The 57,671-nt window shown below is 45.5% G+C and carries 34 protein-coding genes and 2 pseudogenes (1 of these 36 only partly in view); 11 read left to right on the top strand and 25 right to left on the bottom strand.

Going from position 1 to position 57,671, the window contains the following annotated elements:
* Window positions 1–22 precede the first annotated feature (22 nt).
* The 5 genes from AM629_RS04180 to yihX all read right to left on the bottom strand — a co-directional run bounded on the left by AM629_RS04180 (window position 23) and on the right by yihX (window position 2,766).
* On the bottom strand, window positions 23–295 hold the full coding sequence (locus tag AM629_RS04180; protein ID WP_054476413.1) for a type II toxin-antitoxin system RelE/ParE family toxin: 273 nt from the start codon (window positions 293–295) through the stop codon (window positions 23–25).
* A 3-nt stretch (window positions 296–298) separates the two neighbouring features.
* Window positions 299–535: a type II toxin-antitoxin system RelB/DinJ family antitoxin gene (locus AM629_RS04175; RefSeq protein ID WP_036768272.1), complete on the bottom strand. Its 237-nt coding sequence runs from the start codon at window positions 533–535 to the stop codon at window positions 299–301.
* Between the two features lie 144 nt (window positions 536–679).
* On the bottom strand, window positions 680–1,597 hold the full coding sequence (gene fabY / locus AM629_RS04170; RefSeq protein WP_054476411.1) for a fatty acid biosynthesis protein FabY: 918 nt from the start codon (window positions 1,595–1,597) through the stop codon (window positions 680–682).
* A 71-nt stretch (window positions 1,598–1,668) separates the two neighbouring features.
* Window positions 1,669–2,106, bottom strand: a complete 438-nt coding sequence (gene dtd / locus AM629_RS04165; RefSeq protein ID WP_054476410.1) for a D-aminoacyl-tRNA deacylase — start codon at window positions 2,104–2,106, stop codon at window positions 1,669–1,671.
* Between the two features lie 54 nt (window positions 2,107–2,160).
* On the bottom strand, window positions 2,161–2,766 hold the full coding sequence (yihX, locus tag AM629_RS04160) for a glucose-1-phosphatase (RefSeq protein ID WP_054476408.1): 606 nt from the start codon (window positions 2,764–2,766) through the stop codon (window positions 2,161–2,163).
* Window positions 2,767–2,921: 155 nt separating this feature from the next.
* On the opposite strand from yihX, the gene AM629_RS04155 reads away from it, so the two are divergent.
* The 3 genes from AM629_RS04155 to AM629_RS04150 all read left to right on the top strand — a co-directional run bounded on the left by AM629_RS04155 (window position 2,922) and on the right by AM629_RS04150 (window position 5,996).
* Entirely contained in the window at window positions 2,922–4,376 is a 1,455-nt protein-coding gene (locus AM629_RS04155; protein ID WP_054476404.1) for a carbon starvation CstA family protein, read from the top strand.
* An 877-nt stretch (window positions 4,377–5,253) separates the two neighbouring features.
* On the top strand, window positions 5,254–5,412 hold the full coding sequence (locus tag AM629_RS24500; RefSeq protein ID WP_219847624.1) for a DUF5993 family protein: 159 nt from the start codon (window positions 5,254–5,256) through the stop codon (window positions 5,410–5,412).
* A gap of 14 nt (window positions 5,413–5,426) precedes the next feature.
* Entirely contained in the window at window positions 5,427–5,996 is a 570-nt protein-coding gene (locus AM629_RS04150) for a disulfide bond formation protein B (protein WP_054476403.1), read from the top strand.
* A gap of 67 nt (window positions 5,997–6,063) precedes the next feature.
* Here AM629_RS04150 and typA read toward each other — a convergent pair whose 3' ends face one another.
* Window positions 6,064–7,905 carry a ribosome-dependent GTPase TypA gene (gene typA, locus AM629_RS04145; protein WP_054476402.1) on the bottom strand — a complete coding sequence of 614 codons (1,842 nt, stop codon included), beginning with the start codon at window positions 7,903–7,905 and terminating at the stop codon, window positions 6,064–6,066.
* Window positions 7,906–8,431: 526 nt separating this feature from the next.
* Here typA and glnA point away from each other — a divergent pair.
* From glnA to AM629_RS21865, 5 genes and pseudogenes are all read left to right on the top strand, one after another.
* Entirely contained in the window at window positions 8,432–9,841 is a 1,410-nt protein-coding gene (glnA, locus tag AM629_RS04140; RefSeq protein ID WP_054476401.1) for a glutamate--ammonia ligase, read from the top strand.
* Window positions 9,842–9,997: 156 nt separating this feature from the next.
* Window positions 9,998–11,047, top strand: coding sequence for a nitrogen regulation protein NR(II) (gene glnL, locus AM629_RS04135; RefSeq protein WP_054476400.1), 1,050 nt, complete (start codon window positions 9,998–10,000; stop codon window positions 11,045–11,047).
* 9 nt (window positions 11,048–11,056) lie between these two features.
* Window positions 11,057–12,511 carry a nitrogen regulation protein NR(I) gene (gene glnG, locus AM629_RS04130; protein WP_054476398.1) on the top strand — a complete coding sequence of 485 codons (1,455 nt, stop codon included), beginning with the start codon at window positions 11,057–11,059 and terminating at the stop codon, window positions 12,509–12,511.
* Window positions 12,512–12,697: 186 nt separating this feature from the next.
* The gene (locus AM629_RS04125) at window positions 12,698–14,377 is read left to right on the top strand and encodes a ShlB/FhaC/HecB family hemolysin secretion/activation protein (protein WP_054476396.1); all 1,680 of its coding nucleotides are present in this window, start codon (window positions 12,698–12,700) and stop codon (window positions 14,375–14,377) included.
* Between the two features lie 26 nt (window positions 14,378–14,403).
* Window positions 14,404–15,381, top strand: a pseudogene (locus AM629_RS21865) (filamentous hemagglutinin N-terminal domain-containing protein); the annotation flags it as partial.
* Between the two features lie 2,264 nt (window positions 15,382–17,645).
* On the opposite strand, the gene hemN reads toward AM629_RS21865, so the two are convergent.
* Together hemN and yihI are read right to left on the bottom strand one after the other, a co-directional pair.
* Window positions 17,646–19,019 carry an oxygen-independent coproporphyrinogen III oxidase gene (gene hemN, locus AM629_RS04115; RefSeq protein ID WP_054476390.1) on the bottom strand — a complete coding sequence of 458 codons (1,374 nt, stop codon included), beginning with the start codon at window positions 19,017–19,019 and terminating at the stop codon, window positions 17,646–17,648.
* 193 nt (window positions 19,020–19,212) lie between these two features.
* Complete coding sequence (yihI, locus tag AM629_RS04105) at window positions 19,213–19,725, bottom strand: Der GTPase-activating protein YihI (protein ID WP_054476388.1); 513 nt, start codon at window positions 19,723–19,725, stop codon at window positions 19,213–19,215.
* Window positions 19,726–19,907: 182 nt separating this feature from the next.
* Between yihI and AM629_RS04100 the strand changes: the two genes are divergently transcribed.
* Window positions 19,908–21,389, top strand: a complete 1,482-nt coding sequence (locus tag AM629_RS04100) for an ArnT family glycosyltransferase (protein ID WP_054476387.1) — start codon at window positions 19,908–19,910, stop codon at window positions 21,387–21,389.
* Between the two features lie 122 nt (window positions 21,390–21,511).
* On the opposite strand, the gene pttC is transcribed toward AM629_RS04100, so the two are convergent.
* From pttC to AM629_RS04015, 17 genes and pseudogenes are all read right to left on the bottom strand, one after another.
* On the bottom strand, window positions 21,512–28,666 hold the full coding sequence (gene pttC / locus AM629_RS04095) for a phototemtide A non-ribosomal peptide synthetase PttC (RefSeq protein ID WP_152911967.1): 7,155 nt from the start codon (window positions 28,664–28,666) through the stop codon (window positions 21,512–21,514).
* Complete coding sequence (gene pttB / locus AM629_RS04090) at window positions 28,648–39,525, bottom strand: phototemtide A non-ribosomal peptide synthetase PttB (RefSeq protein WP_054476385.1); 10,878 nt, start codon at window positions 39,523–39,525, stop codon at window positions 28,648–28,650. The genes pttC and pttB overlap by 19 nt, the downstream gene beginning before the upstream one ends.
* 218 nt (window positions 39,526–39,743) lie before the next feature.
* Window positions 39,744–40,525 (bottom strand): annotated as a pseudogene (locus AM629_RS21855) (IS30 family transposase).
* 99 nt (window positions 40,526–40,624) lie between these two features.
* Entirely contained in the window at window positions 40,625–40,828 is a 204-nt protein-coding gene (gene pttA, locus AM629_RS04080) for a phototemtide A NRPS accessory protein PttA (RefSeq protein WP_235525392.1), read from the bottom strand.
* Between the two features lie 794 nt (window positions 40,829–41,622).
* Window positions 41,623–42,366 (bottom strand): amino acid ABC transporter permease, encoded by a 744-nt coding sequence (locus AM629_RS04075; RefSeq protein WP_054476382.1) that lies wholly within the window; start codon window positions 42,364–42,366, stop codon window positions 41,623–41,625.
* Between the two features lies 1 nt (window position 42,367).
* Complete coding sequence (locus tag AM629_RS04070; protein WP_054476381.1) at window positions 42,368–43,105, bottom strand: amino acid ABC transporter permease; 738 nt, start codon at window positions 43,103–43,105, stop codon at window positions 42,368–42,370.
* Between the two features lie 70 nt (window positions 43,106–43,175).
* Window positions 43,176–44,012, bottom strand: coding sequence for an ABC transporter substrate-binding protein (locus AM629_RS04065; protein WP_054476379.1), 837 nt, complete (start codon window positions 44,010–44,012; stop codon window positions 43,176–43,178).
* A 294-nt stretch (window positions 44,013–44,306) separates the two neighbouring features.
* Window positions 44,307–45,026 carry a phosphate signaling complex protein PhoU gene (gene phoU / locus AM629_RS04060; RefSeq protein ID WP_054476375.1) on the bottom strand — a complete coding sequence of 240 codons (720 nt, stop codon included), beginning with the start codon at window positions 45,024–45,026 and terminating at the stop codon, window positions 44,307–44,309.
* A gap of 14 nt (window positions 45,027–45,040) precedes the next feature.
* Entirely contained in the window at window positions 45,041–45,811 is a 771-nt protein-coding gene (gene pstB, locus AM629_RS04055) for a phosphate ABC transporter ATP-binding protein PstB (protein WP_188093361.1), read from the bottom strand.
* A 33-nt stretch (window positions 45,812–45,844) separates the two neighbouring features.
* A complete protein-coding gene (gene pstA / locus AM629_RS04050; protein ID WP_054476373.1) occupies window positions 45,845–46,729 on the bottom strand; it encodes a phosphate ABC transporter permease PstA in 885 nt (294 codons plus the stop codon).
* A gap of 1 nt (window position 46,730) precedes the next feature.
* Window positions 46,731–47,687, bottom strand: a complete 957-nt coding sequence (gene pstC / locus AM629_RS04045; protein WP_054476372.1) for a phosphate ABC transporter permease PstC — start codon at window positions 47,685–47,687, stop codon at window positions 46,731–46,733.
* Window positions 47,688–47,789: 102 nt separating this feature from the next.
* The gene (gene pstS / locus AM629_RS04040; protein ID WP_054476370.1) at window positions 47,790–48,830 is read right to left on the bottom strand and encodes a phosphate ABC transporter substrate-binding protein PstS; all 1,041 of its coding nucleotides are present in this window, start codon (window positions 48,828–48,830) and stop codon (window positions 47,790–47,792) included.
* 179 nt (window positions 48,831–49,009) lie between these two features.
* Window positions 49,010–50,341, bottom strand: coding sequence for a two-component system sensor histidine kinase EnvZ (envZ, locus tag AM629_RS04035; RefSeq protein WP_054476368.1), 1,332 nt, complete (start codon window positions 50,339–50,341; stop codon window positions 49,010–49,012).
* Entirely contained in the window at window positions 50,338–51,057 is a 720-nt protein-coding gene (gene ompR, locus AM629_RS04030) for an osmolarity response regulator transcription factor OmpR (protein ID WP_054476366.1), read from the bottom strand. The genes envZ and ompR overlap by 4 nt, the downstream gene beginning before the upstream one ends.
* 1,199 nt (window positions 51,058–52,256) lie before the next feature.
* A complete protein-coding gene (locus AM629_RS04025; RefSeq protein ID WP_054476365.1) occupies window positions 52,257–53,450 on the bottom strand; it encodes an MFS transporter in 1,194 nt (397 codons plus the stop codon).
* A gap of 22 nt (window positions 53,451–53,472) precedes the next feature.
* A complete protein-coding gene (locus tag AM629_RS04020) occupies window positions 53,473–54,654 on the bottom strand; it encodes a cysteine desulfurase family protein (protein ID WP_054476363.1) in 1,182 nt (393 codons plus the stop codon).
* A gap of 46 nt (window positions 54,655–54,700) precedes the next feature.
* Window positions 54,701–55,417 carry a hypothetical protein gene (locus AM629_RS04015; RefSeq protein ID WP_054476426.1) on the bottom strand — a complete coding sequence of 239 codons (717 nt, stop codon included), beginning with the start codon at window positions 55,415–55,417 and terminating at the stop codon, window positions 54,701–54,703.
* A gap of 456 nt (window positions 55,418–55,873) precedes the next feature.
* On the opposite strand from AM629_RS04015, the gene greB reads away from it, so the two are divergent.
* On the top strand, window positions 55,874–56,347 hold the full coding sequence (gene greB, locus AM629_RS04010; RefSeq protein WP_054476362.1) for a transcription elongation factor GreB: 474 nt from the start codon (window positions 55,874–55,876) through the stop codon (window positions 56,345–56,347).
* A 223-nt stretch (window positions 56,348–56,570) separates the two neighbouring features.
* Window positions 56,571–57,671: the 5' portion of a Tex family protein gene (locus AM629_RS04005; protein ID WP_054476361.1), read on the top strand. 1,224 nt of this gene lie beyond the right edge of the window; the window shows 1,101 of its 2,325 coding nt (coding positions 1–1,101); its start codon is at window positions 56,571–56,573; its stop codon lies beyond the right edge, outside the window.

Here is a 57,671-nt window from a genome sequence, read left to right as displayed (position 1 = left end):
AATTGGGCTATTTGGGATGAGATCACTGCTTAAATAGTTTTGCATGACTTCCAACCCGATATAAGAAAACCTCTTGCTCAGTTCTCTTATAAATCAATAGGAGATCCAGCTTTCCATGACATTCCAGATACCCAATATAATTTCCCTTCAATGAGTGCTCTTTATATTCACGGGGAAGTGGTTTTTCCGTGACAAGCAGTTTTAATACGGTATTAATAACAGAAATAGCTGATTTATCATGCTGAAAGGGTTTTAAATCCTTTTTAAATGCAGATGAATATCGAATTTTGAGCATATTTTATTTAAAAATTTCATCCCAAAATTCATCTACGGTATCTACACTTGTACCACCACCACTTTCTAGCTCACGGATCGCCGCCTGCGTTGTGGCATTAGGAATGTGGCGTTCCTTTGTCGCTCTGGTTAATACCAGGCGGACAAAACTAGACATATCCAAACTGTTATCCTGAGCAGCTCTCACTACCGCATTTTTTAATTCTTCAGGAACACGAACTTTTAATATGGCCGTATTCATAGTATCCCCCTCTTCTGACTGTTTGCTCCCTTATCGTAGGACTATTGTGGACACAAATCAAGGTTGTCAGATTAATAAACACACAAAGTCTGTATTCTATAGCGCCAAATACCACCAGTGGCATATTTAATGCCACTGTAAAACCTAAGCTATCGCCGTGTAAGCATTTGGCAGCACTATATAAGTGCCGGTAAACACGGCACCCAGCCCATGATCACCACTCACCGTCACTTCCAACTTCACTCTCGCTTTGCTGCCCTGTGCCAAACGAGCCAAATCGCCGCTCATATTTTTAAGATCCGCAACAGATTTTGGCCTGCCAATAACCGGCTTTTTGTAACGAATATCAGCATCAGCCAGAATAATATCGCCCCCCAATTGGCGTTCCTGTAACAACAGCCAGATCAACCCCCAACCGGTCAGCGTTGCCAATGAGAACAAACTACCCGCAAAGAGAGTTTGGTGAGGATTTTGATTCCCTGCCTCCGGCATCGTGGTAATAAAACTCTGGCCGGTATATTGAGAAATCCGCACCCCCATTTTCTCACTGAGGGGAATATGTTTGTACCAGGCTTTTTGCAGTTCGTTGCACCAATCTGGCCGGTGAAGAATATCATCAAGAGTTGCAACCGGTTTTATCATCAGAAAATGGCGAACCGGTGTCGTTTGCGGGCTGGTAATTGGCCCGCGGTTTTCAAACCCTAATTTACTAAAAAACTCCACCGCATATTCACGAGCACTGCACACTACCCGTTTAACACCTTCCTGACGGGCAACGGATTCCAGGGCCATTGCGATTAATTTTCCTAACCCTCTACCTTGCACATGAGGATGTACTGCCAGAAAGCGGATTGCGCCTTCACTATCCGCATTGATGTATAAACGCCCTACCGCCACTGGGTTACCTTTCTCATCCACGACCATCTGATGATGAGCCATAGTGTCATAACCATCTTTCTCAGAGCCTACAGGCTGATTCAGCGGCTTACGCAACATTTCCCAACGAAATCGGTAATATGCTTCCAGTTCTTGTTCTGTTTCAGGTACTCGCAGATAATACATAGAAACGGCCCTTTTCTCTTGATCATGATGTGTCATCGGGGATGGTTGCGCTTTACTGGCTGTTTTCCGTTCTAGACCTGCAACCAGAAAGTGACTGGCCCATTATTTGTCAGGCTGACTTTCATATCGGCAGCAAACCGCCCGGTTTCTGTTTTTACACCACTTTGGCAACATCGTTCAACAAAATAACGATATAATTCATCGGCCTTATCCGGGTTTGCTCCGCCAGAAAAACTTGGGCGCATGCCCTTTTGGGTATCGGCAACCAGCGTAAACTGGGAAACAACCAGCAAACTGCCTCCGACCTGTTGGACATTCAAGTTCATTTTGTCCTGCTCATCACTGAATATCCGATACCCTATCACCTTCTCACATAACCGTTTTGCCTTCTGTTGATCATCCTCTTTTTCAACACCCAGCAATACCAGCAAGCCGTGACCAATTTCTCCAACAATTTCGTTCTCAACAACCACATTTGCCTGTGTGACTCGCTGGATTAACGCAATCATATTTTTTCCTTGTTCAGAGATTAGCATCAGTATATTTCCGCATAATCCCTCATTTTATTCAGAAAAATCGATCGCTTTGAAATAATCGGGGACTGTCTGTCTATCAACAACATGAACCCCCTTGATCCCTAGTGCACTGGCTGCTTCCACATTTTCCAGCACATCGTCGAAAAACACAGTTTGATCCGGTGAAAAACCTTCTGTATCAATAACATATTTGAAAATATCAGGTTCTGGTTTACGCATTGCCAAATCCTGGGACAGATAAAGGTAATCAGCCGATGCTGCAATTTCAGGGTAATTATGTGGCCAGTAATCCAGGTGCAGACGGTTTGTATTGGATAACACCACGACCCGATGCCCTGCTTCACGTAATTTATTCATTATCTGAATGATTTCAGGTCGAATATCAATGAAAACAGCATGCCATCCAGCCGCAAACTGCTCAAAACTGAGTGAAATACTCATTTCCTGGCATAAAATATCCGCGAATTCCAGATCAGTTATTTGACCACGCTCATGTTTTTCAAACATTTCGCCCATAGAGAAACTTTTAGTCAACGTCGCAAGAGGTGTACCGCTCAGATTACTCCATACAGCTAAAACTCGTTTAAAATCAATATCAAGAATCACATTACCCATATCGAAGATATATAGCATAACCACCTCCTGGCTAATTAATGACTTTTTACTTTAATCGTATTTCTAATTAGAAAACAGAGTGGAAAAGTAAAAAGCGAATTACTTCACGGTATTTTTCTTATGAAACGATAAAGTAGCAGCCAGATCAAAAAAGTAGAGTAAGGTATTATTTTATGTTGTGGTTCCTGTTCTGTATCGGTCTTCTTCTGGCTGGATATTTCATATACGGCAAATTTGTCGAAAAAATATTCACCATTCGACCAGAAAGAAAAACTCCCGCTATTTCTATGGCTGACGGTGTCGATTATGTCGCCATGTCCACCCCAAAAGTTTGGTTGATTCAGTTACTGAATATTGCCGGTGTTGGCCCCATTTTCGGCCCGATTCTTGGTGCCCTCTATGGTCCACTCGCCATGTTGTGGATTGTATTCGGCTGCATTTTTGCCGGCGCAGTACACGATTACTTCTCTGGTATGCTCAGTGTTCGTGCTCGCGGAGCATCAGTGCCCGTCATCGTCGGTAATGAACTGGGCAAGACTATGAAGCATTTCATGAATATCTTTGCTGTCATTCTGCTAATGCTGGTTGGTGTGGTATTTGTTCTGAGTCCGGCTGGTTTACTAAACAACTTACTCAAAGACTCTATGGGCTGGGATAACATTGCCATCTGGGTTGGCGTTATTTTTGCTTACTATATTCTCGCAACCTTGGTTCCTATCGATAAAATCATTGGCCGTCTCTACCCACTGTTCGGTGCATTGCTGCTATTTATGTCTGTCGCGCTGATGGTCGGTTTAGCTATGAGTGATAAACCTTTCTATTCACAAGGACTGGATTTCGCCACTAACTTTAATCCGAAAGATCTACCTATTTGGCCGCTACTGTTTGTCACTATTGCCTGTGGCGCAATTTCTGGTTTCCACGCCACCCAATCGCCGCTAATGGCGCGTTGCATGCAGAATGAGAAGAATGGCCGCTTTGTTTTCTACGGTGCAATGATTGGTGAAGGTATTATCGCGCTGATCTGGTGTACGCTGGGTCTGAGCTTCTATGAAGATACTAACGCTCTACAGGCAGTGATCGATAAAGGTACGGCATCTTTGGTCGTTCACGAAGTTTCTACTTCTCTGCTGGGCACGGTCGGCGGCATTTTGGCAATCCTCGGCGTGGTGATTTTGCCAATCACTTCCGGCGACACAGCATTCCGCTCTGCTCGTCTTATTATTGCTGAATTCCTGAATATTCCTCAGCAAAAAATGATTAAACGCCTGTTATTAAGTGTACCAATGTTTATTGTCGGTTATCTGATTACCAAAACTGATTTCAATATCATCTGGCGTTACTTCGGCTGGGCGAACCAAACCACAGCAATGGTCATGTTATGGGCGGCTTCAGCATGGCTACTACGCCGTGATAAATTCCACTGGATCACTACCCTGCCAGCCATGTTTATGACAGCGGTATGTTTCACTTATCTGGCATTTGCTCCAGAAGGTTTTGCTTTGAACTGGAATACTTCCGTCATTATCGGTCTGGTAGCAACGGCGGTTATCACTCTTATTTTCTTTGCGAAAGTCCGCTCTAAATCAGTTTCTAACAATAGAGAAACCGAAGCATTTAATGAGTAAAAACTAAAAAAGATAGTTAAATATAGCCCCTCACGATAAGCAGTTGAGGGGTTTTTAATTCCCGATTTCTTTTATACCTGTTATCTTTCAAGTTGCCTCTTTTTTATTGGCTACACTCACTCACCCCAGTCACATCGCTATCTATGCCCCTGGGGATGCGTTCTCTTGCCGCCGCACTGCAACTTGAAATCTATTGGGTATATAAGATAAAAACATAATTTTCCCCATAGAAAATGTCTGGGATAATTTCTTTAATAAGTAATGAGTATCCAACCGATGACTTCTTATCTGAAAGAGCATCCCAACATCAACCAGAACATGAGGTTTTCTATCGTTTAAATATAACTTCTCAACTATTTAAATATAACTTCTTAATCGTGTGGAAGGGTGAATTGTAGAAAATTATATAGACCAAACCATTTATAAGTAAACCTACCAATAATAGTTAAATTGGAGAGTCTTCAAGCAAAGATACTCTTCACCACTTTTAATCGTTTCCTACTTAACTATTAAAGAAAAAACAACTCATACAAACTCTCACCAAATTATAATCACGCTCATCCTTCTGAATGGTGGCAAACATAAATAGTATTGACTACAATTGTTATTAGCAGCACACTACGAATAGTGGGTTAAATCACACACTATTCAAATACCAAAACTTCACTTTAATAATGCAGGTTTGTACGTTTTCAAATGTGATACCAAAAAGAGTTGTTTTCATTAATACCATCAACGCATTTCTTTTAATGGATAACTGCTCGCTTGTATCGAAGTAAACGATCCTAAACTTAGTACGATGAATTCCCTACCCTGAAGAACGCAATCTACTACAGGGAAAGGTCTTAAATGTTCTTAAAAAACAGGAGAACCAACCATGTATATGTTTTTACCTTTTTTACTCGCATTATTTGCGGTTATCACCACCCTATATGGCAAGTATAAAACAAGTTATACCCTATGGGGTCTTCTTTTGGTGACGACTGTAGCTTGGTTTATCCATCATGCAACTGATTCGTTAAATCTATCTTTTTAACTGGAGACAATCGGATGAATCAGGTATTAGCAACAAAACAGAAAATCAGCTACGGCACGATATTCAACATCATTGGATTATTTGGTATTAGTGCCGCACTTACCGTTGCCTTCTATTATCAGTTAGTCCTTTCAGAACTGCCTTGCCCATTATGTTTGTTACAACGGACAGGCATGATAATGATAGGATTTGGTTTCTTATTTAATCTACGCTTTGGTATTAAAAGCGCGCATTACGGTATCGCACTTATTGGCTGTATCGTGACTGGGATTATTGCGATCCGACAAGTGTTTTTACATATAATGCCCGGTGATACCGGTTATGGTTCCGCCCTTTTTGGTCTACATTTTTATACTTGGGCACTCCTTTCCTCCATTATTGCTATAATTGCCATATCAGTCATGCTGATATTAAAAAGTCTGGAAAAAACAACCGAAGAAAAGGAAAACGCACCGGTTTTCGGTCAGATTCTTATTGGTTTATTTGTCCTATTAATTGCAGCAAATTTAATCTCTACCGTTCTGGAGTGTGGTGGCGGGCAATGTGATGACAACCCAACGTTCTACCAATTGCTGGGTAAATAATCTTATTGTTTAAAATTAAAAAACTCAGGGCGCCGTCGGCGCCCTAAGCATTAGTATCACAGTAAGATTACGATGCCTCTTTACTGCGGTACGCACGACGACGTTCGTTTTCTGTCAGATGGCGTTTACGCAGGCGAATAGACACAGGGGTCACTTCTACCAGCTCGTCATCATCAATAAACTCCAGAGCCTGCTCCAAGGTTTTCTTAATATGTGGAGACAGGGTTGTCGCTTCGTCAGTGCCTGACGCACGGACGTTCGTCAGTTTTTTACCCGTCAGACAGTTAACTGTCAGATCATTTGAACGGGAATGAATACCGATCACCTGGCCTTCATACACTTCTGCACCATGGCCCAAGAACAACTTACCGCGATCCTGTAAGCTGTAAAGCGCATAAGCAACCGCTTTACCCTGACCATTAGAAATCATCACACCGTTCTGACGGCGACCAATTTCACCTGGACGAATATCATCATAGTGGCTGAATGTTGCATACAGCAAACCCGTACCGGAAGTCATCGTCATGAACTCAGTACGGAAACCAATCAAACCACGGCTTGGAATAACATAATCAAGGCGCACACGGCCTTTACCGTCTGGCAACATATCACGCAGATCAGCTTTACGCTCACCCAACGCCTGCATTACATCACCCTGATGCTGCTCTTCAATATCCAGCGTCACCTGTTCAAATGGCTCTTGTTTACGGCCATCGATCTCACGGAAGATAACTTTCGGACGGGATACCGCCAGTTCAAAACCTTCACGGCGCATGTTCTCAATCAGAACAGATAAGTGTAATTCACCACGGCCAGAAACACGGAACGCATCCGGATCTTCTGTTTCTTCGACACGCAGTGCCACGTTATGAACCAGCTCTTTCTTCAGGCGCTCAAGGATCTGACGAGAAGTCACATATTTGCCTTCACGACCACAGAAAGGAGAAGTGTTAACACAGAAGTACATACTTACCGTCGGCTCATCAACAGCCAGCGGTGGCAGCGCTTCAACAGCACTAATATCACACAAAGTATCAGAAATATTCAGCTCGCCCAAACCAGTAATCGCAATGATGTCACCGGCTTCAGCTTGCTCGCTCTCAATACGCTCCAGACCCAAGTGGCCCAGCACCTTACCAATTTTGCCGTTCCGGGTTTTCCCTTCGCTATCAATAATAGTGACGTTCTGGTTTGGTTTAACCGTACCGCGCTTGATACGGCCAATCCCGATAACGCCAACATAGTTGTTGTAATCCAGCTGAGAGATCTGCATCTGGAACGAGCCATTAAGGTCAACTTTCGGTGGCTCTACATGCTCAACAATCGCCTGATATAACGGCGTCATATCTTCCGCCATATCTTCATGATCAGTACCAGCAATCCCCATCAATGCAGATGCATAGATAATTGGGAAGTCCAGTTGTTCGTCAGTCGCACCCAAATTGACAAACAGGTCAAATACCTGATCGACAACCCAATCAGGGCGAGCACCTGGACGGTCAACTTTGTTAATGACCACAATCGGTTTCAAACCATGAGCGAACGCTTTCTGTGTCACAAAACGGGTCTGAGGCATTGGCCCATCCATGGCATCGACCAGCAACAGTACGCTGTCAACCATAGACATAACACGTTCTACTTCACCGCCGAAATCGGCATGTCCCGGAGTGTCTACGATATTAATACGGTAGTCATTCCATTTAATGGCGGTATTTTTTGCGAGGATAGTAATTCCACGCTCTTTCTCCAGATCATTGGAGTCCATCACACGCTCTGTCGCTGTCGCACGGTCACCGAAAGTACCGGATTGTTGCAGCAGCTTGTCAACCAGGGTGGTTTTACCGTGGTCAACATGCGCGATGATGGCGATATTACGCAATTTTTCGATCACAAACTTTGCCTCAGGCATTTAGAAATGGCGCGCTATTGTACACACATTGGTCGAAGGACTAAACAGGATCACAATAATCTATTCTTCACAACTTGGTACCTATGGAATTGTGATCCTTTTCACGCCCATAAACAGACGCATTTTCAGCACAAACGCACTAACATGATGCGCGATAGTAACATGATTGCACCAAAATAGTGCAATTCCACTAAACATCAGGATATCCTATCATAGGCATACCCATAACACAGTATATTGCAAGGTGTTAGAAAGTTGGCACGCTTTTCGCAAATCGTTCACAAACACATAATAGTTTGCAAACGAGTAAATAGCCTTGTTAAGGTAAAATGATATATACCCAATGGATTTCAAAATGTATCGCGACGGCAAGAGAACGCATCCCCGGGAGCATAGATAACTCTGTGACCTAAGTGAGTGCAGCCAATAAAGAGGCAACTTGAAAGATAACGGGTATAACTGTGTTTTCTTTAAGTCTTATCACAACCATTTTATCAAGACCGACACAAACCAGGAGAAACCGAGTATGTCCGCTGAACATGTTTTAACCATGATTGAAGAACATCAGGTGAAGTTTATTGATTTGCGTTTCACTGATACCAAAGGCAAAGAACAGCATATGACCATTCCTGCTCATCAGGTTAATGCAGACTTCTTTGAAGATGGCAAAATGTTCGACGGCTCCTCAATTGGCGGGTGGAAAGGCATTAACGAATCTGACATGGTGCTGATGCCAGATCCAAGCACAGCCATGCTTGATCCCTTCTTTGATGATGCCACGCTGATCCTACGTTGCGATATCCTGGAACCAGGCACCATGCAAGGTTATGACCGCGACCCTCGTTCCATATCCAAACGCGCTGAAGATTTCCTACGTTCAAGCGGAATTGCAGATACCGTCCTGTGTGGACCGGAACCTGAATTCTTCCTGTTTGATGACGTGCGTTTTGGCAGTTCCATGTCAGGTTCTTACTATCATCTTGATGATATCGAAGCCGCATGGAACTCTGGGACTCAATACGAAGGTGGCAACAAAGGCCATCGACCAGCAGTAAAAGGCGGTTACGCCCCAGTGCCTCCCGTTGATTCTTCTCAAGATTTGCGTTCAGCCATGTGTCTAACCATGGAAGAAATGGGGCTGGTGGTAGAAGCTCACCATCATGAAGTTGGAACCGCTGGTCAAAATGAAATCGCGACCCGTTTCAACACCATGACCAAAAAAGCTGACGAAACTCAGATTTACAAATACGTCGTGCATAATGTGGCGCACAACTTTGGCAAGACCGCAACCTTTATGCCAAAACCGCTGGTTGGCGATAATGGTTCCGGTATGCATTGCCACATGTCCCTGTCCAAAAACGGCACTAACCTGTTTGCCGGTGACAAATACGGTGGCCTGTCCGAACTAGCGCTATTCTACATCGGCGGTATTATCAAACATGCCCGTGCACTGAATGCGTTTACCAACCCGACAACCAACTCCTATAAACGTCTGGTTCCAGGCTATGAAGCACCCGTTATGCTGGCCTACTCTGCCCGTAACCGTTCTGCATCTATCCGTATTCCTGTTGTGGCAAGCACCAAGGCCCGCCGTATTGAAATACGTTTCCCTGATCCGGCAGCTAACCCTTATCTGGCTTTTGCTGCTCAATTGATGGCAGGTCTTGATGGTATTATCAACAAAATCCATCCGGGTGATGCAATGGATAAAAACTTATATGACCTGCCACCAGAAGAAGCCAAAGAGATCCCAACTGTCGCTTCTTCTCTGGATGAAGCCTTGGCAGCACTGGATACTGACCGCGAATTCTTGACTCGCGGTGGTGTATTCACCGACGACGCCATTGATGCTTATATTGAATTGAAAAACAGCGAAATGGAACGTGTCCGCCTGACACCACATCCACTAGAGTTTGAGCTGTATTACAGCGTGTAACTAACAGCCCTATTCCTGCTGATCATTTTTTGTTGCCGTGAAACCTTTAGCCCATCTTCGGATGGGCCTTTTTCCCACTTTCCGAGTTCAGGCTTTTGCTGGGTTTTACGCTCGAACATGATACAGTGCACCAAAAAGGTGCAGGAGTGTAACCAGATGAAAACGGAAAATCTGCCCGATACTGGGCAAATACTAAACTCACTGATTAACAGCGTGCTGGTACTGGATACTGACCTTGTGATCCGTTACGCCAACCATTCAGCACTGCAATTATTAGCTCAGAGTGCTCGTAAACTATTTGGTACACCTCTTCCAGTATTGTTTAGTTATTTTTCACTGGATACAGAATTGATGCACTCCAGTCTGGTCAGTGGTCAGAGTTTCACTGATAACGAAGTGACGTTAGTGGTTGATAACCGCTCTCACATCATGTCGCTCAGTGCCCAACCGATTTCCGAGCAGTTCATCTTGCTGGAACTGGCACCTATGGATAGTCAACGCCGGTTAAGCCAAGAGCAGGTACAACAAGCCCAACAGATAGCTGCACGGGAATTGGTTCGGGGGCTGGCACATGAAATCAAAAATCCCCTCGGCGGGCTGAGGGGAGCCGCGCAATTACTTTCAAGAGCGCTGCCTGACCCTGCTTTACAGGAATATACCCAAGTGATTATTGAACAAGCCGACCGGTTACGTCATCTGGTAGACAGACTACTTGGGCCACAACATCCGGGCGAACAAATTAAGCAAAGCATTCATTATGTTGCTGAGCGGGTCTACCAGTTAGTCTCACTGGAAATGCCGGATAACGTGACACTAATAAAAGATTACGATCCCAGCCTGCCAGAACTGGCCCACTACCCTGATCAGATTGAACAAGTTTTACTGAACATCACCCGTAATGCCTTGCAAGCACTGGGAAAACAGGGAGGTTCTATTACCCTGCGTACCCGTACCGCCTTTCAGATCACCCTACATGGTGAACGCTATCGTCTGGCGGCCAGAATTGACGTGGAAGATAACGGGCCGGGTATCCCGCCACAGATTCAGGACACCTTATTTTACCCGATGGTCAGTGCTCATGAAGGTGGAACAGGTCTTGGTCTATCGATTGCTCGCAGCTTGATAGATCAACACTCCGGCAAAATAGAATTTACCAGTTGGCCGGGGCACACAGAATTTTCTATCTACTTACCGATCAAGAAATAGAGGATAACTATGCAACCGGGAAAAATCTGGATCGTTGATGATGATAACTCAATCCGCTGGGTACTTGAGCGGGCGTTAAGCAGTGCGGGAATGGAATGTACCAGCTTTGCAGATGCTGATAGCGTATTGACCGCACTGGCGCAAACCACGCCTGATGTCTTGATTTCGGATATCCGTATGCCGGGAATGAATGGACTAAACCTGCTGAATAACATCAAGCAGAATAATCCATTACTGCCCGTCATCATTATGACTGCCCACTCAGATCTGGATGCCGCAGTCAGTGCCTATCAGCAAGGGGCTTTTGATTACTTACCAAAACCCTTTGATATTGATGAAACAGTCGCACTGCTGGAACGGGCGCTTAGCCACTCCCGCGAACAGAATCAACCAACCAGAAACCCGCAGGCCGTCACACCAGTTTCCGACATGATAGGTGAAGCGCCTGCCATGCAGGACGTTTACCGTATCATTGGCCGCCTCTCCCGTTCTTCTATCAGTGTCCTGATTAATGGCGAATCCGGTACAGGAAAAGAATTGGTGGCCCACGCCCTGCATCGCCACAGTCCACGGGCTAATAAACCATTTATTGCGCTCAATATGGCAGCGATTCCCAAGGATTTGATTGAATCAGAGCTATTTGGTCATGAAAAAGGCGCTTTTACTGGCGCCAATCAGGTACGTCACGGACGATTTGAACAGGCCAATAACGGTTCGCTGTTTCTTGATGAAATTGGTGATATGCCACTGGACATTCAGACTCGCCTGTTACGAGTATTAGCAGAAGGCCAGTTTTACCGGATTGGCGGTTACGCACCGGTAAAAGTAGATGTACGAATTATCGCTGCAACCCATCAAGATCTAGAATGTTTGGTAGCAAAAGGCAAATTCCGTGAAGATTTGTATCACCGTCTGAATGTTATTCGTATGCAACTACCTCCTCTACGCGATAGAGTGGAAGATATCCCCCGCCTGACCCGCTACTTCCTGCAACAGACCGCTAAAGAGCTAAGCGTAGAAACAAAGGTTCTACATCCTGACGCAGAAATTGCCTTAATGCGTTTACCCTGGCCAGGTAATGTCCGCCAGTTAGAAAACATCTGCCGCTGGCTAACAGTCATGGCGGCAAGCCAGGAGGTGCTGGTACAAGATTTGCCGCCTGAATTATTTGAACCCCATCATGCCGAAACCGGCACGGCAATACCCGCAAATACAGCACCTATAAATACAATACCTATAAATACAATGCCGGAAGACTGGCCGCAGCTACTTGCTCATTGGGCCACAAGTGCGTTGGAAAATGGTCAGCAGGATCTACTATCTGAAGCATTACCGTTATTAGAGCGTACTTTACTCAACTGTACGCTTAAACATACCAAAGGACATAAACAAGAGGCTGCCCGATTACTAGGTTGGGGACGCAATACTATTGCACGAAAATTAAAAGAACTTAGGCTGGAGTAAGGAGATAACATCTCCAGCTTTGTCACTATCTTATGGAATTTAATATGATAGATTTCCGATTATCAGTATAAAAAAGTCAAATTCACCTCAGGTTTAATACTGATAATTCCAAACAAAAGTAGACAGATAAATAATTAAATTACAATATTATAACTTAATTTTAATATTAAATTTTTAATTATAAAAATGGTAATAGTTTCTGTTTATCACTGGAATCTGACAGGGTTTATTCTACTGGCAATCTCCGCGCTGGCACAGGCTTCAGCTCCTATCAGCCCTGCGGATCAAGAAACGATCACTCAACAACAAAAAGCATTGTTGCAACAAGCCCAGCAGCAACGGGAAGCGCTGCACAACAACATTATTTTATCTCCATCCCCTGATGTAGCACCGAGTACAGCAGAGCCTATTTGCCACACCATTAACCAGATTGAATTTGACGGTGCGGAAAGTCTGCCTCAATCAGTTAAAAAGAACTTAATGCACCCTTATTTATCCCACTGTTTATCTTTGCAGGATATTCACGCATTGGTACGAAAAACCACCAATGCCTATATCGAACGGGGTTATGTCACTTCCCAGGCCGGACTCAAAGTACAGGATTTATCCTCGGGTACCCTCATTATTACTGTCAATGAAGGCAAAGTTGAGTCAATCAGTCTGGACGGTGAAATCCCCCTCTCGCTGAAAATGGCTTTCCCAAAAATAGTGGGTAAAACGCTTAATCTACGAGAGATTGAACAAGGTATGGAACGTTTGAATCGCCTGCCTTCCCAACAAGTGACCATTGATATCCAGCCGAGCAAACAGCCCGGTTATTCCGCAGTTATCTTAAAACGAACATCGACGCACTTACCGGTCAGTGCCAGTTTAGGCTCAGATAACAGTGGTCAGAAAAGTACCGGTACCGGGCAAATCAATGCCAATGTGAACCTGGATAATCCATTACACCTTACTGACCAATGGTCATTATCCGCCAGCCGTAACAGTGATTTCCACAATAGTCACCAAAGCCACAGCCTCTCTGCCAGCGTAGCCGTGCCTTATAGCTACTGGCTATTCAGCTACCAATATACGTGGAACGATTCCTTTCAGAATATCCCTGTCGACTTACAGGACTATCACTATAAAGGTGACAACCAAACTCACCGGGTGGCAATAAATCGGACGTTATATCGTGATGGTGAACAGAAGCTGGCACTGGATATGGGCCTAACACACCGTCGGACCACCAATTTATTTGCGGAAAAAACATTAACCGTCAGCAGCCCGACACTCAGCATCATAAACCTTGGCATTAATTACAGTACCGTACTGGCAGGTAGCTATATCACTCTCAACCCGATGGTGATCTACGGTTTACAGACGCTTGGCGCCACAAAAGACGATCCACGTTTCCCAGATGCGCCACGTAGTCAATTTCGCAAATTCAGTCTGAGTGCCAGCTATTTCATGCCGGTTACAGATTCCATTTATTACCTCTCATCAATTTACAGCCAGACCACGCCAGACAATCTTTACTCCAGCGAACACCTGTCACTAGGGGGACAATATTCCGTCCGGGGATTTAAAGAACAATATCTCACCGGCAACCGCGGCGGATATTGGCGCAATGAGCTGAACTGGCGAGTTTCAGCACTTCCAGTTTTGGGCGAACTTGCCTTAACCGGAGCGCTGGATACTGGCTGGTTACAGAAAAAAACCGGACAAATCGACGGCGGTAACGTTACCGGCGCGGCTCTGGGCTTATCACTGACTCACCGTAGATTCAACCAGACCATCACTATCGGGAAGCCCCTCATTCACCCAGCTCACCTAAAACCGGATAATTGGGTCACTTATTGGTCAGCTTCACTCACTTTGTAACACTTAAATTAGGAAAGGGATACGCAATGAGTAAACGCAACAACTCTGCATCAAGAGCCACGAGTTATCTTTTAATTTACCTGACGGCAATCCAGCCACTACACCCGGCGATTGCTGCGGGAATAACACCGGATAATCCCCAAACACAGGTACAAAGCCAGAACAATATCCCGGTGGTCAATATTGCCACGCCAAACAGCGCCGGGATATCTCACAACACCTATCAGGAGTTCAATGTTGCCACACAAGGCGCCATACTCAATAACGCCACTCAAGCGGCTAAATCACAACTGGCAGGACAGCTTAACGCTAACCCTAACCTGAACGGAAAACCGGCTGAACTGATCATCAATGAAGTGACCGGCAACGGACAATCTCAGCTTCAAGGTCAATTGGAAATTGTGGGTAATAAAGCCAATGTGATGATTGCCAACCCCAACGGTATAACGTGTGATGACTGTGGTTTTATTAATACTTCGGGCGCCGCCCTGACCACAGGTAAACCACAATTTGATAAACAGGGAGCGCTAGAAGCCTTGGAAGTGAAACAAGGCCAGATTACCATTGGCGAAGAAGGGCTGGATGGCAAGACGACGGATTATGTCGATATCCTCAGCCGGGCAACGGAATTAAATGGAAAAATTCAGGCGAATACCCTGTCGCTGACGCAGGGCACCAACCGCATCAGCTTAAAAGACAGCACAGTGAAACCTATCGCTGGCGAAGGGGCTAAACCGCAATTAGCCGTTGATACCAAAGCATTAGGTGGCATGTACGCGAATAAAATCCGGCTGGTTGCCACCGAGGACGGTGTCGGGGTTAATCTGAAAGAGTTAACCAGTAATCAACGTGATATTACCTTAAACGTTAACGGCAAAATCGAACTGGGAAATATTAAAGCTAAAACGGGCCTTAATGTTATTGGAAAAGAAGTCTATATCGCTGCTAATATTAAGGTACAAACAGAACAGGATATTATCCTTGCAAACACCACACTGCACAATAATGAACTATGGACTGAAGAAGAATGGCAGCAAGGACTCAATTATTTTATTCAAAGACTAAATTGGTCACAAGGATTTAATGGAGCATATGGCTTTAAAGGTTTCCAACAAGAACGACCGCTTTCAGAGGTTAATCCTCACGGCTTAAATCAGAACTGTTATTACAGTACAGTTGCGGCTCTCGTAAATAAAACGACAACCGATCTTGTTGGCGAAACAGAAATTATGCAACAGGACACAGCTAACTTAATAGAAATCGAAGATTTATTCAGAGCTGCTGGGGTCAACTCAAAACGAACAAATTTTACTCATCAAGATGCTCAACTTCGCTGGAATGAAACATTTCACTTTATGAGAAATAATTTGCATCCTGGTCAATTTGCCGGCCTTGCTTACATACGACCACTATCTCAATCACAAAATAATTTATTTTCCCCTAGTGGAGGCCATATGGTAGTTGTCGGACGCAATGAAGCCCAACATTTACCTGAACTAATAGTTTTTGATTACCAAAGCGGACAAACAACTGCACTATACGAAAACTATCCTCCTGAAAGTCAATTCCACGAACGCTACCATGTATTTAATAGACTTCCTACCCAAAGCCGGAAAATATCAGGGGACTCCTGGAGGATGCTTTATCCGAAGCTTATTTCCAATACGGTCCAGGCACAGAATAATATTGGGGTTCTCGGTTTTGAGCGTAATGGCGAAATGATCTTCCAAACATTTTCTCTTACAAACTCTAATCTGAATGTCTTTCAAGAAGGAAATAGTATAGGAATACAGGTAAAACCCGCCCAATTAGGAGGACTTACGGAACCCACAGACTCAAATCGTAGACAATCTTATCGAGCATGGCTTTTTGAATAAAAGAACCATAATATTTACGATATACCGTACCTTTTAACCTAAACCTATACAAATGTAAAGGGCGTTATAATTGATTGACTCGCTGTATTACATTTGATAAAAACATTATCAAATGTGATTAACTTAGAATCAATCAAGAAATAAAACCGACAAAAGACAAGATTCAGCAGTATCACCTACCAGTTGAAAACTACAATTTTATACAAGTGAATAGAGCACACCTGAAAGAGTGGCGTTCACTGACAAGGAAAAGTCCAATAACCTCATGCACCTGATTGGAATGCAGGGCACACAGCCAACGCAGATGTATGCAGTTACGTAACTCTGACTGAAGTTACGAGGATATTTTTAAAAGTCCTCATAAGAGGATCTCTGGATTGAGACTGTAAAGCTGTACAGATCGATAATATAACAGCCTATTGCGTCAATGAGAGTGCATTCTGGCAAGCAAGCAGAAACCAGAGGAAATACGCAGTATTTCAAGCGACTGTTGTTACCTAATTAAGTAAGCAAAAACCTAATTTTTTCGCAGAATCACAACCTCCGTTGTGATTTAGATTCAGACTAAAATTATAAGGTTGGTTTAAGATGATGAAGTTGTGCCGCATTATTTTTGCAATTATTGTATTTTATTCTCTTTTCATTGGTATGATGCAAATATTATCGATCAATTTTTTTATTTTCCATGATTATTTTGGATGGTGGTAAATTCCAGCCAAAGTGGCCGCTATTATAGCATCCATTTACCTTTTTTCCCTACTTCTTAAGTTCTTACCTCTTATTATTGCTATTTTATATGTAGCTTGGCTCTGGTTATAAATATACGGCATTGGTCATTATGGTTTTCGATCCTTATACTTATACTTATACTTATACTTATTTGGCCGGTTATTGTTGTCTTTGGTTACTGCATACTCACCAAGAGCCTGAAATATAATACATCAGACTGATTTTCCCCAAAAAATCAATTTGATGTGATATTCAATATTAATGAAAATCAGGTAGTAAAAACAACGCTACCAATTATTTAAATAGATATAGAGAAATTGAGGTTCAGTGAAAACCCTACTTTAACAAATAAACGGTTTTATTTTTATAATTCGAATCATTTCAACATGATACTGATTAAATACGTATACCCAATAGATTTCAAGATGCATCGCGACGGCAAGGGAACGAATCCCCAGGAGCATAGATAACTCTATGACTGGGGTGAGTGAGTGCAGCCAACAAAGAGGCAACTTGAAAGGTAACAGGTATATACCATTTATCACGTTAATAACCATTTTAATAAGTCCAAGAAAAAAAGCGTAAAACAAGATACCTAAATGTAAAATAAACCTCTTTTTAAAGAGGTTAAAAATTTTTTATTTAAAACTACGTCTAAATAATCAAATCACTCTCGAGAACTGACGCTGGCGGACTTGCTGGCGCAAATAAATATCAAAACACATACAAATATTACGAATAAGTAACCGGCCCCGTGGCATCACTTGAATCCGTTGTTTATTCACGTCAACCAGTCCATCTTCAACCAATGGCACCAATAATCGCAAATCTTCGGCAAAATAACGGGTAAAACTCAGCCCATATTGTTGCTCAATATCGGCAAAATTCAGGCGGAAGTTACAAATCAGCGCCTTAATAACATCACGGCGAATACAATCATCCTGGGATAAAGTTAAACCACGCCATAAAGCATGGCCCTGTTTTTCCAATTCCGCATAATAGGTTTTTAACTCTTTCTGGTTTTGGGAATAGCTATCACCCAACATACTAATCGCAGAAACTCCCATTCCTAACAGATCACATGCTTCCTGAGTGGTATAACCCTGAAAATTACGATGTAATTTCCCTTCCCGCTGAGCTACTGCCAGTTCGTCATCCGGGCGAGCAAAATGGTCCATACCGATAAACTGGTAGCCATTTCCCGTCAGGGTTGCAATTGTTTCCTGCAAAATATCCAGCTTTTGCTCGGCACTCGGTAAATCGCGCTCTTTGATTTTACGCTGAGCAGCAAATAAATTCGGCAAATGAGCATAATTGAAAATACTCATCCTATCCGGAGCTAACGCTAATACTCGCTCCAGAGTGAAAGCAAAGCTTTCTGATGTCTGTTTCGGCAACCCATAGATCAGATCAATACTGGTGGAATTAAAACCCGTTTCACGAGCGCGCGCGACCAAAGCAAAGATAAAGTCTTCATCCTGTTCACGATTAACCAGACGCTGTACTTCTTTATTAAAGTCCTGCACTCCCATACTCAGACGGTTAAAACCTTCACTACGCAGGTGGTCAATCATATCCAGTTCAATTTCACGCGGGTCAATTTCAATAGAAATTTCAGCATCCGGCAGAAAATCAAAATGGTCACGCAGCAATCCCATCAATTTACTGATTTGGTCTTTATCAAGATAGGTTGGCGTACCTCCACCCCAATGCATCTGGCTAACTTTACGGCCAGAAAACAGCGTTGAGCGCTCACAAATTTCCAGTTCAAGCAGTTGCACATATTGATCCGCTTTATGCTTCTGGCGGGTTACCAATTTATTACAACCACAGAAATAACAGAGCTTATGGCAAAACGGAATATGAATGTACAGAGAGAGCGGTCGTTCAGGGTAACGGACAGCAGCCTGCATAAATGCTGCATTATCATACTGTTGATTGAATTCCAGCGCCGTAGGATATGACGTATAACGGGGGCCTGAATAATTGTATTTCTGGATCAAAGGCAGATCCCAAACGATGGCTTGCTCAAACATACTTATTCCTTCCGATGTTTTTGCCGGTCTAAACGCAACGCGTCCATGTGTTTGATGTGTTGCGCTGCGGTGACTCTGAGCAGCCGGGTTTTATGCTGCGACAATCGCCATAGTTTACCCAATAACCACAGCAAATAACATATTAATAGTGTGGTTATCAGGATTAACCCGCCTTTGATCATGGAAGACGAAACTAGTTGCCTTTCAGCAGTTGCATAATGTCATCCCGCTTCTCTTCTTCACCCTCTTCCTCATCCAGTTTAATCCCCAATTCTTCCATCAGGGCATCAATCCGATCCAGAGTAGTGTCAACATAAGCATTCTCTTCTTCAGACAACTTTTCGCCATTTTCCAGACGTTCCAACAATGCATCCAGATGATCATCGTTTTCCAACATTGCCAGCTCTTCCTGCGGCAATAAACGGGGTTTGGTCTCAGCCTTCGGTTTAGCGGCGACGGGTTTCATCGGTTGCTCGCCAATAATCAGTGGAACAGGCACCTTGCTGCCAAAACGTGGATCAGATTGCTTCTTGCCTGATTGATGCTTATCGCTGTTTTTCTCCTGATGGCGGCTACCAGCCGGATTCCCGCGATGTTTTTTCTGGCGCTTACGTGCACGCCCTTCCGCATTTAGTTCTTCGCGGTTTTTTCTTTTCTGTTTACCAGCAGATGCTCTGGCCGGTGCTTTTTTCTTTAACGGGTTCATAGCCTGTTACTCAGTTTGGTTTATCAGGGTCTTGCTGCATCGGAATCTAACAGAAACCGCACGTATAGAAAAGCGCCGTAGATAACTCTTATCTTTTAGCCAAAATCTTCTATCATTCATACATGGTTTAACCATCAGCGAATATCCTATTAGCCTTAGCTTTTAATAAATGATAAATCGATATGCCTATTTCTGATACTTCTTCCTATAAACCCGTTTACTTATGGGCAGTGGGTTATGCTCTGTTATGGATTATCGTGAGCTATTCATTCGACCCAACTGTCCCTTATGATGCTGTTGAAGCATTGAACTGGGGTAAAAACGGAGAATGGGGTTCACCTAAAAATCCGTGGTTAGTCGGTGCAATGATGCTACCTGCTATTCATATAAGTGGTATTTCATTAAGTTTTTACTGGTATTTCATTCACTTCATTGCTATCGCTATTGGTATGCTCGGTGTATGGCATCTGGCATTCCGACTAACAGGGAAAAAAGAGCTGGCATGGCTCGCCATGCTGACATTGAACCTATCCGGTATTATCAATTTTGACATTATCCCTTATAACGACAATTACCTGCTAATTATGTTATGGCCGTGGACTATGCTGTTCTTTCTGCGGGCAGTGTACGACAATCCGCGCTGGTGGCTGGCATTTGCTCTCAGTTCCGGGCTGGCCGCAATGGGAAAATATTCCACACTGGCACTGGTTGGCTCGGTTTTCCTCCTGACACTATTTGTACCTAAAGTACGTCAGTGCTATCGCCATCCTGCTCTTTATATCGCACTGATTATCTGGTTTATGCTGGTACTACCTAACGTCTGGTGGCTGTGGAACAATGATTTTGCCGCTTTCAAATGGGTAGATTCCCAGATAGATAGCGGTTTTAATTTACACACCACCCGATCGTTATTATCCGTATTTTATCCACTGATTATTGTTGGCATTATTATCTATATGCTTGGTGGCCGTATTAGCTGGCCGAAAGAGCAATCTAACCGACTGGTAAACGTCGCTATTCTGTTGCCGTTACTGATTATTTACTGCTGGTTCTCATTCAATGAGGGCGGAAGAATGACTGAATGGTTACAACCCTTTATGTCTGTTTCATCAGCGTTGTTGGTTGGTTCTATCACCCGTTTTCCACAAAAATCATTACGCCGCACTCTGCAAGGACTCACTGTCGTTGCAATATTGATTTGGGGAGGATATGTACTGATTATGGCGGCCAATGTCCGTGGCGCTGGTCATAAGTTTGAAGGTATCAAAGATTTTTCTTGGCAACTGGAACAGCGCTGGCATCAACTCTATCCAACACCGCTCCATTATGTCGGAGGCGAATACTTGCATCAGTGGCTGACTTTCTACGCGCCAAGTCAGCCGGAAACGATCCAACCCTGGACGCTAGAAGGGCAAGCACCCAATATCTATAATCGGCATGTTAAAGAAAGCGATATTGTACGTGACGGCGCTATTCTGGTAGGCACAAAGGGTAAAACCTGTGAACAAGAAGATTTTCATCGTGTTTTGCAAGACTGGCCAAGACTCAGAATAAATAGCACTGATGAATTTCTTTTTCAGCCTGAACCTGAAACTCAGCCAATACCGGTCTGTGTAGGCTTTGTGTCACCGGAAAACCTTGTGTCACCGGAAAAATATCAGTAACTTCCCCTGAAATTTGAAAGCCTGATTTAACAGGCTTTCAATTCTTCATACACCCTTAACATGATGACAATATACAATATGTCTACAGAGTTATATGTAATGTTACTCTTTGTCGAAAAACCTTACTCAACACCGCTGTCTGTAAGAATACCGAATCGTTGTTGAAGTATTGGCCCAATCTCTTTAAGCGGGCCTTCACTTAACATACTATCGTGGGAACAATTAATATCATGCAAAATGATGTTTCCTTCAACATACTCCCCCCATAAGTGCGGATCGTAATTAACATTATCGGCTTCACTATGGCCTTGTAGTGCCCTAAAGAATATGAGGTCACCTTGGAACCGGCTAGGTGAAAACTCGCTGAGCAAATGCGGTGCATCTCGGAACTCGGCAAGAATACGTTCGAAAATATTCTGATCAAGGTTTGCTAATGGATGCTCGAGCTCAGACAGCCGTTTTTTCAAGCCAACCACGCTAAGCTGCTGCTCGTTTTCAGGTGCCGAACCGGTAAATGCCTCAAACATTGCACGCAGGCTTTCCCGATCAGTGCGTACCATGTCTCTGTAAGTCTTCCACAATGGATAACCATCCATAAAGATCAAGACATTGACCACTTTATTATCCTTTTGCAACAAGGTGGCTATTTCATGCGCGAGATGGCAACCGAAAGACCAGCCCAGCAATGAATAAGGCCCCTCTGGCTGGATCTTATAAATCTCTGCCAGATAATTTTTCGCCATGTCATAAATTGATGGTGGTACAAGGCCGGTACTCAACCTGCGTGCCTGAATGCCATAAAGAGGCTGCTGCTCGCCAAGATACGGGATCAGCCCCGCATAAGACCAACTCAATCCTCCCCCAGGGTGTAAACAGAACAGAGGCGTTTTTTCGCCAGCTGGCTGCAATGGCAGCATGACGTCCAGAATATTGCCACGCGAGTTGCTTTCAAGACGCCGTGCCAGCAGTGCAACGGTGGGCGATTCAAACAGGTCACGAATAGTTAGCTTCTCATCCAATTCTTTTTCGATACGCACAATCAGCCGTGCCGCCAGCAGTGAATGCCCTCCCAGTGCGAAGAAGTTGTCATCAATGCTGAGGTGTCCAATACTCAATAGCTCACAGAACTGCGCATAAAGCCATTTCTCGCTTTCAGTCTGTGGTTGGCGGCCTTGCCGCGAACCGAAGTTTGGGTGTGGCAACGCGGCAACATCCAACTTGCCGTTGGCGTTTAATGGCAGTTCTGCCAACAACATGACCACGGCAGGCACCATAAAATCAGGTAAATGTTCACGCGTATGCTGTTGCAGCAACACCGGTAAATCTTCGTAGCTTACAAAAGGCACCACATAGGCAACCAATTGTTTATTGCCCGAATGATCCTCACGCGGAATGACCACCGCTTGCTGCACGCCGGTGTGCTGCTTCAACACGACTTCGATTTCCCCCGGTTCAATACGGAAACCACGAATTTTCACCTGCTGATCACGACGGCCAACAAAGTTGAGCACGCCATCACGCCGCCATTTCACCACATCCCCAGTGCGGTACATGCGGCTGCCCGCAGGCCCGAAGGGATCGGCGATAAAATGTGCCGCACTTTGCCCGGGACGCTTCAGATAGCCACGCGCCAAGCCGCGGCCAGCAATGTATAGTTCCCCTAGCGCACCAACCGGCACCGGCTGTAAAAATTCATCTAATACATAAAGACTAGTGTTATCCAACGCAGCACCAATAGGAACGTCCAGATAAGGGGCATCTGTTTTCGCAATGGGATAATCCGTAGCGTAGGTGGTGGTTTCCGTTGGGCCATAGATATTCATCAATTCAAGATTGGGCCAATGTTCCCGCACTGTCTGCACCGCACTGGCGGATATCTTTTCACCACCGGTGAATACTTTCTGCAAAGAACCCAGACATTGCGGATGTTCTTCCGCAATCAGCCTGAATAACCCGGATGTCAGAAATGCAGCGGTTACCTGTTGTTCAACGATGGTCGATGTCAACAGATCCAGATCGAGATCGTCACCCGGTACGATGACGACCTGATGACCATTAATCAGAGTGGCCCACAGCTCATAGGTTGAGGCATCAAATGCGTAGGGGGAATGCAACAGAACGCGCTGGTGATGCTCGCTGCGCCAGCGCCGATCGAGAGTCAGAGTAATGACATTATCTTGTGTGGTGGCGATCCCTTTGGGCTGCCCCGTAGAGCCTGAGGTAAACATCACGTAGGCCAGATTCTGGGCGCTTACCGGCTCGCTGGCCCACGCAACATTGTTCTGGGTGCTGGCATTGCCTACAGTTTCCACCTGTAAACTGGCCGGCAAAACCACGTGGCTATGTGCATCATCCACCAACGCAACCTGCGCCCCGACTTCATCCACTATATGCTGCCAGCGTTCCAATGGATCGCTAGTACGCAACGGCACATAGAACCCTCCAGCCTTAATTACCGCCAATATGGCGATCGCAAGCGACGGCGAGCGTTCCATCAGCAATGCAACACCATGTTCCGCTTTCACCCCAAGCTGTTGCAAGCGTTGTGCCAAATCATTGGCGCGCGCGTTCAGTTGTGCATAGGTAAGTTGCTTATCGCCACAACTCAGAGCAATGTGCTCTGGTGCCGCCGCCACCTGTTTTTCAAATAGGCTGGCCAGCGACACCATCGGCACTTTCTGTTCCGTGGCATTCCACTCAGTTACCATTTTGCATTGCTGCTCGGCTGTTAACAGTGGAATATTCGCCACGGGTGTGTCTGGTTCTTCTGCAATGAACGACAGCAATCGAACAAGATATTGCGCAAGCGCCGCCACCGTATCGCGATCAAACAGATCGACGGCATACTCAATCTGGGCATTGAGTGCACACACCTCACCATCATCACTATAGACTTCATCAAAATTGAACGTCAGATCAAATTTGGCAGGGACAAAACCAACCGGCTGCGGCTTTGCCTGCAAATTGGCAAATTGTCGGATGTTGTCGCCGTTATTTTGCAATACCAACATTACCTGGAACAGCGGATGTCGTGAGGCAGAACGCTCAGGGTTAAGCGCTTCTACCACTCTGTCAAAAGGCACATCCTGATTTGCATAGGCAGAAAGCATGAACTCACGCACACTGGCAAGCAACTGATTAAATTCAGGGTTACCCGCGCAATTTACTCTCAGCACCAGCGTATTGACAAAGAAACCAATCAAATTGGCCATGGCCTCGTCGGCCCGCCCAGCAACGCCTGTACCCAATGTAATATCATCACCAGCCCCCATCCGACTAAGCATGACGGCGACCCCGGTTTGTAGCAACATAAATGGCGTTACGCCCTCATCACGCGCCAGTTTTTTCAGGCGGCCATAAAGCGCTTGGTCAATCGCATAGCTGACCCGGGCGCCTTGTTGGCTCGGTACAGATGGACGCAGGCGATCGGTAGGTAGACAAGTTTCCTGAGGCGATCCTGCCAGCGCACTACGCCAGAATTCAATTTGCTGTGCGCCGCGTGTGGAGGCATCCTGCACATCCCCCAATAGTTGACGCTGCCATAGCGCGTAGTCAGCGTATTGCACGGCTAGTGGCGCCCACTTCGCTTCCTGACCCTCGTAACGCGCCTGATAGGCCAAAGACAGATCGTGCAGCATTGGCCCTAACGAACCGCCGTCACAGGCAATGTGGTGAACGACCAGCAGCAACACATGTTCGTTCTGGTCCGGTAAGTGGAACAGCCACCCACGCAGCGGCAAATCATTTACCAGATCGAACTGCCAAGCGGCGGCCTTGTCGATGCTTTCCGACAGCTCCTCCGGCGTCACATTGTCGATGATCAAAGACGGTGCCACACTATCAGGCGCTAGAATATGCTGATAAGGCTGATCAAGATGCAGAGGATATAGTGTGCGCAGAATCTCATGGCGCTGTACCAGATCGCCCAGTGCCTGACGCAATGCTTCATCATTGAGCGGCCCATTCAGTTTCAGAGCAAGCGGCATATTATACGCGGCATGATCGTTGCCAATGTTATCCAACAACCACATTCGCTGCTGGGCAAAGGAAAGGGGTAAATATTCCTCACGAGCCTGGTACGTGAGCGTTTCACGGCGTTGAGTGCCCTTTATCGCCAACTGCTCGGCAAACTGCGCCACGGTTGGGTAATCAAACAATGTGCGGATCGGCAACTCAATGGCTAATGCGCTAGATACGCGGCTAATCAGGCGCATCACTAACAGCGAGTGGCCGCCCAACGCAAAGAAGTTGTCGTCCATGCCTACCGTTTCCAGCCCCAGTACCTCAGCAAACAACCCTACCAGAATTTCTTCCTGTGCCGTGCGCGGCTGGCGCCGTCTGCCGCCATGGTTGAAATCTGGCGCCGGTAATGCGCGTCTATCCAGTTTCCCATTGACCGTCAAAGGGAAACGCTCAATTTGAAGGATGGCCGCAGGTACCATATAGTCAGGGAGTTTTACCGCCACGCGGTGGTGCAGTGCCACCGTGTCAATAGCGACGTCACTGTCACTGGTGATATACCCCACCAATTGTGGATTGCCAGGCTGATCTTTACGCATCAGCACCACGGCTTGGGTGACCTGCGGGTCATCCGCCAGAGCCGCTTCAATTTCCCCCAACTCAATGCGGAAACCACGTAGTTTCACCTGCTGATCGGCTCGGCCTATATAAATCAGCCCGCCTTCGGGCGATCTAAAGGCCAAATCGCCCGAACGGTACATACGGGAACCCGGTTCACCATACGGGTCGGCGACAAAGCGCTCAGCACTTAACCCCGCGCGGTTCAAGTAGCCGCGCGCCAGCCCGGCGCCAGCAATGTACATTTCCCCTTCAACACCTGTAGGAACGTGGCGTAAAGCGTTATCCAACACATAGATATGCAGATCGGCGATCCCAACGCCAATCGGGCTACCGGATTGGCTGCGCATCATTGTCGGGGTCAGCGCCTGATAGCTGACGTGCACGGTTGTTTCGGTAATGCCATACATGTTGATTAATTCAGGCGCTGCCGAATCGTGGCGTTGGTACCAACGTTCAAGCTGGCTAAGATCCAGCGCTTCCCCACCGAATACCACTTTGCGCAGCGCCAGTGGATATTTCTTCTCGCGATCGTTTTGATCCGCTTCTATCAATTGATAGAAGGCAGAGGGCGTCTGGTTTAATACCGTGACTTTCTCTTCGCTCAGTAGTTTGAGGAATGCTTGAGGATCGCGGCTCACCATAAACGGTACAATGACCAGCCGGCCACCATATAACAATGGCCCCCAAATTTCCCACACTGAAAAATCAAAAGCATACGAATGGAACAAGGTCCAAACGTCATTACGGCCAAAATCGAACCACGATTGCGTTGCTGTAAAGAGCCGTAACACGTTTTCATGCGGGATCAGCACCCCTTTCGGGTTCCCCGTAGAGCCAGAGGTGTAAATGATGTAGGCCAAGCTTGCCGTACTAACCGGACGTAAAAGTTCATCGGGTTGAAGATCCCGTTTGCTGAACGGCGCCAGACGCTGCTGATATTCAGGCATATCAACTACCAAATCAGGCGTGGAGCCGTTTAACATGCCGGCATTTTCTGCGTTGGTGATAATCAGCGTCGGTTTAGCATCAGACACGATAAAACCAAGCCGTTCGGCAGGGTTATGGAGATCCAGCGGTAGATATGCAGCGCCGGCTTTTAATACGGCTAACAGCGCAATCAGTGTCTCCATCGAACGTGGCAACGCCAATGCCACGACATCCTCAGTGCCAATGCCGCGGTTCACCAGATAACGAGCCAACTGATTGGCCCGCTGATTAAGTTCGCCATAGCTCAGGCGATCGTTGCCTAGGCTCAGCGCAATCGCATCCGGCGTCTCGCTCGCGCGTTTTTCAAACATTCCATGGAGCGTATCGGCTGGCAATGATGCCAGCACAGGGTAAGGTTGAACCATGGCCTGAACTTCTTGCGCCAGCAGCAACGGTACGCTACCAATAATTGTCTGCGGATCGTCAATGATGGCATGCAGTATCAGCATGAAGCGCTCGGCCAGGTTTGCCACCGTTTGATCGTCAAACAGGTCTGGCAATGAGCTGAAACGCAGGGCTAGCATTTCACCCGGAACCGCCACCAACCCAAGCGGGTAATGTGAAGCATCCCCACCATGGTGTACCGTTAGCGAGATGTTCAGCGCGGTATCAGATTGCTCACTACTGCCTTCCATGAGCGGGTAGTTCTCGAACACCATCAAGGTATCAAACAGCTCGCCGTAACCGGCATCCGCCTGGATGGTCGTCAGGTCAAGATATTGGTAATCAAGCAGCCGGGTTTGCTCTGACTGTAGGCGTTGTAAAAGCGTAGTAAACGTCTCCGCCAGGCTGAACGTCAGGCGTAATGGCACGGTATTGATTAGCAACCCAACAATGCTTTCCACGCCGTACAACTCACCTGATCGGCCAGAAACCGTAACGCCGAACACCACATCACTGCACCCCGTCATCCCCCCCAGCAGCACACCCCATGCGGCCTGGATCAGTGTATTTACCGTCACGCCAAGCTGTTTGGCGCGTAAGTTCAGTCGCTGCGTGTATGCCGCATCCAGATGCTTATACAACAGATTCGGTTGCAGATTTTCCGTGGTGCGCCCTTTTGCCAGGCAAGTTGGCGCCGCCAGGCCACTGAGCGTTTCGCGCCATACGGCGCGCATTTCATCAACATCACGCTCCGCAATCCATTGCAGATAGTTGCGATAAGGAGTAATCGGCGGCAAGGTGCTGCCTTGCACATCACCCAGATACAGAGTGCATAACTCTTGCAGTAGGATAGGGATTGACCAGCCATCCAGCAACAGGTGATGGTTGGTAAAGACCAGATAATGCTGCTGTGCCGCCAGTTTGACTAGGGTGAATCGCAGCAACGGCGGATCGTGCGGATCAAAGCGCTCATCATAATCGGTCTGTAACAGCGCGGCGAATGCTGGCTGTTGCTGCCCTGGTGATAGATGGCTCACATCCACCTCACGCCACGGCAACGGTAGCCCCGCCAAGATCAGTTGTACCGGCGTTTCTACGTCTTCGTACTCAAACCCCGCGCACAGGTGCGGGTGACGTTGCAGTAAGGTTGTGACAGCCTGTTTCAGCTTTTGGCTATCTAAAACGCCAGTAAGCTGGAAAACCTGTTGTACCTGATACGCATCACTGCCTTGAGTATCGTACAACATATGGAACAACAGACCTTTTTGTAATGGCGATAACGGGAGTATCTCTTTAATTTCCATATTTATTTCTTCTTCTTCCACTTGGCTTGAAGTTTTTCCAAGCTATTCTGTTTAAGCGATAGCATCGTGATGTCCGATGGTGTGAATCCCCCCACGTCAGGCACCGTAGAAAGCTGCGACATTGCTTTTAGCCAACGGAACCAGTGGTTACCCAACACACTAATGCTCTCTTCCGTGTGCAGCGCTCTGGCCCATGACCAGTTGGAAACCAGAACCGGCCCTTCCGATCGCTCTTCTACCAACGCATTGAGTGAAAGCGCATGAGGGAGCGCAAAATTGTCATCAGCCGTTGTATCCAGCAGATTCGCCTCTGCGGCCACCTGCCAGTCACGATCGCCACCCGCAGCCATGCGGCCCAGATAGTTGAAGCCAATCTGAGCCTGCTGCTGCTGTGACAAGATTGGCCGTGTTTGCGAATTCAGATAGCGTAGCAACCCATATCCAAGGCCGTTCGCAGGCACTTGGCGTAGCTGCTCTTTGATGCGTTTTAGCGCATGACCTAATGAATAAGGGTCTGCCATCTGCGTAACGCCCGGTTCGAGCCGCACAGGATACATGCTGGTGAACCAGCCGACGGTGCGTGACAGCTCCGTACCGGGAAGTTCTTCACGCCCGTGCCCCTCAAGATCCAGTAGGACATCCGTCTGTGAAGTTTGCCGCCAGTCATTAACGGCCAGAGCAAAGGCACAGAGCAGTACGTCGTTGATACCGGCATGAAAGAGCGCCGGTATCGTCCCCAACAACGGTTGGGTAAATGCCGCCGGTAACTCAAGCCGCAATGAATCGCTGCCCGCAACGGTGTCTTGCACCCCGTCTAGCTGGCGGGAAGTCAGCAACGTATCCGGCTTCTCCAGCACCGTTAGCCAGTGATTCAGTTCGTTACGCCGCACATTGGCCTCTTGCTGCAATTGATACGCCCACGCACGGAAAGAGGTACCAACCGGCAACGTATCCTGCGCTTTCCCCGCGCTCAGGGCTGCCCAAATGTTTTGCAAATCCGGCGCTAAAATACGCCAAGAGACACCGTCCACCACCAAGTGGTGAAGCACTAACATTAGCCGGCCCAGCTGTCCGGCGGATGCACGGAACCAAACCGCCTGTAGCATTTTGCCCACCGCCGGATCGAGGCGCTGTTTTGCGCGTTGACTTTCTGCCTTGATGCAGCGTTGTAGTTCCACCCGCGTGAACGCCTGGCAATCCACAATGCTCAATGCGCCATCCACGATGTCTGCCGTCATTGGCGGAATGGTCAGCAGGACATCACCGCTTGTGGCGCGATTCGCCACCAGACGCAGGGCATCGTGCTGCTCTAATAACAGGATCAGCATCTGCCTGAGTTGTTTCTCATCCAGATGTTTCGGCGTTTGCAGCAACGTTGCCTGGCTGAATCCGTTGATGTTGCCGGGGTTTTCCATCAACCAATGGATAATTGGCGTAGCGGGTAATTCACCTACCGCGCCAACCCACGTTTCAGCAACCGTGGAAATGTTCGCCTGCATTTTTCTGGCTAGGGAAGCAACGGTTTTATGCTCAAAGACCTGGCGTGGTGTGAATATCCAACCAGCCTGGCGCGCACGCGCAACCAGCTGTATCGCAGTAATACTATCGCCCCCCATTTCGAAGAAGCTACTGTCAATATCAATCTGTTCCAGACCCAATAAATCGGCAAAGAGCGCGCAAAGCAGTTGCTCTTGCGTATTGCGCGGGCCACGGTGATGAGGCTGATGGAAATCAGGCTGCGGCAATGCGCGTCGATCGACTTTACCATTCGGCGTAACCGGAATTGCCGGCAGCATGACGATAGCCACGGGTACCATATATTCCGGCAGGTGGCTACGCAGATATTCGCGTAGTTCTGCGGTATTAACATCCCCTTCATTCGCCACAGCGTAAGCAACTAGTTGGCAAAGCCCCGGCTTATCTTCACGCACGATCACCGTGGCTTGGCTCAGTTGAGGACACTTCAGCAGCAGGGATTCAATTTCACCCAGTTCAATACGGAAGCCCCTGATCTTGACCTGATGATCCACACGCCCAGTAAACATTAGCTCACCGTTGGTTTGCCAATAGGCGACATCTCCGGTGCGATACATTCGGCTACCTGCCGCGCCAAACGGGTTCGCCACAAAGCGTTCCGCCGTTAAATCCGGGCGCCGTACGTAGCCACGGGCCAAGCTTTCACCTGCGATATATAGCTCGCCTTTTACCCCTGGCGCGACCGGTTGCAAACGCTCATCCAAGACATAGACCTGCATGTTAACGATCGGCGTACCGATAGGCGGCGCTTTTCCGGCCATCAACGGTTGGCTCATAGTGGCGCAGACCGTGGATTCACTTGGCCCGTAGGCATTGATTATCCGGCGCCCCTGGCCCCAATAGTCGATCAGCTCCGGCTGGCAGGCTTCGCCCGCCACCACCAACGTTTCCAACGCAGGCAATGGCTTACGCGGCATAACCGCCAATCCCACCGGCGGCAACGTGGCGTGCGTCACGCCCTGGGCCAACATCAGTTCATACAGTGGCTCCCCCGGCGACAATGTATCACGGCCTGCAACGACCAGCGCCGCGCCACTTAACAGCCCCATACTGATATCCCAGAACGAGGCATCGAAGCTCGGTGAAGCAAACTGCAACACACGGCTTTGCGGCATGACATGTAATCGCTCGACCATGCTGGCAACCAAGTTACCGATACCCCGATGCGTCACCAGAACACCTTTCGGCAAACCGGTAGAACCAGAGGTATAGATAATGTAAGCCGCATTATTGATACTCAACTTCCTTGGCAAAGTGATGCTTTCTGCTTGCTGCCGGGCCAATTGCGTATGCAGCGCCGGTTGGTCAATCTGCAAGCGGGAATACTGCGCCCCCAGTTTTTGCACGAACGCAGAATCCGTGATGACCAGCTCGGGCTGAGAGTGTTCCAACATATAATTCAGGCGTTCCTGAGGATAATCAGGATCAAGCGGTAAATATGCAGCGCCGGTTTTCAGCGTAGCAATCAGCGCGACAATCAGATTAACTGAGTGCGGTAGTGCGATAGCAATGATGTTTTCTGTGCCAACACCCCTTTCCATCATCAGATTCGCCAACCGGTTAGCCCGTTGATCCAACTGGCTATAGGTCAGCCGTTCACTTTCCCCCAGCAAAGCAGGTGCATCCGGTGTTGCTTTGGCAAGGGTTTCGAATTGTTCGGCAAACGTCTTGGCCGGCAATTGCCGGGCGGTGTTATTCCATTCGTTGACAATCTGCTGGCGTTCACACGCGCCAAATATCTCTAATTCATTGATATTGCAGCATGTATTTCGACTGATGGCCGCCAAAATATTAGCAAAATAGCCTGCCAGGCGCTCAGCGGTTTTGCCGTCAAACAAGTCGGTAGCATATTCAACGATGCCGTTTAATGAGGTTGGCGTTTCTTCAAAGTTGAAGGTCAAATCAAACTTCGCCACCGGTAGCAGCGGTGTGCCAACGCGGGTATTCAGTCCATCAAAATGGACCTCGCCACGGGCGTTGTTTTGCAATACCAACATGACCTGGAACAGCGGATGGCGCGCCAGGGAACGTTCTGGGTTCAGCGTTTCCACCAAGTTTTCAAACGACAGATCCTGATGTTCATACGCCTGCAATGCGCTATCGCGCACGCGCGCCAGCAATTGATCAAAGGTTGGATTCCCAGAAACATCAGTGCGCAACACCAATGTATTGGTGAAAAAGCCGATTAGAGGTTCTAGCGCTTCATCGGTACGGCCAGCAATAGACACACCCAGTGGAATGTCATGACCAGCACCTAACCGGCTCAGCAACACCGCCAAGGCCGCCTGCAACACCATAAACAGGCTCGCATTTTGCTGCCTTGCTACCTCAAGTAAACGTGCATAGACCGCTGGATCAACGTCAAAATGCCATTGCCCGCCTTGATAGCTTGAGCTTTGTGGCCGTGGCCTATCGGTTGGCAACTGCAACTCTTCCGGCAGTCCATGCAGCACTTCGCACCAATACGCCAACTGGTGGCTTTGCAGGCTGCCCGTATCACGGGAATCGCCCAGCAGTTCGTGTTGCCACAGGGTGTAATCGGCATACTGTACCTGTAGTGGCGCCCAGTTCGGCGCTTGCCCCTGCAACCGAGCATGATACGCCCGCGCCAGATCGCGCAGTAGAGGAGCCAGTGATGCCCCATCACTGGCGATATGGTGCATCAGGAATAAAAGCACATGATGATTCGGTTCAACATGGAACAGCCAGGCCCGGCAGGGGTTTTCATTTGCTAAATCAAAGATATATTCTGATGCTGCCAGCACCTCTTCATCTAAATTCTTAGCAAAGGCGCGGTGCAGCGTCAGTTCGCACCGTGCGTCTTCCCCGCAGGCAATCTGTTGATAAACGTTACCATCCGACTGCTCCTGAAAGCGTGTACGCAGGCTTTCATGGCGCGCCACCACATCATTCAACGCTGCTGCCATAGCAGGAACGCTCAATTCCCCCTGCAACTCCAGCGTCAACGGCATGTTATAGAGAAATTTCCCCCCTTCAATGCGGTCAACCATCCATAGCCGGCGCTGGGCCGCAGACAACGGCAGGCGTTCTGGCCTTGGTTTCACCTGCAACGCTGGGCGCAGTGTGCTCCCTTGCCCCAGACGCTGCACAAACTGCGCTACCGTTGGTGCTTCAAACAGATCGCGGATGCTGGGGTTCACCTTTAACACTTTGCGAATACGGCTAACAAGACGTGATGCCAACAGGGAATGCCCCCCCAGATCGAAGAAATTATCGTCGATGCCAACCTGGGACAAACCGAGGACCTCGGCAAACAAGTGGCACAGTTTGCTTTCCTGCTCATTGCGTGCGGTTCGCCCGTGACCAATGTTGAATTCTGGAACGGGTAACACACTCATATCGACTTTCCCGTTGGCAGTCAGCGGGAATCTCTCTACTACGCTCACGACTGCCGGTACCATAAAGTCTGGCAACCGGGCGCTCAATGTTTGTCGCAACAATGTTGGTTCACACTGTCCGGTTTTTTCGGCAATGACATACGCGGCCAGCTGTTTATTTCCTTTTTGCGGTTCGAAAATGCACACGAGTGCCTGAGCAACACCTTCCTGCTCCAGCAATGCCGCCTCTATCTCCGCCAGCTCAATGCGGAAACCGCGTATTTTGACCTGTTGATCGCCACGGTTTAGGTACTCTAGAACCCCCTCCTGCCGCCAACGAACCCAGTCGCCAGAACGGTACATGCGATCGCCACTGCTGCCGAAAGGATTGGCGATAAAATGTGATGCCGTCAGGCCAGGCTGGTTAAGGTAGCCGCGTGCAAGCCCAGTACCGGCGATATACAACTCGCCAGAAACGCCGACAGGCACAGGTTGCAGGTAGGTATCAAGCACATACACTTGCATACTGTCCAACGGCGTACCAATAGGCACCGAAGCACTGTCCGGTACGCTATGCATAGCATAGGTTGTTGCAAAGGTGGTGGTTTCGGTTGGCCCGTAACCGTTCATCATTACCAGCCCAGGACAGCGCCGCATAACGGTTTCGATAGCGGATTTTGGCAATACATCACCACCGGCGAGTAACAGGCGCACATTGGCTAGGGAAGAGGCATGGTTTTCCACCATCAGCCGTAACAGGCCAACCGTTAGCCACAAGGCGGTTATTTTTTCATTGACGATGGTCTGCGCCAGCACATCGATATCCAGCTCACCTTTTGGCACCACCACTAATTGCCCACCACACAATAGTGGCACCCAAAACTCGTAAGTCGAGGCGTCAAACGCAACAGGGGAATGCAGCAGCACACGCTGATGATCTTCTGGCAACCAGCGGCGATCACAGGCTAGCGCTATAACGCTTTCCTGGTTTACCGCAATGCCTTTAGGTTTACCGGTCGACCCGGAGGTATACATAATGTAAGCAAGACTGGAAGGTCCGGCGTTGGTTGCCGGGTTGATTTTTGTCCAGCGTTTCCCAGCAGAATCGGCCACGTTGCGTATCACAAAGCGCACCGTTGGCAGGGGGTGATCGACATCGGTAATCAATACCGCTGCACCTGCGTCATCCAGCATCATTTGCTGCCGTTCCAGAGGATCGCTGGCGCGCAATGGCAGATAGGCCGCACCAGCCTTGATCACCGCCAACGTGGCAATGACCTGATCGATCGAATGCGCCATGAGCAACCCGACGCAAAACACTTCCTCCCCGGTGAGTTCGCGTAACCGGTGTGCAAGGCGATTGGCCGCGCTGTTCAACTGGGCATAGGTTAACGTTTTGCTGCCTTCGCTAACAGCGATAGCGTTTGGTGAACGGGCAACCTGCTGTTCAAACAGCACACCCAACGACAAGTTCGGCAATTCTACGAGCGTATTATTCCAAGTTTTGAGCAGTTGTTGACGTTCAAACGTATTTAATAGGCAAATTTCACTAATTTTTTCAGTGGGCCTGTTTGCCATAATGTTCAATACACTGAATAAGCGGTCTACAAATCCCGCAACGGTTTGCGCATCGTAAAGGTCCGTCGCAAATTCAATATGTCCTCTTAACAGACCTTGTTGTACATCCTCTTTGAAAACAAACAGGAGATCGAACTTTGCCGTTTTAGTTAATACCTCCTGTTGCTCAATACGTAACGGCAACAAGACATTACCCAACGAAAATTCCTCTTCCAGTACCATCATGACTTGAAATAATGGGTGCTTGGACGCGGAACGATGTGGGGTTAAAAGCTCGACAACTTGCTCAAAAGGCAAATCCTGATGCATATAAGCATCAAGTACTGTTTTACGAACCTGTGCTATCAGGGAGACAAAATCAGGATTACCAGAAAGGTTGGTACGTAATACCAATGTATTGGAAAAAAGGCCAATTAATGGCATTTGAGCTACATCTGTACGACCCAAAACGGGAGTGCCTACCGATATATCATCACCGGCCCCCATTTGATGAAGCAGCACAGCAAGAGCCGTTTTTAGAACCATGAACAGACTGGCTTCCTCTTGTAAAGCCAAGCGTTTTAGACCCTGATATATATCCAGAGGAACTGAGAATTTATAGCAATCACCTTTGCTACTTGGCTTCGTGGGCCTAGGTTGCACACTAGCTATTGTTACTTCTTCTGGTAATAACGCTAGCTGGTTACACCAGTAATGTATTTGTTTCGCATACAAACCTACCGATTTTTGCTCATCAGAGAGTAATATATGTTGCCATAATGTGTAATCTGCATATTGCACTGGCAAAGGCGGCAGTGAAGAATTTTCTCCTTTCAAGTGCGCCTGATAGTAATGGCCTAAATCATGTAGTAGGGGTGAGATAGAGCCACCATCTCCCGCCGTGTGATGGATTAATAGCAAGAATATATGCTGCTCGGGTTTTATCCGATACAACCAAGCTTTAATAGGCAATTCTTTATCAAGCCTGAAGATATAACCAGCCTGCTGAGTTAACTCTTTTGTAATTTGAGACTCATCCAACTCGTGAACATGCAATGAGAACGAGATTTCTTCGGTCGATACAATATATTGGCATGGTATATCATCCTGTAAGGTCAGATAAGTACGCAAACTTTCGTGTCGTTTCACGACATCAGACAGCGCTGCTGAAAGTGCGAAGGTATCCAATTCACCATAGATGCGTAATGCCATAGGCATATTATATGCACTGCTCTCATTAATCTGTTCCTGTAACCACAGACGTTGCTGGGCAAATGACATTGGCAAGATATTTGGTCGCGGCTGGGGAGTCAGTTTTTCTCGTAGAGAATATTTTTTGTCTGTGTCAGCTATAACCCTGGAAAGCGCTTTAACCGTTGGAGATTCAAAAATAGCTTTTAGCGGTAATTCAATATCTAACTGAGTGCGTAAATGAGTAAGTAACTGGATTGCCAGTAAAGAATTTCCACCAAGCTTGAAGAAGCTATCATTAATACCTATCGACTCAAATCCCAAAACCTCCTCAAAGATTTTGCATAAGATTTTTTCCTGGGATGATTCCGGTAAAACTCGCTCATCTGACTTGAATATTGGTGCTGGCAAGGCGTGGCGATCTATTTTACCATTCGGCATCAGTGGAAAACTATCCAATATCATAATAACTGCCGGCAGCATATAGTCAGGCAGATGTTTTTCCAGCCATTCATTTAATTCTTCCGACGAGCAAGAATTGGGTTTACGTAAAACAACATAGGCCACCAAATATTTGTTGCTGACACTTTCTTTTCCGTACGCAATGACTAACGCATTCTTTATTAGTGGTGATTTCAGGAAGGTATTTTCAATTTCTCCCAACTCAATTCGATAACCACGAATTTTTACTTGATTATCGACACGCCCCAAGAAATTGACATTCATGTCAGTTCCCCAGCAAGCCAGATCGCCGGTACGATACATACGCTGCCCTGCGGTTCCAAAGGGATTTGCGACAAATCGCTCGCTGGTCATAGTAGGGAGGTCTAAATAGCCGAGAGCCAATCCATCACCAGCTATATATAATTCTCCAGGATATCCTACAGGCACAGGCTGAAGAGCCGTATCAAGGATATAGATCTGCGTATTTAGTATTGGTAAACCAATAGAATTTGGCTGCACAGACTTTGCCGTCAATTCATGTAAAGTAGACCAAATGGTGGTTTCAGTAGGACCATAAACTTGAATGACTCTATGTGCTAGAGACACCATACGTTCAGCTAGATTTGTAGGCAACGAATCACCACCAACGATTGCGGTGAGGTTACTCAATGAGTTCGGCTGATACTCAACCAATCCTTGCCACAAAGCTGGCGTGCCTTGCAAATGAGTTATTTTATTTCGGACGATTTCCGATGCCAGTAGATTAGGATCTCGTGCAGTGTCACGAGACGCTAACGTTATTGAAGCTCCATTAACTAATGGTAAAAATATTTCCAAACCTGCGATATCAAAACCAATCGTTGTAACAGCGAGTATTCGGTTGCCCGGTTTTATTTGCAGTGACATTTGCATTGCGTAAAGGAAATTAATAAGCGAATGGTGTGTAATCACGACTCCCTTAGGATTCCCCGTCGATCCTGATGTAAACAAGATATACGCAGCTTGATTAGCCGTAGTGACTACTCTAATAGGGTTGTGAATTGATTGAGAGTCAACTAATAAGGAGATATTGATATCATCTAATTGTATCTGAAGAGCATCTAAACAAAAATTAAAATTAACATTAATTGACGTCAATACAAGTTTCGGCTTTGCCGTTTCAATAATATATTTCAAACGTTCTTCAGGATAATCAGGATCTAACGGTATATATGTTGCACCTATCTTCGATATAGCTAACAATGCTACAATTAAATCAACGGTCCGAGGTAATAGTAACGCTATGGTGTCATTAGGGAGAAAATGTTGACTTAATAAATAATGACCTAGCTTATTTGATTTTTCATTGAGTTGAGCGTAAGTTAAAGAAATGTCACCAAAATATAACGCTGATTTATTTGGAAATTTTCTTACCTGATCTTCAAAACAATCAATAAGTGTTAACGAAGGGATTGATGCCAGAGTTTTATTATTAATAATCTCTAAATTTCTATATTCATTATCATTTAGCAATAACAACGAACCAATGATAGCATCTTGATTTGTTAACAAATCATAAAAAATTTTCAACATCCGAGAGGCATGTTCAGACAACTGTTCTGGAGAATACAACTCACTATTTGCATCAAATCCAAGGGTCAGAGGAACTTCTTTATTATAATCAAAGAAAAAAATATTGAGATCAGAAACAGGTCCATTTGCAATATTGCAAGGTAGTATTTTACTTTGATGAAAATACCCACCATTATCAAAACTTTCAACGTTTATACTTATTCGATATAATGATTCACCACTATTAGTTATTTTTAAATCACGACACAGATCTTCATATCTATATTTTTGATGACGCAAGACCGTCATGACTTGTTTTGCTGTTCTGGCTAAAACCATCTTCAAGTTCAAATCTGGCGATAGTGTCAATCGCATTGGAAGTATATTTGCCATCAATCCTGGTATAATACGTTCTTTCCTTCCAAGCCTGCCTGTTACTGGTAAGCCGACGATGACTTCAGAAAGTCCCGTCATGCGATGCAAGTAAACGCAAGTTATAGCAATAAGCAAGTTAGGTAATGTGCAATTCATTTCTTTTGATTTTTTATGCAGTAGGTCAGTTAATTCATAACCCAAACTCACACGATGACGTATTATAGTTTTTAAAGGAGGAGCTATTCGATTCGCCAGGCTAGCAGGGGCAGGAATATCAGCAAATAGATTTAACCAGTAATCGCGGTCACAAATAAATCTGGAAGAATTACGATAATCAATATCACCATCAATAAGTTCCTTAAACTTACCGAATGGGGAAGGAGGAGGAGAACCCTCAATAAAATAAGCGTTATATAAACTTATGACACGTTGAATGATGAGTGATGCTCCCAGACCATCCATAACTATATGATGATAACAGTGGAAATACAAAAATTTATTTTCTGCTATTTTTATTAGTAATATTCCGAATGGAAGCTCTTCACAAATATCAAAAGGTTGCTCCGTTGTTACCAGTAAGAAATCTTTAGCTTTCTGGAGGGCAATTTCCTCTCGAAAATCGCTGTAATCAATAATTTTTGGTTCATAGTTATTTATAGGGAAAAAATTCTGTTTGATACAATTATCAAATTTATAAAAACGAGAGTGTAAAGCCTCAGCTTCTTCTACTGTTTTTCTAACCGCCTCAGAAAAATATTCAACATTTATATTACCATCAATTATAAAATATTCGCTTATATTATTTATTGACTTATTTTCTATAATTTCGTTGAACGACCAAATTCCGAACTGCGCAGATGTTAAATTATAATAGCCATCCTTATTCATATATAGTTCTTCCTTCGCTACAAATGTTATATATCTGTTATCTTTCAAGTTGCTTCTTTATTGGCTGCACTCACTCACCCTGGTCACATAGTTCTCTACGACATAGTTCTCTATGCTCCCGGGGATTCGCTCCCTTGCCGTCGCGAGGCATCTTGAAACCTATTGGGTATAGGGATAATGTTTTTGTTTGGTGGTTTCGCATAGCAAGTGCAACATAATTAAGCTACGAGTAAACAAGTTCGTATCCCTTTAAAGAGTCCATTTGAGGATTTACCACCACGAGTCTTTCGGGGACAATTATTTAATTCTAAACCGTTATCAAACGTCATTGTTTTAACCTTTTGTTTCATCGGGTATAAAGCCTTCATTGTGCCTTCAGCCACTTCTGATGCTTGTTCTGTTCAGTTTAATAATGATTATTAAGAGTACCTTACGTTCAACCAGCGTTAATAATACTCTCTTTTTATCTTTTCCTATTATTGTATTACCTTCCTAATCACCCATTCGTGATTTTTTATCAACGATTTCTGGGCGTTCATTAATACTGACTTTGTTTTTAATTTTTCCTCTTCTTTCATAACAACCATACTGTTTACGATACGGTTTACTGACAATTCTGAGATATTGCTATAAGTCACCTCTATCCATTTTATTTTTATAAAAAAATCTGCAAATGGTTTCATGATGCAAGGATATCCCTTCATACTTCCTTATATAGTCAACCATCTGTTCAGGACTTAAATCTTGCCAAATTAGCCGCTTTATCCATTTTTTTATTTCTTTGATCACTTTTGTAGCTTTCTTAGCAACATGACGGCGAGCAAGCCCCTGAAGATGGGCCTGTTTCGGACAATATTCTTTTACTTCCTGATTTCTTTTCAACTCTCTGCTAATGGTTGATGGGTTTCGATTGAGTAATTGACAATGAAACATTGTGAAAAACCCGCTTTTTAAACTGGATCGGGTATCTTTCTGCTTCGGTCAGTTGTTTATAGACCATAGTGCATTTTCCTATGACGGGAAAGATGCCTAATATAGTAACTGACCGCCCTTCTGAAAAATTGTACTTATTAGCCGAATCCGCCTTTTCTAATTTATTTCACTGCAAACTTTTTAGCCTCATATCTTTCCAGTTACTCTCTACAAGACTCAAACAATTCTCACGTTTTTCTGGTCCGTAGATAACTTGCCAACCAGTAGGTACTGCAATGAATACAGGCCATAGTGAGTGTTGATTTTCATCATTTATTAATACAAAGAAATCAAGAGATTCATTTTCAAATGGATTGCTCAAAACATAAATCCTCAGTTTGGTTCATGATTAAAAAATCTTATATGTTAACTTTGGCAAGTCAATAAAAAATATTTATTTCGTGACAAAATCCACATTTATGATTATTTTTATTTTAAAAAAAGTTGAAATACACAATGAAATAAAAAACCAACTGCAAAGACACATATTGAATAACATATTATTCATATCATATAATCTAGTGATTAGTTTTCTCTTTTGTTATTAATTGGATTAAGGAGAGCATAAAAAACGTGGAGCATGACTATGCTGTAATCGTTGCGGTTAAATGGTTTTCTGTTTCTTCTCCCAATTGTATGCCCCGATACCAATGCTCAAATTGTACCTCTAGCTCACCGTTTAATACGGACGTTCACGTTTGCAATGAATAATGATCGCCTTGTTGACTCCATTGCATTTGTTGCTGATAAAGCCTCTTTTTGTCTCTCTATACCCAATGGATTTCAAGATGGATCGCGACGGCAAGGGAGCGAATCCCCGGGAGCATAGAGAACTATGTCGTAGAGAACTATGTAACCGGGGTGAGTGAGTGCAGCCAACAAAGAAGCAACCTGAAAGATAACAGGTATATACTTTGGTCCGTTGAGCTGGCTCTGATGTAGACATAACGCATGTTTCCCTTAGAGATTAACTTTTAGTCGGTTAAATCTAAAAAGATTATTTATCCTGTTATTTCCACGGATTTTTCTTATTTTCATAAAATTCTTAATTTATCTAATTTAAAAATTCCCCTATCGTTAAAATAGGGAAATTATGCCTTAGATATAGATAATTAAAGAGAAAAACTAATATTGGGACGCCAAAATTAATTTTTCTTTCCGCCAAAAACGAAAAAGGGACATTTTTCGACGTTGTAGTGAGAAACGACGTACAATATAGTTTGCGGTCAACTCCAGTGCCAAACACATCACAAAGTAAATCAACGCAACAAATAAAAAGACTTCTGTCGGGTAAACCATACTGCGGTTATTCACTTGAGTTGCTAAGAATGATAATTCCGCCACACCAACAATATACGCCAGAGAAGTATCTTTTATTAGAGCAATCCATTGGTTAATAAAGGAAGGCACCATCATGCGTAACGCCTGAGGCAAAACAATGTGCCAAAGCACCTGCCAGCGGTTGAAACCCAATGATAATCCAGCTTGCCACTGACCCGCACCAATCGCAATAATGCCCGCTTTCACACCATGCGCCAGATAAGCAGAGGTGATCAATGCCAAAGCACAAACCACGGTAGTGATTTCAGGGATTTCCATGCCAAGCACCACCGGCAACAGGAAGTAAGTCCAGAAAATCAGCATAATAACGGGAATTGCACGGAAAAAGCCCAATACTGCGGCTAACAGGTTAACCCAGAAGCCTTTCAGCATTGCCAGAGCAACACCTGCAATCGTACCCAATACCACTGAAATCGCACCAGCCATCAGGCTAATCACTAGTGTCAACGCCGCTCCCTCAAGAGGGCCATCTGGGAATGTTCCTAACAGCAAATAACGCCAATTTTCTGCAATGACTGAAAAATCCATGTTAATGCCCTCTCGCTATGGCTTGTTGCTGACGCCATTGTCCCCAACCCTCCATAATGGCAATGGTGGCAATATATAGCACCGTCGCAACACCAAATGCTTCAAACGTTTTCAATGTTTCAGTTTCTACCTGACGGGAAGCATATGACAACTCAGCGACACCAATCGCCATGGTCAGTGATGAGTTTTTTACAATATTCATGTACTGCCCCAGTAACGGAGGCAGTGCTATCTTCAACGCCTGTGGCAATACCACATAACGCATTGCCTGCCAGCTGGTTAGCCCCAGTGCATGGGCAGCATATTTCTGCCCTCGCCCAATCCCCTGAATACCTGAACGTAATTCTTCCGCCACAAATGGGGCTGAATAGAGAGTCAAGCCAATAAATCCAGCCAGGAATTCGAATGAAGGCCATGCTAATGGTAAACCTAACAGGTTGATTTCATGCGGTGTATTCAACCAGAACATGACTTCTTGCGGCAGTATTTGTCCTGATGCAAAGTACCAGAAGAACAGCTGTACCAATAGCGGTGTATTGCGGAATAAGGTCATGTAAACCGTTACTGACCAACGGAGAATTTTTAATTGGCTGTCACGGGCCGCTGCCAGCAAAAAGCCCAACAACGTGGAGGCCACAACGGTACAAGTGGATATCCATAACGTAATTAGAAAGCCCTGCCAAAGCCATTCCAGATATTGGGGAGCAAGCAAGTGCTCTGTAACAAATAACTCAAACATATCTTACGATTACCAAGTATTACTTATGACAAAACCCCGCAACAAGAAGACGGGGCTTTGTAACTTATCATCAGAATTTAGCTTGCTGCTCCAAAGGCGCAAACTTAAAGTCACCACGCGGCTGAGCTGACTTGGTATCCGAGCCAAACCAACGGTTGTAAATTTTCTCTGCTTCACCCTCTTTTTCTAGTTTCAGCAAAGTTTGGTTCACCGCCTCAACCAAGCGCTCTTCCCCTTTTACAGCAGCTACCGCCTGATATTCACGGGTGATGCTGAAAGGAGAGATCTCAAACTCAGCTTTTTGTGCTGCCGGTACGTTAGCCAGCAGACCTACCAGCTTAGCATCATCCTGAGTGATTGCTTGTACGTTACCGTTACGCAGTGCTGCAAATGCCAAAGGGGTATCATCATAAGAGATCACTTTTGCAGTCGGATAATGCTCACGCAGAGTAATTTCCTGTACCGTGCCTTTATCAGCACCAATACGTAAGTTTTTAATGTCTTCCGAAGATTTCAAAACGCCTTTGCGAGCAATAAATTTTTGCCCGGTAGCGAAATAAGGGATTGAAAAATCAACCTGTTTAGCACGTTCATCAGTGACCGTAAAATTGGCGGCAATGAGGTCAATTTTCTTTGATGCCAACAACGGTAAACGGTTTGCTGGGTTAGTTGGACGCAATTCCAGTTTCACACCAAGGTCATTCGCAATTGCGTTGGCAATATCTACATCATAACCCGCCAATTTTTTGGTTTGCGGGTCAATAAAACCAAACGGTGGATTACTGTCAAAAACGGCGATCCGCACTGAGCCAGCTTTTTTAATATCATCCAGTTTATCTGCCTTCGCAACACCCGTAACCAGTGCTAATCCGGCCAACAATGCCGTAACAAGAACGCGGGATTTCATTGAACACTCCTGATGGTAATTAATCATTTATTAATCATCACAAGCTATCAATTTCAATATAGTGCAGGAAATAATAAAAAAAACTATGTTTATAACTATACCCGTCATCTTTCAAGTTGCCTCTTTGTTGGCTGCACTCACTCACCCCGGTCACATCGTTATCTATGACATAGTTATCTATGCTCCCGGGGATTCGCTCCCTTGCCGTCGCGATCCATCTTGAAATCTATTGGGTATATAACGAATTATAGAACCAAAAATGCTGGCAAGAAAAATACCAGCATTGTCAGTGAGTTACTTGTTCTCTTTAGTCAACAATCTTTCTAGCTCATCCCCCCCCACATGCCGGAAATCCTGTCCCTTAACATAGTAGAAAATGAATTCACAAATGTTCTGACAACGGTCACCAATCCGTTCAATAGAACGGGCACAGAGCAGCACTGTCAGTACGCTTGGGATAGTTCGGGAGTCTTCCATCATATAAGTCATTAACTGGCGGACAATACCTTCATACTCTTTATCCACCTTTTTATCTTCGTGATAAATACGAACCGCTTCTTCCAGATCCATTCGGGCAAAAGCATCCAACACATCATGCAACATTTGTATGGTATGGCGGCCAAGTGATTCCAGGCTGACTAATAATGGCTGATGCTGATGTGAAAACTTTTCAAGTGCCGTCTGGCAGATTTTTTTTGCCACATCACCGATTCTTTCCAACTCAGCAATTGTTTTCGAGATCGACATAATTAACCGCAAATCACTTGCGGTCGGCTGACGCTTAGCAATGATACGAACACACGCCTCATCAATAGCAACTTCCATCATATTGACTTTATGGTCGTCTTCAATCACTTCGCGCGCCAGTGCTGCATCCTGATTATGCATAGCATTAATCGCTTTGCAGAGTTGCTCCTCCACCAGCCCACCCATTGCCATCAGTTCCGTACGGATATACTCCAGTTCAGCATTAAACTGACCTGAAATATGTTTGTTGAGATTCAGATTGTCCATGTTACGCCCCGTAATCAACCATAACGACCAGTAATATAGTCTTCAGTTTGTTTCTTTTTTGGTGTGGTAAACAATGTGTCTGTATCGCTGAATTCAATCAATTCACCAAGGTACATAAATGCGGTATGGTCTGAACAACGTGCCGCCTGCTGCATATTATGAGTCACAATCACCACGGTATATTCAGATTTAAGTTCACTAATCAATTCCTCAATACGTCCCGTAGAAATGGGATCAAGCGCTGAACAAGGCTCATCCAGCAATAACACTTCCGGGCGGATTGCAATCCCGCGAGCAATACATAAACGCTGTTGCTGACCACCAGACAAACTGTATCCACTCTGATACAACTTATCCCTGGTTTCATTCCACAATGCCGCTTTAGTCAAAGCCCACTGAACACGTTCATCCATTTCTGCTCTTGATAATTTTTCAAACAGACGAACACCAAAAGCGATATTGTCGTAAATAGACATCGGAAAGGGGGTTGGCTTCTGGAATACCATGCCAACTTTGGCACGCAGCAACGCCACATCTTGTTTATCCGTCAGGATATTGTTGCCATCCAGCAAAATTTCGCCTTCTGCCCGCTGTTCACCATACAGTTCATACATCTTATTGAAAGTACGTAGCAGCGTAGATTTACCGCAACCAGACGGACCAATAAAAGCCGTTACTTTGTTCTTTGCAATATTCAACGTAATATTTTTCAGCGCGTGAAATTTGCCGTAATAAAAGTTCAGATCGCGTACCCGAATTTTACTACCAGCAATGTCATTAGCCATGTTCATTCATACTCTCTCTGTTGAAAATATCAGTCAGTGCTTTTTCCTGGCAAACAGCACACGCGCCACAATATTAATGAGTAATACACACAGGGTTATCAATAATACGCCTGCCCACGCCAGGTGTTGCCATTCAGAAAATGGACTCATGGCAAATTTAAAGATAGTCACTGGCAGGTTGGCAATTGGCTGCCCCAGATCGGTACTCCAAAATTGATTGGAGAGAGAAGTGAACAGCAACGGCGCGGTTTCCCCAGCGATTCGAGCGATTGCCAGCAACACACCTGTAATAATGCCGGATACCGAGGCTTTCAGCGTAATGGCTGAAATCATTTTCCACTTAGGTGTTCCCAGCGCATAGGCCGCTTCACGCAGGCTGTCAGGCACCAGTTTCAGCATATTTTCCGTGGTTCTGATAACAATGGGTACCTGTAACAATGCCAACGCAATCACCCCTGCCCAACCGGAGAAATGTTGCATTTTCGTCACAATAACAGTGTAAACAAACAAACCAACGACAATAGACGGTGCCGACAACAGAATATCGTTTATAAAACGGATGACTTCTGCCAGCCATGAACGGCGGCCATACTCTGCCAGATAGATCCCTGCCATTATCCCCAAAGGGGTACCGATAATCGTCGCCCACAGGATCAATAATCCACTGCCAACAATGGCATTTGCTAATCCTCCCCCTTCTGTATTCGGTGGCGGTGTCATTTCAGTGAACAATGCCAGCGACATCCCGTCGAAGCCCTTGGTGACTGTGGAAAATAGAATCCATACCAGCCAGAACAGACCAAACAACATGGTTGCCATTGATAACAATAGAGCGAAGCGATTTTTCTGACGACGCCATGCCTGTTTATGGCTACGTGCATCGGCATTAACAGGCGGTTGTCCATCCATGATTGCCATATTAACGTCCCTCATTCTTCGCCAAACGCATAATCATCAGTTTTGACAACGCCAGCACGATAAAGGTGATCACAAACAGAATCAGACCAAGTTCCATCAATGCTGAGGTATGCAAACCAGATTCTGCTTCGGCAAATTCGTTCGCCAACGCCGAAGTAATACTATTACCCGGCATAAACAGTGAGAAACTATCGAGCTGGTAGGTATTACCGATGATAAAAGTCACCGCCATAGTTTCCCCCAGCGCCCGACCAAGTCCCAACATGACGCCACCAATCACACCATTCCGGGTGTAAGGCAGCACAATGTGCCAAATGACTTCCCAGGTGGTACAACCGATACCATAAGCGGATTCTTTCATCATCACGGGTGTCTGCTCGAATACATCACGCATAACTGAGGCGATATAAGGGATAATCATAATAGCGAGAATGACACCCGCCGCCAGAATACCAATCCCAAAGGCAGGACCAGAGAAGAGTTCCCCCACAACAGGAATACTGGAAAGGACATGACCTACCGGCTGCTGGAAATAGGTAGCAAACAGCGGAGCAAAAACGAACAGCCCCCACATGCCATACACAATACTTGGAATTGCAGCCAACAGTTCAATTGCCACCCCAAGCGGGCGTTTCAGCCAATTAGGTGCCAATTCTGTTAGGAACAATGCGATTCCGAAACTGACAGGTACTGCGATAATCAGAGCAATCAATGATGTCACCAATGTACCGTAAATCGGCACCAATGCCCCAAATTGCTCCGCTGGGGCATCCCACTCTTTATGCCAGAGGAAAGCGACACCGAACTGCTGGATGCTGGGCCAGGAGGCGATAATCAGTGAAATAATGATGCCACCCAGCAAAAATAAAGTCATCAGCGCCGCTAGCCGAACCAAAGCGCTGAAAATAAGATCGCCATTTTTACTGGGTGCTTTTATTGCCGTTTTCTGCTCGGCCATAGAGCTTATTCTCATCCGGGTAAACTCCCCCAACGCAAGGGGGAGAAATCAAAACTGCAAATTTAATCGATATTTAATACAGTAACTATCAGAACAAGCAAGTTAGTACAGTGCTTTGCCACTGCTATCCTTCACATGAGTTTTCCAAGCCGCACGAACTTGCTCAACCACTTCTTTTGGCAGAGTTGCATAATCCAGATCATTTGCTTGTTTACTGCCATTCTCATAAACCCAGTCAAAAAATTTCAACACCGCTGCCCCTTTGGCCGCATCTTTCTGCTGCTTATGAACCAAAATGAATGTGGTGGAAGTAATTGGCCAGACATGCTCCCCTAGCTGGTTTGTCAGATCCTGAGCAAATGTTTTATGCCATGCTGCTTTCTTCGCGGCGGCACTAAAACTGTCTTCTGTTGGGCTAACAACGTTGCCATCAGCAGATACCAGTTTGGTATAAGCCAAATGATTCTGTTTAGCGTAAGCATATTCAACATAACCAATGGAGCCAGTCAGACGCTGAACAAAGGCGGCAATCCCATCATTGCCTTTACCCCCTAAACCAACAGGCCAGCTTACCGTGGAACCTGCACCGACTTTCTCTTTCCATTCTTCGTTCACTTTAGAAAGATAACGGGTAAATACAAAAGAGGTACCGGAACCATCAGCACGACGCACTACAGCAATATCCTGTTCCGGCAGTTTTACTCCCGGATTCAGTTTAGTAATCGCCGGGTCATTCCACTTTTTCACTTTACCTAAATAGATATCGCCTAAAGTTTTACCATCTAATATCAATTCACCAGATTTAATACCTGGAATATTAACTGCCAGTACTACCCCGCCGATAACCGTCGGAAACTGAAATAAACCATCAGCAACTAATTTTTCATCGGATAAAGGGGAATCGGAAGCACCAAAATCAATGGTATTTGCCAGAATTTGTTTTACGCCACCGGATGAACCAATGCCTTGATAATTGACTTTATTACCTGTCTCTTTTTGATAAGAATCTGCCCACTTAGCATACACCGGTGCGGGAAATGTCGCACCGGCCCCCGTCAAGCTGGTGGCAGCGAATACAGACAGGGTTGTCAAAGAAAATGTCGCTGCCATTATGCTAGCTACAGTGGTACGCATCAGTTTCATAATCCCTCCTAATGGGATATTCAGAATCAACAAAGAAATGTGTCGTCAGATTAAAAAAGGTGCAGGAGGGAAAATAGATTAGTTTGGTTACAGCAAAATGTCCTAATTATGACACTTTTATGACAGCAAAATGCAAGCTCAGACTGAGGCTGACATAAAACTGTCATCTCCGCAGATCCTTAAAAAGGATCTTCCACAACCGGAATACAGGCACGGATAGATAACCCCCCTTTAGAACTGGCGCCAACTTCAATTTTCCCATCATGCGCATCAATAATCCGCTGAACAATAGCCAAACCTAACCCTGTTCCACTGTTACTACGTGCTCTTTCGCCCCGAACAAATGGCTGAAACAACTGGGGCAAATCTTCCTGTTTAATTCCAGCTCCATTGTCTTCTACTTGAAACCAAGCGAATTTATTTGTCTGACCACTACTGACTTTAATCCAGCCATTACCATAACGATTAGCATTAACCAACATATTCGCCAAAGCCCGTTTAATGGAAATTGGATTCGCGTTAACAGTTATTGGATTAAGCGACAAATTATTTTCAATATCCTGCTCATAACCATTTTCTGCGGAGATAACTTCTTTGAGAATAGAATTAAGTTCACAGAATTCCATTGGCATTTCCTGCCCGGTACGGAGGTAGTCAATAAATTGCTCAATAATGGCATTACACTCCTCAATATCTTTATTAATAGATTCGGACAGATAAGCATCTTTCTTGTTCATCATTTCTGTTGCCAGCCGGATACGAGTCAGTGGAGTACGCAAATCATGGCTTACCCCCGCCATTAATATTGTACGGTCACTTTCCAGTAACTTTATCCCTGCGGACATCTGGTTAAATGCGCGAATAGAAGCACGCACTTCCAGGGAACCCGCTTCTCGCACCGCTGGCATCATAATGCCTTTACCTGTTTGTCTGGCAGCATATTCCATTTCCAGCAAAGGGCGGTTCTGAAAACGGATATAAAGCCAGATACAACCAAACATCAATAATAAAATTGCCAGTATATAGCGGAAAACGGGAGAGAATTGATGTTGTTCGACTTCCGTCAGAGGAACCCTAACCCAAATATCAGGGGCAAGATAAGAATTAAGCCAAAGTATAGGGCTATCTTTGTTTATCTCAAGGCGAAGATCAGCTTCACCACCAAGATATTGACTCATCTTCTCACTCAAAAAATCATAATGCCTGGCCCAGAGCAAGCCTTGCATCTCTGCGTCAGACTCAGAATAGAGCGTAATACCCAGCTCCTGATAAATCTCTCGGCGTACTACCGGTGAGAGCACCAGAAAAGAACCGTCCTCCAGCTTCAACTTCTCAGCCATTAAGGTGCGAACTTCATACGCTAATACTTTATTGAACTGCTGCAAGCTTGGCATGATAACGAAATTTACAATAAATAAATAACTACTGACTAAGCTGATGAACAGCATAGCCATAACCAAGAATAAAGTACGGGTAAACGTACTGCGAGGAGAGAATCGCAATAGTTTCATACACAGCTTCCGTCAGGCACAAAAACATAGCCCAAGCCCCAGATGGTCTGGATATAACGGGGGTGTGTCGGATCTTCTTCAACCACACGGCGCAAACGTGAAACAAGAACATCAATGGATCGCTTCATTGTGCTATATTCCCGACCAAGCGCTAGATTCATCAACTTATTACGGGACAGCGGCACACCAGGAGAAGAAACCAGCACTTTCAGCACGGCAAATTCACCACTGGTCAATGGTATATGTTCATCTCCCTGAAACATTTCTCGAGTACTCAGATTGAGACTGAACTTACCAAAATTAATAATTGGATCATCCTCAGTAGGTACACCCAGTAATTTATTCGCCTGACGGCGTAACACCGCTCGAATACGAGCTAACAACTCACGCGGATTAAATGGTTTCGGAATATAGTCATCAGCACCAATTTCCAACCCAACAATACGATCTACCTCTTCACCTCTTGCTGTCACCATAATAATCGGCACCGGATTATTTTGGTTTCTCAGTCTTTGACAAACAGAAAGACCATCTTCTCCAGGTAACATTAAGTCCAACACGATTAAACTAATAGATTCCCTTGTCAATAAGCGGTCCATCTGCTCCGCATTAGCAGCACTAAGTACCTGAAAACCTTGTTCTGTCAGATAACGTTCTAATAACATTCGCAAACGCATGTCATCATCTACTACAAGGATTTTATTACCTTCTTGCATTATTACACTCCAAAATACCACATGCTTTTATAAATTTACCATTATGAAGAAGATTAAACCAAATATAGAGATCAAGTATATATTTTAAGTCAATTAGTTATCTATGCGCCCGGGGATTCTCTCCCTTGCCGTCGCGATCCATCTTGAAATCCATAGGGTATATAGCTAATAACTACAATCCAGTAAGCGACTACCCCGCATAAGAATCTTTGCGGTAATTTTTTCATCGGCCAGTTTACCAATCCGTGCTCTGGCTACCGGGGAATCAATAGAAATCCACTTGTTAATGGGATCAAATTCATCGGATAGGCTAAACGAAAAATATTTTCTGCTTCATACTCACCAAATAACCGGGCCTGCACACCAACACCGTTTTTTCCTTTCCAATAGGAACTGATCGGCAATTTTCAGCGCATCCCGTTATTTGTCCAAGAATCATATCTGCTGATCGATTTCTCTTAATCTTTTCTTACCATAGTAAACAATATTGAGTATTTTTTCTCCAGAAAAATCTCATGACTTACTCTCATTATCAGCAAACCCACAGCATACATATTATGTAATATGCAGAGTCACAAACTACACGATTTATGTCATCAATATTAGAGATAAACGGCATAATGCTCAGACTTGTAAGAAAATTCTGTTACCAACAGAGCTAACTAAAAATAGCTCGTTGATCCCTCATTTTCCATCCTTAGCCTCTACTTTTACCATAGCGGATAGAATGTCATATTTGCGGTCATACTGCCGAATGAACTCATCAATATTAATAAAGATAAATTCTGAATGACGACTTATTTTCTCGCTGAAATAATATAGCTAAAGGGATGGTGGTGACTGTAACCAGCCAGATATAGCTAATCGAAGGGGCTTATTAATTAACGATTTTTAAAGAAAAATTTCTTCACTAAACAATTTAAATACATAAATATAAAAAATGGTGAAAAAATCAGAAATTAAAAATTAACAATATAATTTTTTAATGATTAATCGGTTGACTATTAACCATGTTATTTTTATCCGGGTATTGACATCCTCCCCCACCTTCGCACTTCGTGACTCAGGAGGGGGATTCCCGTTAGTGGGTGACAGCTGATCGCCCAGATTCCGGTCTGAACGTATACGTATGCGAATATAAGTTTCAGTGCTCATTTAGCACCTAGTACATACTGATTTTTATACTCACTGAATGACCGTTAACGCATTTCACCCTGTGCCATCAGCCCGTCCTTAATGCGGCGAAACCACCGCCCTCCCAATAACGCCACCACAAGCTCAAGAGAAGCTATTGCGGCCAGAACCAGAATAAACAAGATCTTGCCCGAGCTCACTAATATCCACCCACCTATTACCGGAAATCCAAATATCCCCACAAAGTAGGCGACAACGAACCAGGTTAGGGCCGCATGACGATTCTCAAGAGCAGAGTCGTTTACTGCCCATGTTTGAATGACGGGATACACCAATCCATACCCTATCCCCGTTAACATGCCCGCCGCAATCTGAAACATGGGGTGAATCGGTATGCCTAGCAAGGCGAAAATACCGATGATTAAGCATGACATCAACACGGTGACTAACGGGATACGAGGCATCGTCGATAAACGTCGTGCTAACAAAAGCCGCGACACAACCACGGTTGCTGCATGTACCGCGAAGAATGTACTGGCATTTGCACGAGTTCCTTCGACGAGCGAACTCTGGAACGACATCATTCCAGAGAATACGCCGCCTCCCAGACCTACCATTATGATGGGACGGATCGCACTACTTGTAGCAATCTTCGTTATTTTTTTCACCCAAGGTCTCAGTGATAACTCCTGTTGACCATTGGGTTCCCTGATCCCAAAGGTTGCCAGCAGTAGTGAGGCAAGGATGCCAACGACGCCAACAAAGAGAAACGTTGTTCGGATGGGCATACCTACCTGCTCAACCGCTACGGCGAGGAAGATGGGACTGCCGCAAATCCCAGCCATTTGAAACGCGCTGAAACGGGTAAACCATTGGCCCCTGTCAGTATCAGTGACACGCTCCGACAACGCCATGGGTCCACTGATATAGAACATTCCCCACCCGAGTCCAATCAAGAATGCTGCGATACGCGGGATGTGACTCAGTTCACTGCTAAAGCCGCCTAAGAGAAAATAACCACAAGACATCGCAAACGCCGCGAGGGCAGCAAGTCGCGATGCTTCCAGTCGCCCGGCAAACCATCCGACCAAAGGAACACCAATCAAGGTGCCGACCAAGGCCACACCGAGAGTCGTCCCAGCGTCAATGTCACTCCCCCCTTGTGACCGAAAATACGCGGAAATAAGAAAGGTGGCGCCATATCCCCCCGCAGTGAACAGGGTTCCGAACAGGAGAAAAAGTGCCGACATTGTTCGCATGAGTCAAACTCCATCTTAATTATCATTGAGTAACGAATAATTTTGGTGCCATAGACCGCAGTTTATTCACCGCTTTTTCCAGACGGAGACAAACATACCGTATCTCGTCCTCATTATTAAATCTGCCCAATCCGAAACGCACACTGGCTTGAGCGAGTGCATCACTGACCCCTATTGCTTTCAGTACATATGACGGCGCCCTGTTAGCAGACGTGCATGCAGACCCAGAGGACAGCGCAACCTCAGAAAGCTCTAGCAAAAGCGAGTCAGCATCGATACCGTTGAAGGAGACATTTAACAGACCGGGAAGGCATTCGGTGGGATGGCCATTTATCCGAACACCAGCCACATTCTCGATAATATACGACCGAAGCAAATCCCGTAAATAACGTAACCTTATCGACTCATCGGTCAAATTTTTCACAGACAGCTCGACAGCACGACCGAAGCCTACGATCCCTGGAACGTTAAGGGTTCCAGAGCGTAAGCCTCGCTCATGCCCTCCTCCGACGATGAGAGGGGTAAGTATTGTGTTTTTATTGCGTGAATTGATATAAAGTGCGCCGATCCCCTTTGGTCCATAAATTTTGTGCGCGGAAAATGAGGCAAGACTGATGTTCATGCGCTGTACATCAAATTCTATTTTGCCGAGCGCTTGCGTGGCATCGGTATGAAGAGGAATATCATGCTCCTTACAGATTGCGCCTATCTCTTCAATTTTTTGTATTGAACCAATCTCGTTGTTAGCAGCCATAATTGAGACCAGATAGGTATCATCTCTTATTGCCCGAGATATTGAGTCTGGGGATACGACCCCGTCGCTTTGCGGCGGTAAATAGGTCACTTCCGTTCCCATTGATTCGAGCCGACTGCAACAATCAAGAACCGCTTTATGCTCAATTGTCGATGTGATGACATGCCCCCTCTTGCCCCGATGTTGAAGGCCCGCGATTGCAAGATTGTTCGACTCGGTCGCGCCAGACGTGAATATAATATCGGAATGACTCATCGCATTTATCGATGTTGAGATCACTTTCCTTGCATCATCAACAGCTTCCATTGCTTTCCACCCAAATGCATGGTTATTGCTGGCAGCGTTTCCATAAGCGTTGGTAAAATAGGGCATCATAGATTGAAGCACATCGGGATCTAATTGCGTTGTAGCGTTGTTATCCAGATATATAGGTCGGGCTAAGTTATACATAATTTTCTACCTTAACAAAGATGAAATTATTTTCTTATTATCTTGACTATATCTGCTGGGCAGTAATTATATCGCCTTTGCTCACATCACCCGCTTCATTAACAAGATTAAGACGGATGGCGGTTGAAACACCGAGCATGTGGCTGAGCTGGAGCCCACGCACATATGCCAAAGCTCTCGACCAGGCGCAATCCTCAAAGAATACCTCCAGAAGAGCGTCTAAGCCTTTGTGATTGCCGGCAGCTTTCTCGAAGTACTCCTTCGTAATTGCTGCACAGGTGAGTTTCTGGGTCGGCGCTTCGTAAGAAGCGTCTGACGTCGGTGGTTTGCCGTCAGCGAGGTTTTTGGACACCATCCGTCGGGTGATAATTTCGGGTATTTCCCCGGAAGCAAGGATGTGAACAAGGTGCTGCCTGGCTGAATCTTCGTGAATAACGCGTATTTCACTGAGCGGAATCTGATATTTTTCCGTTACCGGCAAGAATACATTCCTGATCGAGGTATGGAGATGACTCAAGCGAGGGTTCCGCTTTTGAGAATTAGTGAGGTTTTCTGTCAGGAACTGAAGGCGGAATATCCCATGATGATCGAAAGCCACGGATATCCTCGGCCATTGACCACATTTATCTTGGCTTTGCTTGGCAAACAGCAACGCAGCCTCAAAGGCTTTCAGTTGAGCCTCGACAACTATCTCACCATCTTTATTGAGATAAGCTCGTGAATTCCCCGCCAATATGCTTACGTTAGTTTCTTGCTGATTCATTGTCATCAATATCCTTTTCCATGATGGATCATACGTATAAGAATGACCGCAAGGATCCGTTAATTTTTGGATCGGGGAACGTTCAGAGTGGCAGGTATAACACAGAGAATAATGCGCTCTTTATAACTAAAAGTTCGCCAAATACCGTTTTCTCTTGAAACCCCTGTTATATGAAATAAGAATTTCTTATATCAACAAGAGTATATTTCCCAGAAAAAAAGGAAGGGTAAAGGTTAACGTCTCTTTTTTATTTAAAAGTGGATCTTCGTCTTATTTAGACTGAAAATTAATGTGTCTTTTTATGTAAAAAGTAGATCTCTATCTTGTTTAAAATATCGTTGGTTGCTGAGATTATTTTGAATCGTTAGGATCTTTAGAGTTGACTACCGTATTCAAAGTCAGTAACAAAAAGCTGTACTTATCTCCTGTGCGGAACATATATCAAAACAAATTAAAATGAAAACTAAGCTTATAACTCGTGAAGGCTACGACAACCTAAAGAAAGAATTGGATTATCTATGGCGTGAAGAACGCCCGGAAGTTACCAAAAAAGTCACCTGGGCGGCGAGTCTCGGTGACAGGAGTGAGAACGCAGATTATCAATATAACAAGAAGAGACTGCGGGAAATTGATCGGCGGGTCAGATACCTTACCAAGAGCCTGGAAGCACTACGATGTGTTGATTACTCACCTCAACAAGACGGAAAAGTGTTTTTTGGTGCATGGGTCGGGATAGAAAATGATCAAGGAGAGATAAAACGCTTCCGTATCGTTGGGTACGATGAAATTTTTGGTCGTAAAGACTACATATCCATCGATTCTCCAATGGCTCGGGCTTTACTCAAGAAAGAAGTCGGAGACAGCGTAATCGTTCATACGCCAACAGGAGAAGCCATGTGGTACGTGAATGAGATCGAATATGTGAAATAGGCAGAGTCGGCGCAATAAAATAACGTGACTTTTTTCCATGAGAAATCCAAAGAAAAGATTCGATTCAACAGCAGTTATTAGAGCGTAACTTGCAATAAATTCGTTGAATTGTGGCGTAACCGATCAGAATAAGATTAGGCATGAACTGGAAATTGTTCCTCCTAAAACGTATAAAGGGTTTTTTGCAAATATTTGAAGCCTATCCACCAGAAGAAAACACAACATGAATGAATCTCTGAGCCAAATTATTGCAAGTGAGCTACAGGCCCAGCCACAACAGGTACTTTCAGCGATCAGCTTGCTTGATGAAGGGAACACCGTTCCTTTTATTGCCCGATATCGTAAAGAGGTCACCGGAGGTCTGGATGATACCCAACTTCGCCAACTTGATAGCCGCCTTGGTTATCTACGCGAACTGTCAGACCGTCGCCAAACCATTCTTAAATCCATTGATGAACAAGGTAAGCTGACACCAGAGCTGGCCGAAGCAATTAATGGAACACTGAGTAAAACAGAGCTGGAAGATCTCTATCTTCCCTACAAACCCAAACGCCGCACCCGTGGGCAAATCGCTATTGAAGCGGGCCTTGAGCCTCTGGCCGACTCTCTATGGCAAGATCCACAACAAGAACCAGACTTGGCTGCCGCTGCCTTTGTTAACACCGATAAAGGTGTGGCTGACACCAAAGCTGCTCTGGATGGCGCCCGTTATATCCTGATGGAACGCTTCTCCGAAGATGCCGCATTATTAGCAAAAGTTCGGGAATATTTATGGAAAAATGCCCATCTGGTCGCCAAAGTCGTCACAGGAAAAGAGGAGGAAGGCGCTAAATTCCGCGACTACTTTGATCATCATGAGCCTGTCGCACAGGTCCCTTCTCACCGTGCACTAGCCATGTTCCGTGGCCGTAATGAAGGAATACTGCAACTTTCCCTGAATGCTGATCCCCAATTTGATGAACCTCCCAAAGAGAGTCACGGTGAGCAGATTATTACGGAACATCTTAATCTACGTCTAAACAATGCACCGGCAGATAGCTGGCGCAAAGCCGTAGTAAACTGGACATGGCGTATCAAGGTATTGCTCCACCTTGAAACTGAGTTGATGAGCACCTTACGCGAAAAAGCAGAAGATGAAGCCATCAAAGTGTTCGCCCGCAATCTGCAAGATCTGCTAATGGCTGCACCAGCAGGTATGCGGGCAACAATGGGACTCGATCCTGGTCTGCGTACGGGCGTTAAAGTTGCGGTAGTCGATGCCACTGGCAAACTGATAGCCACAGACACTATTTATCCGCATACCGGACAAACCACCAAAGCAGCC

The sequence above is a fragment of the Photorhabdus heterorhabditis genome (assembly GCF_001280945.1).
Classification (GTDB): domain Bacteria; phylum Pseudomonadota; class Gammaproteobacteria; order Enterobacterales; family Enterobacteriaceae; genus Photorhabdus; species Photorhabdus heterorhabditis.
This window is presented reverse-complemented; position numbering and strand designations above follow the sequence as displayed.

Bases quoted from the DNA above. Each gene is read 5' to 3' on its own strand.
- pstB (WP_188093361.1), bottom strand. From the start codon at position 45,811: ATGGCTAATGACATTGCTGGTAGTAAAATTCGGGTACGCGATCTGAAC.
- AM629_RS04070 (WP_054476381.1), bottom strand. From the start codon at position 43,105: ATGTTTGAGTTATTTGTTACAGAGCACTTGCTTGCTCCCCAATATCTG.
- AM629_RS24500 (WP_219847624.1), top strand. From the start codon at position 5,254: ATGTATATGTTTTTACCTTTTTTACTCGCATTATTTGCGGTTATCACC.
- pstC (WP_054476372.1), bottom strand. From the start codon at position 47,687: ATGGCCGAGCAGAAAACGGCAATAAAAGCACCCAGTAAAAATGGCGAT.
- AM629_RS04075 (WP_054476382.1), bottom strand. From the start codon at position 42,366: ATGGATTTTTCAGTCATTGCAGAAAATTGGCGTTATTTGCTGTTAGGA.
- AM629_RS04065 (WP_054476379.1), bottom strand. From the start codon at position 44,012: ATGAAATCCCGCGTTCTTGTTACGGCATTGTTGGCCGGATTAGCACTG.
- glnA (WP_054476401.1), top strand. From the start codon at position 8,432: ATGTCCGCTGAACATGTTTTAACCATGATTGAAGAACATCAGGTGAAG.
- AM629_RS04175 (WP_036768272.1), bottom strand. From the start codon at position 535: ATGAATACGGCCATATTAAAAGTTCGTGTTCCTGAAGAATTAAAAAAT.
- AM629_RS04020 (WP_054476363.1), bottom strand. From the start codon at position 54,654: ATGTATAACTTAGCCCGACCTATATATCTGGATAACAACGCTACAACG.
- yihI (WP_054476388.1), bottom strand. From the start codon at position 19,725: ATGAACCCGTTAAAGAAAAAAGCACCGGCCAGAGCATCTGCTGGTAAA.
- phoU (WP_054476375.1), bottom strand. From the start codon at position 45,026: ATGGACAATCTGAATCTCAACAAACATATTTCAGGTCAGTTTAATGCT.
- greB (WP_054476362.1), top strand. From the start codon at position 55,874: ATGAAAACTAAGCTTATAACTCGTGAAGGCTACGACAACCTAAAGAAA.
- AM629_RS04180 (WP_054476413.1), bottom strand. From the start codon at position 295: ATGCTCAAAATTCGATATTCATCTGCATTTAAAAAGGATTTAAAACCC.
- typA (WP_054476402.1), bottom strand. From the start codon at position 7,905: ATGCCTGAGGCAAAGTTTGTGATCGAAAAATTGCGTAATATCGCCATC.
- AM629_RS04155 (WP_054476404.1), top strand. From the start codon at position 2,922: ATGTTGTGGTTCCTGTTCTGTATCGGTCTTCTTCTGGCTGGATATTTC.
- pstS (WP_054476370.1), bottom strand. From the start codon at position 48,830: ATGAAACTGATGCGTACCACTGTAGCTAGCATAATGGCAGCGACATTT.
- glnL (WP_054476400.1), top strand. From the start codon at position 9,998: ATGAAAACGGAAAATCTGCCCGATACTGGGCAAATACTAAACTCACTG.
- AM629_RS04100 (WP_054476387.1), top strand. From the start codon at position 19,908: ATGCCTATTTCTGATACTTCTTCCTATAAACCCGTTTACTTATGGGCA.
- pttB (WP_054476385.1), bottom strand. From the start codon at position 39,525: ATGAATAAGGATGGCTATTATAATTTAACATCTGCGCAGTTCGGAATT.
- yihX (WP_054476408.1), bottom strand. From the start codon at position 2,766: ATGCTATATATCTTCGATATGGGTAATGTGATTCTTGATATTGATTTT.
- hemN (WP_054476390.1), bottom strand. From the start codon at position 19,019: ATGTTTGAGCAAGCCATCGTTTGGGATCTGCCTTTGATCCAGAAATAC.
- pstA (WP_054476373.1), bottom strand. From the start codon at position 46,729: ATGGCAATCATGGATGGACAACCGCCTGTTAATGCCGATGCACGTAGC.
- AM629_RS04125 (WP_054476396.1), top strand. From the start codon at position 12,698: ATGGTAATAGTTTCTGTTTATCACTGGAATCTGACAGGGTTTATTCTA.
- ompR (WP_054476366.1), bottom strand. From the start codon at position 51,057: ATGCAAGAAGGTAATAAAATCCTTGTAGTAGATGATGACATGCGTTTG.
- AM629_RS04150 (WP_054476403.1), top strand. From the start codon at position 5,427: ATGAATCAGGTATTAGCAACAAAACAGAAAATCAGCTACGGCACGATA.
- dtd (WP_054476410.1), bottom strand. From the start codon at position 2,106: ATGATTGCGTTAATCCAGCGAGTCACACAGGCAAATGTGGTTGTTGAG.
- fabY (WP_054476411.1), bottom strand. From the start codon at position 1,597: ATGTATTATCTGCGAGTACCTGAAACAGAACAAGAACTGGAAGCATAT.
- glnG (WP_054476398.1), top strand. From the start codon at position 11,057: ATGCAACCGGGAAAAATCTGGATCGTTGATGATGATAACTCAATCCGC.
- AM629_RS04015 (WP_054476426.1), bottom strand. From the start codon at position 55,417: ATGAATCAGCAAGAAACTAACGTAAGCATATTGGCGGGGAATTCACGA.
- envZ (WP_054476368.1), bottom strand. From the start codon at position 50,341: ATGAAACTATTGCGATTCTCTCCTCGCAGTACGTTTACCCGTACTTTA.
- AM629_RS04025 (WP_054476365.1), bottom strand. From the start codon at position 53,450: ATGCGAACAATGTCGGCACTTTTTCTCCTGTTCGGAACCCTGTTCACT.